The sequence below is a fragment of the Rhizobacter sp. P5_A1 genome, from assembly GCF_056400745.1.
Genome location: NZ_JBFUKR010000007.1, coordinates 223,335 through 280,449 on the forward strand (window position 1 = coordinate 223,335; position 57,115 = coordinate 280,449).

Genomic DNA, 57,115 nt, shown 5'->3' on the forward strand with positions numbered 1-57,115 from the left:
TGGACGCAGGTGCGCGAGGCGGGCGCTTGATCACGCCGCGCGAGGCGGTCGCAGGTGGCGCGTACTCGCTGCTGCTGCGGCTGCTGATGCCGGTGTATGCGCTGCGGCTCTGGTGGCGCGGCCGGGCCGAGCCGCTGTACCGCGAGCGCATCGCCGAGCGCTTCGGCTTCTATCGTACGACGGCCGGCGCCGGCTGGATCTGGCTGCACGCGGTCTCGCTCGGCGAAACGCGCGCCGCCGAGGCGCTGATCGACGCGCTGCGCATCGAGCGGCCCGGCATGCGCCTGCTGCTGACGCACGGCACGGCGACCGGCCGTGAAGCCGGCCAGGCGCTGTTGCGCGAGGGCGACCGGCAGACCTGGCTGCCGTACGACACGCCCGGCGCGACACGGCGCTTCTTCGCACAGTTCGGCCCCGCGGTCGGCGTGCTGATGGAGACCGAGGTCTGGCCGAACCTGCTGCTCGCCGCACAGGCCGCCGGCGTGCCGATGGTGCTCGCGAACGCGCGGCTCAGCGAGAAGAGCCTGCGGCGCGGGCAGCGCATCGCCGCGGTGCTGCGCCCGGCGATCGACAGCGTCGCGCTGGTGCTCGCGCAGACCGATGACGACGCGCGCCGCATTCGTGACGCTGGCGCCGTCGCGGTCGAGGTCAGCGGCAACCTGAAGTACGACCTGACGCCGGATGCCGATCAGCTCGCGCAGGGCGCCGCGTGGCAGGCGGCGCTGGCGCCGCGCGCTGTCGTGCTCGCCGCGATCACGCGCGAAGGCGAAGAAGCGCTGCTGCTCGATGCGTGGCGCCGCGCGCCGCCCACCGACGCGCTGCTGCTGATCGTGCCGCGTCACCCGCAGCGCTTCGACGAGGTCGCGAGCCTGGTGCGCGCCGCCGGCCTCTCGCTCGCGCGGCGCAGCCGCTGGCACGAGACGCCGCCGGCCGACGCGCTGCAGGCGCAGGTCTGGCTCGGCGACTCGATGCGCGAGATGGCGCTGTACTACGCGAGCGCGAAGGTGGCGCTGCTCGGCGGCAGCTTCGCGCCGCTCGGCGGCCACAACCTGATCGAGGCCGCGGCCTGCGGCTGCCCGCTGGTGATGGGGCCGAGCACGTTCAATTTCAGCGAGGCCGCCGAACTCTCGCTCGCGGCCGGTGCCTCGCTGCGCGTGCCCGACATGGCCGCCGGGGTCGCATCGGCGATCGCGTTGCTCGGCCAGTCGGACCGGCTCGCGCAGCTGTCGAGCCGCGCGCGGCACTTCGCGTCGCAGCATCGCGGCGCGGCGCAGCGCATGGCGCAGCGCATCGCGCCGCTGAGTCGCGGCTGATCCGGGTCAGGCCTTCAGCAGCGCGATCGACTTCAGCGCGCCGCTGCCGGGAAACACCTCGGTGTTCAGCGTGCGCGACGCGACCTGCAGATGCTCGGCGAGCACGCTCTTCAGCAACGCGCGCAGATCGGTCGTGATCTTCAGGTCGCGACCCTCGAAGCGATCGCGCTTCGCCAGCCCCGGCCAGTCGGCGATCACGCGCCCGCCATCGACGGCACCACCGAGCACGAAGGCCGCGGCGCCGGTGCCGTGGTCGGTGCCGAGCGTGCCGTTGATCGCGACCTCGCGGCCGAACTCGGTCGCGACGACCACGACGGTGCGCGCCCAGGTGCCGCTCGGCACCAGCCCCTCGCGCAGCGTCGCGAGGCCGCCGTCGAGCTGGCGCAGGTAGTTGGAGAGCGGGCCGTTCGGATTCGCCTGGTTCGCGTGCGTGTCCCAGCCGCTCATCTCGAGCACCGCGGCCTGCGGGCCGTTCGGTGCGGCGAGGAACTCGGCCGCGCGGCTCGCGATCACGCTGAAGTTGGCGCCGCCGCGCGCACCCGCGATGCCGGCGCCGGCGGCCATCTCGGCCGGCATCGCGCCGTTGTCGAAGTGCAGCGCCTTCGCGCGTTCGAGCGCGGTTCCCAATGCCGGGTCGTTCGCGTACATCCGGCCGAGCCGCGCCACGAGATCGGGGCCGGGGTCAGGCAGCGTCGAAGGCGCCCAGGTGTCGACGATGCCCGGCCCGCGCAGCACCAGCGGCACGGCGGTGTTCAGCGCCAGGCTCTTGCCGCTCGACCGCGCCAGTGCACGACCGAGCCAGCCGGTCGAGAGCTCGTAAGGGCGCACGCCGCCGCTCTCGAGCACCTGCTGCGCATCGAAGTGCGAGCGGTCGCGGTACGGCAGCCCGACCGCGTGCACGACGGCCAGTTCGCCGCGGCCGTACATCGCGTGCATCGCGGCCAGGTTCGGGTGCAGCGCGAACGTGGCGTCGAGCGCGAGCGGCGCCGTGAACTGCCCCAGCGCGCCGCGGGCGGCGCCGAACTCGGGGTCGCCGATCGCCGGTACGGCGGACAGGCCGTCGAGCCCGCCGCGCAGGATCACGAAGACGAAGCGGCGGTCACTGGCCTGGCCGCCGCTGCCTGCGAAGCTCAGCGTCGACAACGGGCTGAGTGCGCCGGCGCCGAGCGTGGCGGCCAGCATGCGCCGGCGGGTCGAGTTGAACAAAGATTTCATCGGTTGGCTCCGGGGCTCAGCGGCGTTGGAACTCGGGCGCCATCAGCAGCAGGGCCAGGGCCTGCGAAGCGTCGGCGGCGCGGTCGATCTGGGTCTTCGTCTCGGGGCTCAGCAGCGGCCCGAGGCTTTGCGCCGCGAGCACGCGCGCGTCGACGCTGCTGCCGAGCCGGTTGGCGGCACGCGTCGACCACTCGACGCGCTTCCAGACCGCGTCGGGTCCGAGCCAGTCTTCGGCGCGGTCGCTCCAGCCGGCGGGCGAGGGCGCGGCCTGCACGCGCTGGCCGAGTGCGGCGATGCCGCCGACCGCCTGCGCCGCGTTCTTCGCGTCGCCGCGATCGAACAGGCGCGGGTTCAGGTCCAGCATGCGCACGGCCGAGACCACGAACTCTTCCGGTGTCTTCAGCTTCGCCGGCCGCGGGCTCCAGGCCTCGGGGCTCGCGATCAGCTCGCGATACACCGGCGCGAGCTGCGCGCCGCTGTGCAGGTAGCGCGCCGCGAGCCGGTCGACCAGGGCAGGCGGCGGATCGTCGGCGACGAAGTGGCGCGCGAGTTTGGTCGCGATGAAACGCGCGGTGGCCGGGTGCAGCGCGAGGTCGTGCAGCACCCTGCGCAGCGCGTCGGGGCCTTCGGGGTAGGTCTGGCCGAGCAGCGTCTTCGGGCCGGGCTCGTGCCAGGCGGGGTCGAAGTTGAGCGACGGGTCGGTGTCTTGATAGCCGACGCGCCAGCCGGTCAGCACGCGCGCGAACGCGGTCACGTCGGCTTGCGCGTAGACCGGCTCGGCGCCGCGTGCGCTGTCGGCGCCGAGCGTGTGCAGCTCCAGCACCTCGCGCGCGAGGTTCTCGTTCAGGCCGGTGACGCGCGGGCTTTCGTCGAGGCGCGCGGCACGTCGTGCGGCGCGCCCGACGATGCTCGAGCCCGGCCCGGCGGACTGCACGTTGTCCAGGTAGCGCAGCATCGCCGGGTGCGTGGTCGCCGCGAGCAGCAGCTGCTCGAACGAGCCGGCGATGCGCGGCCGGATCGCATCGCGCTCGAACGCGCCGACCAGGCCGCGTGTGCTGCCCTTTGCGAGCGACACGGTGAAGTGGTTCGCCCAGAACCACTGCAGCCGCTCGGCGAAGGGCCGGGTCGTGGCCGCCGCGGTCAGCAGCCGCGAGCGCGCGTCGGCGGCGATGACCTCGCGGTAGTGACCGGCAACGCCCTGCGCCGCGGCCTGCTCGGCGTTCATCGGCACCGGCGGCGGGTTCTTGCGCTCGCGGCGCAGCTCGCGTTCCGCGGCGACGTGGGCGAGCGCCTGCGCGGTGCTCAGCAGCCCGTCGCCGCGCGGTGCATCGGCCGGGCCGATCTGCGCCGCGAGCCACTGCGCCGGGTCGCTGCCGACCGCATCGAGCGTGGCCTCGCCCAGGCCGAAACGGTGTGCGGCGATCGCCGCCTGTAGCGAGCCTGGACTGGACATGCGCATCTCCCGGGATGCGCGCAGCATGCCGGGTTTCGGTAAAGCCCGCGTGTGCGCACCGTCAAGAAACGTGGCGCCGCGCGATGCGGCGCACAGGGAATTTCCCTAGCGGATCAGGAGCCCGTTGATCGACGCGACATCGTCCGGCGTCAGCCGCCCCGAGGCCTGGCGCAGCCGCATCCCCGCCATGATCAGGTCATAGCGTGCCTTCGCGAGCTGCGCCTGCGTCGTGTAGAGCTGCGCCTGCGCGTTCAGCACGTCGATGTTGACGCGCACGCCGACCTTGAAGCCGAGCTGCGTGGCCTCGAGCGCGAGCTTGCTCGACGACTCGGCGGCTTCGAGCGCACCGACCTGCGCGCCGGCCGATCCGACCTGGTAGTAGAGCTGGCGAGTCAGCTGCGCGACCCCGCGGCGCGCGGTCTCGAGGTCGTCGAGCGACTTGTCTTCGAGCACCAGCGTTTCCTTCACGCGGTTCTGGATCTGGAAGCCGGCGAACAGCGGCAGGTTCAGGTTGATGGACACCGAGCTGATCGTGCTCGGCGTCTTGTACGAGAACGAGGAGCCGGGCACCACCAGCGCGTTCTCGGAGTGGCCGCGCGCGTAGCTGCCGTTCAGGGTCACGGTCGGCAGGTGGCCGGCCTTCGCCTTGGTGGTGTCGAGCCGGGCGATCTCGAGCGCGATGCGCGCCTTGCGCACCAGCGGGTGCTCGGCGTCGGCACGCGTGACCCAGTCGTCGACGTTCGCGGGCGCCAGCGCCGGCAGCGCGATCGGCAACGCGAGCTGCTTCGGCGCGATGTTCGTGCGGCCGACGGTCTGGTCGAGCAGGATGCGCTTGGTCTGCAGGTCGTTCTCGGCCTGGATCTGCGTTGCGCGTGCCAGGTCATGGCGCGCCTGGGCCTCGCGGGTGTCGGTGATGGTCGCGGTGCCGACCTCGAAATTGCGCTTCGCCGACGCGACCTGCTCGGAGATCGCGGCCAGGCTGGCGCGTGCGGTTTCGAGGTTGTCCTGCGCCGCGAGCACGTCGAAGTAGGCTTGCGAGACGCGCAGGATCAGGTCCTGCTCGGCGGCTTCGAGGTCGGCGCGGAACGCGTCGACCGCCTTCTCGGCCTGTGAGATCGTCACGTCGTTGCTGCGGTTGAAGAGCGTCTGCGAGCCGCTCAGCGTCGCGCTCACCGAGCTCGAGTTCGCGACCTGGGTCGACGGCGAATCGGGCGTGCTGCTGAGCTGGCGCGCGCCGGCGACCCCCAGGCCGACCTGCGGCAGCCGCAGCCCGCGCGCCTGGTCGTAGCGATACTGGGCCGCGTCGAGGTTCGCACGCGCGGCGAGGTAGCTGGAGTCGTAGCCATGCGCGGTCTGGTAGAGCTCCTGCAGGCTCTGCGCCTGCGCGCCCGGCGCGGTGCCCAGGAGCGGCAGCGCGACGGCGAGGGCCGCCGCGAGCGCACGCGGGCGCAGAGTGTGAAGGCGGTGGCTCAGCGACATGGGGATGACCTCTCCAAGGGATTGTTGTGTTCTGTCCGGTGGTTCGGGATTCAATACCGGGCCACGGCCGCGTCGACCTGCTGCGACCACGCGTCGACGCCGCCGGCGAGGTTATAGACCGCGTCGAAGCCCTGGCGCTCCAGGAATGCGACGACCTGCGCGCTTCGGGCCCCGTGATGGCAGATACAGACGACAGGCTGCGCCGGGTCGAGCTCGGCGAGGCGCCCGGGCACCGTGTTCATCGGCATCGGCAGCGTCTGCAGGCCCTCGATGCGGATCGCCGCGAGCGCGAACTCCCAGGGCTCGCGCACATCGAGCAGCAGCGGCCGCGGCGCATTGGCCGCGCCGCTCATGGCGATCAGCTCGCGACCGCTCAGGCTCTTCATCAGAACTGGAACCGCGTCGGCTCGGTGAAGCCGCGCAGGCGCGGCGCGACGGTGTCGAACAGCACGCGGCGCTCCAGGCCCTGCTCGCCGGTGCGCGTGATCAGCACCGCGCGCATCACCGGCGCGGCGCCGACGATCGCCGCGAGGCGCCCGCCGGTCTTCAGCTGCGAGAGCAGCACCTGCGGCACCTCGGCGACCGAGCCCGACAGCACGATGACGTCGAACGGACCGTCGCCGGCGAGGCCGATGGAGCCGTCGGCATTCACGACGTTGGCGTTCATCACGCCGGCACGCTGCAGGTTCGCGGCCGCGAAGCGCGCCAGATCGGGTTCGATCTCGAGCGTCGTGACCTGCTGCGCCTTGTGCGCGAGCAGCGCCGCCATGTGGCCGGAACCGGCGCCGACCTCGAGCACGCGCTCGTGCTTGTGCACCGCGAGCTCCTGCAGCAGCCGCGCCTCGACTTTCGGCGCGAGCATGCACTGGCCGTGCGGCAGCGGCACCTCGGTGTCGACGAAGGCCAGCGCACGGTGCTCGGCCGGCACGAAGTCCTCGCGCTTCACGACCGCGAGCAGCTCCAGCACGCTCGTGTTCAACACATCCCACGGCCGGATCTGCTGCTCGATCATGTTGAAGCGGGCTTGTTCGATGTTCATGGTGGTCACGGATGGGGAGTGGCGCGCGATTCTATTTCGTGGCCGGCGGCGGCCGCCCGGCCAGCACGCCGTTTCACGAGGCCTTTCGGTTCCGGGGGCGGGCAGCGGTCGCGGGCGCAGATCGGCGCGCGCCGTTGACGACGATGTCGACGTGCGTGTCAATGAAGCGGTGCGGATCCAGCTCGCGGATCGGCACATGGCAGGGCCCGAGCGAGTGGCGGTGCAGGCACATCATCAGCATCGGGAAGATCAGCAGGTGCACGGTTTCGAACAGGTTGATCGGGCGCAGTTCGCCGGCGTCGATGCCGCGCTGCAGTGCGCGGGTGAACAGCGCGCGCCCCGGCGAGATCACCTCGTCGACATAGAAGCTCGCGAAGTCGGGGAAGTTGCCCATCTCGGTCAGGATGACCTTGAAGATGCCGGACGCCGGCGTGTCGCCGATGCGCTCCCACCAGGTGTGCAGCAGCGTGCCGAGCAGCTGCTGTGTGTCGCCCTCGAAGCTGCCGACGATGTCGGCGGCCTCGGTGATCAGGTTGCCGAGGTTCTCGCGCACGACCGCCTTCAGCAGCTCTTCCTTGCTCGGGTAGTACAGGTACAGCGTCCCCTTCGAGACGCCGGCGCGCGCGGCCACGTCTTCGGAGCGGGTCGCGGCGAAACCGCGTTCGACGAACAGGTCGAGCGCGGCGGCGAGCAACTCCTGGGGTCGGGCCTGCTTGCGGCGCTGCCGCATCGAGGCGGGGCCGGTCGCAACGACGGGGGTGGCGGCGGATTTTTTCATACTGACCGGTCAGTCAGTAATATAGCCGGTAGCGGCGCGGCGGGTCAAGGCAAGAAGCTGCTTCACACGGCGTCGTTAACATCGCCGGCTCGCAACTGCCACGGAGTCACGCGTTGGATTTCATTCTTCTGCTCAAGGCCGCGATCATGGGCATCGTCGAGGGGCTCACCGAGTTCCTGCCGGTGTCGAGCACCGGCCACCTGATTCTCGCGGGTGCGCTGCTGCACTTCAACGACGCGCGCGGCAAGCTGTTCGAGATCGTGATCCAGTCGGCCGCGATCCTCGCGGTGGTCTGGGAGTTTCGCGGCCGCATCGCGGCCACATTGAGCGGCGCCGGCCGCGACCCGAAGGCCACGCGGCTGCTGCGCAACGTCGCGATCGCGTTCATGCCGCTGGCGCTGCTCGGGCTGGCATTCGGCAAGATGCTGAAGGCGAACCTGTTCAACGCGCCCACGGTCGCGACGACCTTCATCCTCGGCGGTCTCGTGATCCTCTGGGCCGAGCGCAGAACGCATGCGATCCGCGTGCACAGCGTCGACGAGATGAGCGCGCTGGACGCGTTGAAGGTCGGCATCGCGCAGGCCTTCGCGCTGATCCCGGGCACGAGCCGCAGCGGGGCGACGATCATCGGCGGCATGCTGTTCGGGCTGTCGCGCCAAGTGGCGACCGAGTTCACCTTCTATCTCGCGATCCCGACGCTGGCGATCGCGTCGGTCTACTCGCTGTACAAGGAGCGCGCGCTGCTGTCGATGGACGACCTCGGCATGTGGGCGGTCGGCATGATCGCCGCGTTCGTCTCGGCCTTCCTGTGCGTGCGCTGGTTGCTGCGCTACATCTCGACCCACACGTTCGTGCCGTTCGCCTGGTATCGCATCGCGTTCGGGATCGTGGTGCTCGCGACCTGGTGGAGCGGGACGGTGGTCTGGGCCGATTGAGTCGCGCTCACGAGCGCACGAACACCAGATCCCAGACGCCGTGGCCGAGCTTCAGGCCGCGGTTCTCGAACTTGGTCAGCGGCCGGTAGTCCGGCTTCGGCGCATAGCCGTCGGCCGTGTTGCGCAGCACCGGCTCGGCCGACAGCACCTCCAGCATCTGCTGCGCGTAGGGCTGCCAGTCGGTCGCGCAATGCAGGTAGCCGCCGGGTGCGAGGCGGGTCGCGAGGAGCTGCACGAACTCGGACTGGATCAGCCGGCGCTTGTTGTGCTTCTTCTTGTGCCACGGGTCCGGGAAGAACACATGCGCGCCGGCGAGCGACGCCGGGACGATCATCTGCTGCAGCACGTCGACCGCGTCGTGCTGGATCAGGCGCAGGTTGGTCAGGCCGCGCTCGCCGACCTGCTTCAGCAGCGCGCCGACCCCGGGCGTGTGCACCTCGACGCCGATGAAGTCGATGCCGGGCAGGGCCTGCGCGATCGCCGCGGTCGCGTCGCCCATCCCGAAGCCGATCTCCAGCACCTGCGGCGCGACGCGGCCGAAGCTCGCCGCGAAGTCGAACGGCGCCGCGGTGTAGGGGAGCACGAAGCGCGGCCCGAGTTCGGCGAGCGCACGCGTCTGCCCCGGGCCCATGCGGCCGGCGCGCACGACGAAGCTGCGGATGCTGCGGCGCGGCGTTGTCTCGGGGGTCTCGATCGGATCGGTCATCGGTGACGGCAGAAGAGGGCAGGGTGCATATTCGGCAGGCCGCATTGTGACGGCGGCCACGCAAAGGCCCCGCGCGCGCGTCGGTCACGGCGAGCCGGGCTGCCGGCGAGGCGGGCCGGCTGCTAGCCTCGCGCCCATGCGCAGGCCCTCCGCCCCATCCGCCTCCAGCGCCCGCTGCGTGCCGGCCGCCCTGATGCTGTTCGCCGCGCTCGCGCTGAATGCTTCGGCGCTCGCGGCGGCGAAGCGCCCGGCGCCGCGCGTGCCCGTCGCCGGCGCGCTRCCGGCCCCGGTCGCGCGTGCGATCGCGGCCTCGGGTTTGGCCCCGCGCAGCTTCGGGCTGTACGCGCAGGAGGTCGTCGGCGAGCGCACCGTGTTCGCGCTGAACGAGGAGTCGCCCTTCACGATGGCGTCGACGACGAAGATCGTCACCGCGCTCGCCGCGCTCGACCTGCTCGGCCCGTACTACCGCTGGCGCACCTCGGCCTTCGCGCTCGGCACGCTGGCCGACGGCAAGCTGGTCGGCGACCTGCTGATCGTCGGCGGCGGCAACGCGCAGCTCACATCGACGGCGCTGGCCGCGTGGTTCCGCCGCATGCACGACCAGGGGCTGCACGAGATCGACGGCGACATCGTGCTCGACCGCTACGCCTTCCAGCTCACCCCGGCCGATCACGCCGGCACCCCGCTGCAGTCCGCCGGCGAGCCGCGCCATGTGTGGCCCGATGCGATGACGCTCGACGAGGGCCTGCTCGACATCGCCGTGCGGCCATCGCGCGGGACGCGCGCGGCCGTCTCGCTGAACCCGGTGCTCAGCGAAGTGCGGCTCGAGAACCGCATCACGATGGGCGGCGGCTGCAACGCTGCGCCGGCCTGGCAGAACGGCCGCGACGGCCGCGCGACACTGGTCGTGCAGGGCAGCTGGGGGCCGGCCTGCGGCACGCGCAACGTCAGCTTCGTGCCGCCCCCTGACAGCGGCATCGCGGCCCGCGCATTGCCGGCGATGTGGGCCGCGGCGGGCGGGGTGCTGCGCGGCCGCGTCGTGTCGGCGCCGGTCGTGCCGGGGATCAGCCCGATCCCGCTCGGCACCGACGGCGAGCCGGTGCAGCCGCTGTCGTTCGACCGCTCGAAGCCGCTGACCGAACTGGTGCGCGACATCAACAAGGCGAGCGACAACGTCGGCGCCCGCAACCTGATGCTGTCGCTGTCGCCGGGCTTCCCGGCACGGCCGGCGACGCTCGCCGCCGCGCGCAGGGTCGTCGGGCTGTGGTTGCGCGATCAGGGGCTGGCCGATGGGGATGTCGAGGTCGAGAACGGCTCGGGCCTGTCGCACAGCGAACGCGCGAAGCCGCGCGCGATGGTGCAGTTGCTGCGCAAGGCGTGGCGTGCCGAGCAGGCGCAGGCCTTCTTCGATTCGCTGCCGATCGCCGGCGTCGACGGCACGCTGAAGACCCGCCTGACCAACGGCCGCGCGGCCGGGCAGGCCTACCTGAAGACCGGCACCTTGAACGACACGCGCGCGCTCGCCGGCTACGTGCACGCGGCCAGCGGCAAGATGTACGCGGTCGCGCTGATGGTCAACGGCGCCGATCCGGCCGCCGGCCGCCCGGCGCTCGACGCGATGGTCGAGTGGCTCGCGCGAAACGGCTGAGCCCGGGCCGGGATCGCCGCACGGCGCGCTAGAATCGCGGCCGAACTGCGGGTGTAGTTCAATGGCAGAACGGCAGCTTCCCAAGCTTCATACAGGGGTTCGATTCCCCTCACCCGCTCCACAGAAGGCTTCGCATCGGAGCGCCGCGGCGCTCCGCGCCTTCTCCTACAGGCACGGTGCGCAATTCGCCACCGGACAGCCAGCGTTTGACCCACATCAGATGGCACGCCAGCGGTGCAGTGTGGAGATCTGCCGCGACAAGGAGAATGCGATGACCATGGTCACCGGCTTGTTCAAGGACAAGGACAGCGCCGAACTCGCTTTCCAGTCGGTCGTCGACCTGGGCTACGACAAGAGCGATGTCAATGTGGTCATGCCCGAAGAAGTTCGCCGACGCTACTTTCTCGCCGGCAGCCCGACCACAGATCATCCCGGGACGACAGTTCTGGAAGAGAAGGCCGCTGCGGCCGACATCAACAAGTCCTCGGACAACCTGTGGGGCGGTCCGGTCGGCGGCACGGTCGGCACGCTCGCGCCGGTCGTCGCGGCGGTGGGTGTGATGCTGATTCCCGGCTTCGGGATCGTGGCCGGGCCGGTGGCGATCGCGTTGGCAGCTTCTGCGGCGACCGGTGTGGCCATCAGCCTGATGGGAATCCTCGTGAACTGGGGCATTCCGGAATCGCGCGTCGAGCAATACGAAGTCGGACTCCGTGCCGGCGGCATTCTGCTGGGGGTGAAAGCGCACTCCGATGCAGAGGCATCGGAAATCCGGCAACGCTGGCAAGAACGCGGTGGAGAACACGTTCTCTCGTAGCCCGGCGCCGGCGCCGGGGTATTCTGCGGGCATGCCTTCTTCCGACATCGACGACCCACCTGCGTTGCAGATCGCGACGCAGCCGGCGCTGCCGGTCGAGTCGCTGGCAGCCTCGGGTTTCGGCCCGTTCGAGGTGCACATCTGCGCGGACCGCGAGACGCTGCTGGCGCGCCTGGCCGACGGCGGCTGCGATGCACTGATCCTGAACGATGCCGCCGACGCGCCCGACCTTGCGGCCGAGGCCGGCCCCGATGTCGCCGTCCTCGTCGTCGTTGCCGGGCCCGATGCGGCCGGCGTGATCGGCTGGCTCCGACGCGGCGCGCAGGACGTGCTGCTCGGCCACGAGCTCGAATCGGCGGCGCTGCCGCAACGCCTGCGCGCCGCGATCGAGCGCAAGCGCCTCGAGCGCGACGCCCGCACCGCGTACGCGACCGATCTCGAGACCGGGCTGCCGCACCAGCAGCAGCTGATCGAACACATGAGCCAGCTGCTCGCGCTGCGCGAGCGCGAGCCGGCGCCGATGGCGGTGCTCGCGCTGCGCATCGAAGGTTTCGCGACGACCGAGGCGCGGCTCGGCCGCGAGGCCGCGAACGTGCTGCGCCGCAAGGTCGGTGTGCGCCTGCGCGCCGGCGTGCGCGCCAGCGATGTCGTCGCCTCGCTCGGCGACGACGGCTTCGCGGTGCTGCTCGGCTCGATCCTGACGCCGGCCGACGCGGCGCGCGTCGGTGCGAAGCTGCTGAAGTCGCTGATGCAGCCGCTGCACGTCGGCGGCCAGGATGTCTCGGTCGCCACCGCGCTCGGCATCGGCCAGTATCCCCAGGATGGTTCGCAAGCCGATGCGCTGCTGCGCCGCGCGGTCGGTCTCGCCGCGGCCGCGCCGGCGCAGGGGCGTGCAGGCTTTGCGGGCTTCGGCGAAACCGGCGCCACACCGGTCGGCGCCGCGAACGACGAGTGACGCGGGACGCCGCGCCGCGCACCGCTTCGAGTCGCGCCCGCGGCCGAGCCTCGCGGGGCGCCACCTATAATCAAAAGCTCTTGAAAATCAAGCATTTATGCGGTCTGCCGCGCGTTCGTGACGCGGCCCGCAGCCAGAAGGCCCCGGCATGAAAGCAGCAGAAATCCGTTCCACGTTCCTGAAGTTCTTCGAGGCGAAGGGGCACGCGATCGTCGCGTCGAGCCCGGTCGTGCCGGGCGACGACCCGACGCTGCTGTTCACGAACGCCGGGATGAACCAGTTCAAGGACGTGTTCCTCGGCTTCGACAAGCGCCCGTACGCGCGCGCGACGACGGCGCAGAAGTGCATCCGTGCCGGCGGCAAGCACAACGATCTCGAGAACGTCGGCTACACCGCGCGGCACCACACCTTCTTCGAGATGCTGGGCAACTTCAGCTTCGGCGACTACTTCAAGAAGGACGCGATTGCCTACGCGTGGGAGCTGCTGACCGAGGTCTACCAGCTCCCGAAAGAGAAGCTCTGGGTCACCGTCTACGCCGAGGACGACGAGGCCTACGAGATCTGGCACAAGAACATCGGCGTGCCGGCCGAGCGCATCGTGCGCATCGGCGACAACAAGGGCGCCGCGTTCGCCTCCGACAACTTCTGGATGATGGGCGACACCGGCCCGTGCGGCCCGTGCACCGAGATCTTCTACGACCACGGGCCCGAGATCGCCGGCGGTCCGCCGGGCTCGCCCGATGAAGACGGCGACCGCTACATCGAGATCTGGAACAACGTGTTCATGCAGTTCAATCGTCAGATCGACGAGAAGAGCGGCGCGTACGTGATGCACAAGCTGCCCAAGCCCAGCGTCGACACCGGCATGGGCCTGGAGCGGCTGACCGCGGTGCTGCAGCATGTGCACAGCAACTACGAGATCGACACCTTCGTGAACCTGCTCGGCGCGGCGAAGGCCGCGGTCGATGCGGCCGGCGCCGGTGACTGCGATCAGCAGGCGCCTTCGCTGAAGGTCATCGCCGACCACATCCGCGCCTGCACCTTCACGGTCGTCGACGGCGTGATCCCGAGCAATGCCGGTCGCGGCTACGTGCTGCGCCGGATCGCGCGCCGCGCGATCCGGCACGGCTACAAGCTCGGCGCGCGCAAGCCGTTCTTCCACACGCTGGTGCCGGCGCTCGCCGCCGAGATGGGCGACGCCTACGCCGAGCTGCGCCGCGACGAGAAGCGCGCGTTCGAGGTGCTGAAGCAGGAAGAGGAAGGCTTCTTCCGCACGATTGCGAACGGCATGGAGATCCTCGAACGTGCCTTGGCCACCGGCACCCGGCAGATCGACGGCGACACCGCGTTCAAGCTGCACGACACCTTCGGCTTCCCGGTCGACCTGACCGCCGATGTCTGCCGCGAGCGCGGCGTCACGGTCGACGAGGCGCGCTTCGAGGTGCTGCTCGACGAGCAGAAGAAGCGCGCCCGCGAAGCCGGCAAGTTCAAGATGGCGCAAGGGCTCGAGTACAGCGGCGCCGCGACCCAGTTCCACGGCTACGACGCGCTGGTGCGCGAAGGCGCCCAGGTCACCGCGGTGTATGTCGACGGCAGCGCGGTCGCTGCCGCCGCGGCCGGCGACGACGCGGTCATCGTGCTCGACCACACGCCGTTCTATGCCGAGTCCGGCGGCCAGATCGGCGACGCCGGCGAGCTGCGCAACGCGACATCGCGCGTGATCGTCGACGACACCGTGAAGATCCAGGCGGCGGTGTTCGGTCACCACGGCCGCGTCGTCGAGGGCGAGATCAGGGTCGGCGACGTGCTCGATGCGCGTGTCGACGCCGAGAAGCGCGCGAAGACCGTGCGCAATCACTCGGCCACGCACCTGATGCACAAGGCGCTGCGCGAGGTGCTCGGCGACCACGTGCAGCAGAAGGGCTCGCTGGTGACGCCCGAGCGCACGCGCTTCGACTTCGCGCACAACAGCCCGATGACCGAAGCGCAGATCCGCAAGGTCGAGGCGCTCGTCAACGCCGAGGTCCTCGCGAACGTCGCGACGCAGGCGCGCGTGATGCCGATCGACGAGGCGCAGAAGTCGGGTGCCGTGATGCTGTTCGGCGAGAAATACGGCGACGAGGTGCGCGTGCTCGAGATCGGATCGAGCCGCGAGTTCTGCGGTGGCACGCACGTTTCGCGCACCGGCGACATCGGCCTGTTCAAGATCGTCGCCGAGAGCGGCGTCGCCGCCGGCGTGCGCCGCGTCGAGGCGATCACCGGCGACAACGCGCTCGCGTATCTGCAAACGCTCGAGGCGACGCTGCAACAGCTCGCCGGCGCGCTGAAGGCGGCGCCGAGCGAGGTGCCGGCGCGCCTGCATCAGGTGCTCGACCAGCAGCGTGCGACCGAGAAGGAACTCGGCGTGCTGAAGGGCCGGCTCGCGTCATCGCAGGGCGACGAGCTGGTGGCCAGCGCGGTCGACGTGAACGGCATCAAGGTGCTCGCGGCGATGCTGGCCGGCGCCGACGCGAAGGCGCTGCGCGACACGATGGACAAGCTGAAGGACAAGCTGAAGACCGCGGCGATCGTGCTCGCGACCGTCGACGGCGGCAAGGTGCAGATCGCGGCCGGGGTCACGAACGACAGCCTCGCGAAGCTGAAGGCCGGCGAGCTCGTCAACTTCGTCGCGCAGCAGGTCGGCGGCAAGGGCGGTGGCAAGCCCGACATCGCGATGGCCGGCGGCACCGATCCGAGCCGGCTCGACGCGGCGCTGGCATCGGTCAGAGGCTGGGTCGCCGAGCGGGTGTGACGTGACGCTGCTGATCCGCCGCGCCAAGGTTTCCGACGCGGCCGCGATCGCGCGGCACATGAGCGACCCGGCGGTGTTCGGCGGGCTGTTGCAGATGCCGTACCCTAGCGAGGAGGCGTGGGGCAAGCGCCTCGCCGATGCCGCGACCGCGACGGGTGCCGACGTGCTGTTGGTCGCCGAGCGCGATGCCGAGCTGATCGGCGCCGCCGGGCTGAACGCGGTCAGCGGCCATGTACGCCGTCGGCATGCGATGGGGCTGGGCATCCACGTGCATCCTCTGGCCCAGCGGCAGGGGGTCGGCAGCGCACTCATGACGGCGCTGTGCGATTACGCCGATCGCTGGGCTGGCGTGCTGCGGCTCGAACTGCTGGTCTATGCCGACAACGCGACCGCGATCCGGCTGTATCGCAAGTTCGGCTTCGAGGTCGAAGGCACGCTACGGGCCCACGCGTTGCGCGACGGCGCGTATGTGGATTCGTTGGCGATGGCCCGGCTGCACCCGAACCCGCCGGCGCTGCCGGCGCGGCCCGCGGTCAGAGTCGAGTGAAGTACGGCGCCTCGTTTTGGCGGGAGAAGCGGGTTTGGATCGGGTCGTTCCTGGTGGTCGTGCTGGTTGCAGCCGGCAGCGCGTTCACGGCGCACGAGGACATGGTGGACCGCAGCTTGGGAGGGACCATGTGGCGGGTGCCGATCAGGTGGACGCGCGTGCTCCTGGACGTGTCGGGCAAGCCGGCGTCGGACACGGTGGTGCTCGAGATTCCTTGGTCAGAGCTGCATCCACGGGTTCGGGCGCTTCTGATTGGTGGTGCGCCAGTGCCGAGCGGGTTGCAGATTCAGCTTTGGAACCATGACCATGCCTTGGCGCGCTTGGCCGCATCACGCGCGTCTGGCAGTTACACGAAGGTCGACAATCTGGCGACCCGCGTCGACGTGTGGTTCGATGCCACGCAGCGTCGTGTGATGGGCAGTCTGGGGCATGCGGTTGGCCGCCTCAGGAATCGCCCCGAGATCGAGTTTGAATGCGATGTCCCAATGCCGAATTCGTCAACGCCGACTTGCGCCTTGCTGTTCCAATATCGCTCTTCGAGTGGTGAAGCGATTACGGCGCACCTTGATGCGCCTTATGCATGGCTGACCACCACCGACGAGGTCGTTGACCGACTCCTGCTGGTGTTGCGCGCCATGGAGCGCCGGTAGTCTCGGCACGAACGCGCGCGTTCGCGCACGCAAGACTCAGCGCGCCGGCGCCCAGAACACGCCGAACCAGCCGCGCTCGTCGGCCCAGTGCTGCGGCGCCGCGAAACCCGCGGCCTCGAGCAGCGCCGTGAAGCCGTCGACCGTGTACTTGCAGGAGTTCTCGGTGTGGATGCGCTCGCCGGCGTGGAACGCGCGCTGCGCGCCGGGCCAGCGCACCACGAGATCGAGACGCGCCTCCAGGTGCATCTCGATGCGCGACTCGGCCTCGTTGTACAGCCCGACGTGGCGCCAGTCGCGCGGCGTGAAGTCGCTGCCGATCAGCCGGTTCAATTGACGCAGCAGGTTCAGATTGAAGGCCGCGGTGACACCGAGCGCGTCGTCGTAGGCCGCCTCCAGGATCGGCGTCGGCTTGACCAGGTCGACGCCGATCAGCAAGCCGCCGCCGTGGGCCTGCGCGCGCACGCGCTGCAGGAACGCGAGTGCCTCGTCCGGCGTGAAGTTGCCGATGCTCGAGCCGGGGTAGAAGAACACCGCACGGCCGGCGATCAGTTCGGCGTCGATCTCGAGCCGGCTCGAGAAGTCCTGGCCGAGGCCGACGACATCGAGCTGCGGGTTCTCGCGCTGCACCCGCTTGAGCGCGTCGTGCAGGAAGTCGACCGAGATGTCGACCGCGACATAGCGGCCGGGCTCGAGCAGCGGGAACAGGTTCGAAGCCTTCACACAGTTGCCGGCGCCGAGGTCGATCAGCGTCGCGCCGGTACCGATGCGCTCGGCGATCGCGGCGCCGTGGGCCTGCAGGATCGCGGCCTCGGTGCGCGTCGGGTAGTACTCCGGCAGCGCGGTGATCGCCTCGAACAGGTGCGAGCCGAGCTTGTCGTAGAAGTACTTCGGCGCAGCCCGGGCCGGTTGCTGCAGCAACCCGGCCTCGATCGCCGCGCGATCGGCAGAGGTGTCGGCCACGTGACGCTGGATGAATCGGGGCGTGCGCAATGGGGTCATGGCGGGTTGTGGTGCAATCGTGGCCGACAAGGCCCGAGGGTGTCGATGAACGCTGCCCGACCTTACACCGGCTGGACTCAGGATGCAGAGCATGGATCGGCCCGGCTCGGGTAGGACGACGCGCCGTCGGGCGCTGGCCGGGGCATTGGCCGCTGCGACGGTTCTGATGCTGCCCGAGGCCGCCCGCGCTGCGCACGTCGTGCGGCCCTGGCCTGCCGCGAAGCCGACGCCGGACCTGAGCCTGACCGACCTCGACGGCAAGCCCTGGACGCTCGCCGGGCTGAAGGGCCGCCCGGTGCTGCTGAACTTCTGGGCCAGCTGGTGCGAACCGTGCCGGGCCGAGATGCCGTCGCTCGAGTTGCTCGCGACGCGCCACGAGAAGGCCGGCCTGGTGGTCCTGTCGATCAACTACCAGGAGCCGCTGCCGACGATCAGGCGCTTTCTGGAGACGCTGCCTTTCTCGTTGCCGATCCTGCTCGACCGCGACGGCGACGCGGCCGGCGCGTGGACGCCCCGCGTGTTCCCGACGACCGTGCTGATCGACCGCAGCGGCGCCGCGCGCAGCTCGGTGATCGGCGAGCTCGACTGGATGGGCGACACCGCCCGCGCGCTGGTCGAGCCGCTGTTGGCGCGGCCGCGATAATCCGCCATCCGTTTCAATGGAGTCTACGAACATGGGCAAGCAGGAGCGGCGAGCATGATTTCCGGAGTGCAGCTGGGCTTTTCGATCAACGAGATCCTCGCGCTGGCAACGCTCGCGACCGGCGCCTGCTGGGTCGCCTGGAAGCTGCGCAAGCGCCGCCTCGGGGCCGAGCCCACGAGCAAGCCGCTGTGGGTCAGCTTCGGCGCCGAGCTGTTCGTCGTCGTCGCGCTGATGTTCACCTGCCGCATCGCGGTCGCCGATTGGCCGAAGGTGCCTTCGGGTTCGATGGAGCCGACCCTGCGCGTCGGCGACTACCTGCTCGTGAACCACCTCGCCTATGGGCCGCGGCTGCCATTCACGAACACGGCGATCGAGTTCGGCCGCCCGAAGCGCGGCGACGTGGTCGTGTTCCGCTTTCCCGAAGACGTGTCGGAGTTCTACGTCAAGCGCCTGATCGGCCTGCCCGGCGACGTGGTGCGCTTCGACCGCGGCGTCGTCAGCGTCAACGGCGCGCCGTTCGAGGTGCAGGTGCTCAGCGAGGGCACCGGCGCGAACGTCGCGCCCGAAGACCGCGGCCAGTGGCTGCTCGACGAGACCAGCGCCGGCAGCAGCCGCACGATCAAGGTCAACCCGTTCGTGATGGGGCGGCTGGCGCCGAGCGGCATGGGCGTGAATTGCCGGGTCGAAGGGGCGACCGCCTGGGAGTGCACGGTGCCGGCGGGCCAGTACCTGATGATGGGGGACAACCGCGACAACTCGTCCGACTCGCGCGTCTGGGGCTTCCTGCCGCACGAGCAGGTCTACGGCAAGGCGGTGCGCGTGCTGTTCAACCTGCACGACATGAAGCGCGCATGGACGGCGCTTTGACCGGCCAGCCGATCGGCCCGGCCCTGCAACTGGCGGGGCGGCACATCGTGCTCGGGCTGTCGGGCGGCATCGCCTGCTACAAGGCGGCCGATTTCACGCGCGAGCTGATCAAGGCCGGCGCGACCGTGCAGGTCGTGATGACCGAAGCGGCGCAGCAGTTCATCACGCCGGTCACCCTGCAGGCGCTGTCGAACCGGCCGGTCTTCACGAGTCAATGGGATGCGCGCGAGCCGAACAACATGGCGCACATCGACATGACGCGCGGCGCCGATGCGATCGTCATCGCGCCGGCGAGTGCCGACCTGATGGCCAAGCTGGCCCAGGGCCGTGCCGACGATCTGCTGAGCCTGATGTGCCTGGCGCGGCCGATCGGGCGCTGCCCGCTGCTGCTCGCGCCGGCGATGAACCGCGAGATGTGGGCGCACCCGGCGACGCAGCGCAACCTCGCGCAGCTGCGCGCCGACGGCACCGAGATCCTCGGCCCCGGCAGCGGCGACCAGGCCTGCGGCGAGATCGGCGACGGCCGCATGCTCGAGCCGGTCGAATTGCTCGCCGAGCTGGTCGCGTTCTTCCAGCCCAAGCTGCTGCGCGGCAAGCGCGTGCTGATCACTGCCGGGCCGACCTTCGAGCCGATCGACCCGGTGCGCGGCATCACGAACCACTCCAGCGGCAAGATGGGCTTCGCGATCGCGCGCGCTGCCGCCGAGGCCGGCGCAAGCGTGACGCTGGTCGCCGGCCCGGTGCATCTGGCGACGCCGCGCAACGTGCGCCGCATCGATGTGCGCACCGCGCAGCAGATGTTCGATGCGACCACCGACGCGGCGACCGCGAGCGACGTGTTCATCGCGACCGCGGCCGTCGCCGACTGGCGGCCGGCGCTCGTCAACGACCAGAAGATCAAGAAGCAGGCCGGCGCGAAGGCGCCGCCGGGTTTCGATCTGGTCGAGAACCCCGACATCCTCGCTGCAGTCGCGCGGCTCCCGCAGCCGCCGTACTGCGTCGGCTTCGCGGCCGAGAGCCACGAACTGCTCAAGCATGCGCGCGAGAAGCGCGTGCGCAAGGGCGTGCCGCTGATCGTCGGCAACCTCGGGCCCGCGACCTTCGGGCAGGACGACAACGCGCTGACGCTGGTCGACGCGAATGGCGAACGCGAACTGCCGCGCGCCGACAAGCTGACGCTGGCGCGCCAGCTCATCGCCGAGATCGCGGCGCGCCTGGGAGCCAAGCCATGAGCGTCGTCGATGTCAAGGTCCTCGACGCACGCATCGCCGACCAGCTGCCGGCGTATGCGACGCCCGGCAGCGCCGGCCTCGACCTGCGCGCCTGTGTCGACGCGGCGATCGTGATCGAGCCCGGCCAGACCGTGCTGATCCCGACCGGCATGGCGATCCACATCGCCGACCCCGGGCTCGCCGCGATGATCCTGCCGCGCTCGGGCCTCGGTCACAAACACGGCATCGTGCTGGGGAACCTGGTCGGGCTGATCGATTCCGACTACCAGGGTCCGTTGATGGTGAGTTGCTGGAACCGGGGCAGTGCCGCCTTCACGGTGCTGCCGCTCGATCGCGTTGCGCAGCTGGTGATCGTGCCGGTGGTCCAGGCGAGTTTTCGGGTCGTCGAGGAATTCGACGCGTCCGATCGGGGTACAGGCGGGTTCGGATCGACCGGGCGCGGCTGAGCCGCTGGCGCTCAGCGGCTGTGTTTCTGCGCGGTAAATGACCGCTGGTCGATGCGTCGCGCGTTGAACCGCGCGCGCCGATTGGCGAGAATCACAATCTGTAACGATCGGGTGCCGTTCCGGCCCCCATGGAATCTGCATGAAGAAGAAGTTGATGGGCTGGGCAGGCGCGCTGGTCGTCGCGATCGGCGTGTCGGGCTGCGGCAAGGAACCTGCGCCGACGGGCGCGGCAGCACCGGGCGCGGCCGCGGCATCGGGCGCTGCATCGGGTGCGGGCGGGCCGGTCAGCGTCACCAGCGTGCGCGCCATGGCCAAGGACGTCGATGTGATGCTCGAGGCCACCGGCACGATCAGCGCGCTGAACAGCGTCGACATCCGGCCGCAGATCAGCAGCGTGATCACGAAGGTCAACATCCGCGAAGGCCAGTACGTGAAGGCCGGCCAGTTGCTGTTCACGCTCGATGCGCGCAACGACGAGGTCAACCTCGCGAAGGCGAAGGCGCAGCTCGCGCGCGACCAGGCGTCGCTGGCCGACGCGCAGCGCCAGCTCGCCCGCAGCCGCGAGCTGCTGGCGCAGAACTTCATCTCGCAGGGCGCGGTCGACACGAACCAGACGCTGGTCGATACGCAGCAGGCCGTCGTCACCGCCGATCGCGCGGCGATCGAGGCGGCGCAGGTCGGTCTTTCGTACAACCGGATCGTCGCGCCCGCGGCAGGCCGCGCCGGCGCGATCAACGTGTTCGCCGGCAGCACCGTGCAGCCCGGCGGCAGCGCGCTCGTGACGATCACCCAGCTCGATCCGATCGCGGTCAGCTTCAGCCTGCCGCAGCGCAACCTGAACGACGCACTGGAGACCTTGCGCGGCGGCGGCGGCAAGGTCGTCGCGGTGCTGCCCGACGCGCGCGGCGAGATCGTCGGCAAGCTGCACTTCGTCGACAACCTGGTCGACCCGAACTCCGGCGGCGTGAAGGTCAAGGCCGTGTTCGACAACCCGAACGAGGCGCTGTGGCCCGGCGCCTTCGTCAACGTGCGCTTCGCAGCGCGCACGCTGAAGGCTGCGCTGGTCGTGCCGCAGGCCTCGGTCATCCGCGGGCCGCGCGGCACGCTGGTCTACACGATCGACGCGGCCAACAAGGCGGTCGCGCGGCCCGTCGAGCTGCTTTATGCGGCCGGGCTCGACGCGGTCGTCAAGGGGCTGGAGCCGGGCGAGCGCGTCGTCGTCGACGGGCGCCAGAACCTGCGCGCCGGTGCGCCGGTGATGGAGCGCGCGGCCAGCGGCGCCGGGCGCGCGAAGGGCGAAGGCACGGCGCCGGGCGCATCGGCGGCGTCGGGCGCCGGAGCGATCACGCCATGAACCTGTCCGAGCTGTTCATTCGCCGGCCCGTGCTGACGGTGCTGCTGAATGCGGCGATCGTCGTCGCCGGCGTGATCGCCTACGGCAAGATCCCGGTCGCGGCGCTGCCGAGCTACAACACGCCGGTCATCAATGTCTTCGCGAGCTTGCCTGGCGCGAGCCCCGAGACGATGGCGACGTCGGTCGCGCTGCAGCTCGAGAAGCAGTTCCAGACCATCCCCGGCATCAACGTCATCAGCTCGACCAACACGCTGGGCACGACCTCGGTGACGCTGGAGTTCGACCAGAACCGCGACATCGACGCGGCCTCGGTCGACGTGCAGGCCGCACTGCTGCGCGCGCAGCGCCAGCTGCCGATCGACATGACGACGCCGCCGTCGTACCGCAAGGTCAACCCGGCCGACGCGCCGGTGCTGCTGATCGCGCTGACCTCGCCGTCGCTCAACCTGGCCGACCTGAACGACTACGCCGAGCACCTGATCTCGCCGAGCCTGTCGACGCTCGACGGCGTCGCGCAGGTCAACATCTTCGGCCAGAAGCGCTTCGCGGTGCGCGTGCGCGTGCAGCCCGAGGCGCTGACCGCACGCAACATCAGCCTGGACGAGCTGAACGCGGCGCTGCGCGCGGCGAACGTCAACACGCCGGTCGGCACGCTCGACGGTCCCAAGCAGACGCTGACCCTGCAGGCCAACAAGCAGCTGAAGAACGCCGCCGAGTTCGCCGAGCTGATCGTCAGCTACCGCGGCGGCAACCCGGTGCGCCTGCGCGACGTGGCGCAGGTCGAAGACAGCTACGAGACCGTGAAGACCGCCGCGAGCCTGAACGGCGAGACCTCGATCACGCTGGCGATCCTGCGCCAGCCGGACGCGAACACCGTCAAGGTCGTCGACGCGGTGCGCGCGGCGCTGCCGGGGTTCCAGTCGCAGCTGCCGCAGTCGGTGCAGATGCGCACCGTCAACGACCGCTCGGTGTCGATCCGCGACGCGCTGCACGACGTGACACTGACGATGCTCGGCACGATCGTGCTCGTCGTGCTGGTGATCTTCCTGTTCCTGCGCCGCTTCGTCGCGACGGTGATCCCGACGCTGTCGTTGCCGGTCTCGCTGATCGGCGCGATCTCGCTGCTCTGGGGCTTCGGCTACACGCTCGACAACATCTCGCTGCTCGGGCTGACGCTGGCGGTCGGGCTGGTCGTCGACGATGCGATCGTGATGCTCGAGAACATCATGCGCCACGTCGAGGAAGGCGTGCCGCCGTTCCAGGCGGCGCTGCGCGGCTCGCGTGAAGTCGGCTTCACGATCCTGTCGATCTCGAGCTCGCTGATCGCGGTGTTCATCCCGATCTTCTTCATGCCGGGCGTGATCGGCCTGCTGTTCCACGAGTTCGCGGTGATCGTCACGCTGGCGATCATCGCGTCCGCGTTCGTCTCGCTGACGCTGGTGCCGATGCTGGCGAGCCGCTTCCTGACCGACGACGCGCACAAGAAGCCGCCCGGCATGATCGTGCGCTCGTTCGAGCGCGGCTTCAACGCGGTGCTTGGCGCCTACACGCGTTCGCTCGATGTCGCACTGGCGCATCGCTGGATCGTGCTCGGGGTGGCGCTGCTGACCTTCGCCGCGACCGCGTGGCTCTTCATGACGATCCCGAAGGGCTTCTTCCCGGAAGAAGACATCGGCCAGATCACGGTCTCGACCGAAGCCGCCGAAGACACCTCGTTTCCCGAAATGGTGCAGCTGCAGGCGCGCGCGGCGCAGATCATCCGCGACGATCCGAACGTGCTCGCGGTCAGCTCGTTCAACGGCGGCAGCGGCGCGCAGAACACCGGCCGCATGTTCGTGACGCTGAAGCCGCGCGCGCAGCGCCAGCAGATGAAGCCGGTCATCGAGGGGCTGCGCCGCAAGCTGCGCGAGGTCGCGGGCATCGCGATCTTCATGCGGCCGATCCAGAACCTCCAGCTCGGCGGCCGGCCGAGCAAGGCGCAGTACCAGTACATCCTGCAGAGCGTGCGGGCCGACGAGATCAACGACTGGGCGGTCAAGCTGCAGGAGAAGATGCGCCCCGATGCGCTGTTCCGCGATGTCACCAGCGACTCGCAGCTGCGCGGGCTGCAGGCCTCGCTGAAGATCGACCGTGACCGCGCGAACACGCTCGGCGTCTCGATCGACACGGTGCGCTCGGCGCTGTACAGCGCGTTCGGCGAGCGCCAGGTCTCGACGATCTACACCAACACCGACAGCTACCAGGTGATCCTCGAGGTGCTGCCGGGCGCCAAGCAGGACGAAGGCGCGCTCAACAACATCTACGTGCGCTCGTCCGGCGGTGCGCTGGTGCCGATGTCGAGCTTCACGACGATCGAGCGCACGATCGGGCCGACCGCGATCAACCACGTCGGGCAGCTGCAGGCGGTGACGGTGTCATTCAACCTCGCGCCGGGCGCGGCGCTGGGCGATGCGACCGCGCGGATCGAGCACTACCGCGACGAGATTCAGCTGCCGCCGTCGATCATCACGACCTACGGCGGCGACGCCGCGGTGTTCAAGAGCTCGCAGGGGAGCCAGGCGGTGCTGATCGTCGGTGCGCTGCTCGTGATCTACGTGCTGCTCGGCGTGCTGTACGAGAGCTATGTGCATCCGATCACGATCCTCGCCGGCCTGCCGTCCGCGGCGGTCGGCGCGCTGCTGATGCTGAAGCTGTTCGACATGGACCTGACCCTGATCGCGACGATCGGGATCCTGCTGCTCATCGGCATCGTCAAGAAGAACGCGATCATGATGATCGACTTCGCGCTCGACGCGCAGCGCGAGCGTGGCATGCCTGCGACCGCGGCGATCCGCGAGGCCTGCGTGCTGCGCTTCCGGCCGATCATGATGACGACGCTGGCGGCGCTGATGGGCGCCGCGCCGATCGCGCTCGGCCTCGGCGCCGGCGCCGAGCTGCGCCAGCCGCTGGGCCTCGCGGTCGTCGGCGGGCTCGTGTTCTCGCAGGCGATCACGCTGTACATCACGCCGGTGATCTACCTCGTGCTCGACCGCTTCAGCGGCAAGGGGCCGGTGACGACGCCGGAGCGCCAGGCGACGATCGAGAAGACGAGCTGACCGCGCGCGCCGCCAGGGCGTCGTCAGTGAAGTTGCGAGCCGCTCGGCGCGGTGTTCATCAGGGTGAACACCGGCTGCCCGACGCTGCCGGCTTCGATCTCGGCCTCGGTCGCGGGCCGCACGTCGCGCACGGTCAGGTCCAGGCGCAGCGCGATGCCGGCCAGCGGATGATTGCCGTCGAGCACGACGTGGCCGGCGTAGACCTCGGTCACGGTGTAGACCGCGTCTGCCGGCATGTCCTGCGTGGTGGCGCCGGGCGGCAGGCCGTCGAACTGCATGCCGACCTCGATCGCCTCCGGGAAGATCGAGCGTTCCTCGAAGCAGACGAGCGCCGGGTCGTAGTCGCCGAACGCGTGTTCGGGCTCGAGGTGCAGCGTCGTCGCGTAGCCGGTTTCCTTGTCAGCGAGCGCTTCTTCGACCTTCGCGAGCAGGTCGTCGCCGCCGTAGAAGAACTCGACCGGCGCCTGCAGTTCGTCGATCAGATGGCCTGAGGTGTCTTGCAGCTTCCAGGTCAGGCTGACGACACACGGGGTGGTGATGAGCATCGTTCAATGATCGCACAATCGACCATGGACACATCTCTCGCGAGCCCGTTGCTGGGCGGGCTTTCGGCGCAGGCTTTCATGCGCCGCCACTGGCAGAAAAAGCCGCTGCTGGTGCGCCAGGCGGTGCCCGGCGGCATCGAGCTGATCGGTCGTGCCCGGCTGTTCGAGCTGGCCGCGTTCGACGAGGTCGAGTCGCGTCTCGTCGTCCATGACGGTGCCCGCTGGTCGCTGCGCCCCGGGCCGCTGAAGCGGACCGCGCTGCCGCCGCTGAAGCAGCGCGAATGGACGCTGCTGGTGCAAGGCCTGGACCTTCACGTGCCGGCCGCGCGCGCGCTGCTCGACCGCTTCCGCTTCGTGCCCGACGCGCGACTCGACGACCTGATGCTGTCGTATGCGACCGATGGCGGCGGTGTGGGCCCGCATGTCGATTCGTACGACGTGTTCCTGTTGCAGGCCCACGGCCGGCGGCGCTGGCGCATCGGCCGCGTCGGCTCGACCGAGCTCGTGCCCGACGTTCCGCTGAAGATCCTCGCGAACTTCGAGCCCGAACATTCGTTCCTGCTCGAGCCCGGCGACATGCTCTACCTGCCGCCCGGCTGGGCCCACGACGGTGTCGCCGAAGGCGAGTGCATGACCTGCTCGATCGGCTTTCGCGCCGCGGGCCGCGACGAACTCGCCCGCGAGGCGCTGCAGCGCATGCTCGACGGCGCCGATGCCGATCGGATCGGGCCGCTGTACCGGGATCCGAAGCAGCCGGCGACCGACACGCCCGGGCAGATCCCCGCCGCGCTGCAGGCCTTCGCCGGCGATGCCGTCCAGCGCCTGCTGCGTGACCCGGTGGCACTCGCCTGCGCGCTCGGCGAAGTGCTCAGCGAACCCAAGCGCGGCGTGTGGTTCGACGCCACGGTGTCTGACGACACGGCAGAATCCGCGGGTGTCGCGCTCGATCAGCGCAGCCGCATGATGTATGACGAAAGGCATGTGTTCATCAACGGCGAATCGTTCCGGGCGGCGGGCCGCGATGCGCGGTTGATGCGGCGCCTCGCCGATCGTCGCCTGCTCGACACGGCAGAGCTCGACGCGCTGAGCGCGCAGGCACGCGCGCTGGTCGCCGACTGGTTGGCGGCCGGCTGGTTGCGACCCGCGGTGCGATGACGACAAGGCAACAAGGAGACACGCGATGACGACCGAACCCGGCTCCCTGATCACGACGCATGCCGAGTTCCAGGCTGCGTTGCACAGCGCGTTCGCCGATGTCGCGCGGCTCGGCACGCGCGAGCTCTATCTGTGCGACGAGAACTTCGCCGACTGGCCGCTCGGCGAGCGCGCGGTCGTCGAGCAGCTGACGCAGTGGGCGGCGTCGAACCGCAGGCTGACCTTGCTCGCGCGCAGTTTCGACGAGGTCGCGCGGCGCCATGCGCGCTGGGTCGAGTGGCGCCGCACCTGGTCGCACATCGTCAGCTGCCGCAACAACACGGAGCTGGCGAGCGGCGAGTTCCCGACGATCCTGCTGGCGGTCGGCACGGTCAGCGTGCGCTTGATCGACAACGTGCACCAGCGCGGGCGGCTGTCGCACGAGAAGGCCGACGAGATTCGCTGCCGCGAACAAATTGACGCGGTTTTGCAACGTTCCGACGAGGCCTTTCCGGCGACCACCACCGGGCTCTAGGGAATCTCCCTAGAGCTGCCTATAATGATGGGCTAGGCACTGGAGGGCTCGAGCCGTCCAGTGCCTTTCAACGTTGGGACTCTGCACATGTATGGGTTCCCACAATTGCCGGTAATTGTTCGACCCTAATGATTCAGAGGACACCTATGACAAAGTCGCTTTTGCTCGCTTCCATCGTTGCTGCCGTTGCCCTGACCGCCTGCGGCAAGAAGGAAGAAATGCCTGCTGCTGCTGCTTCGGCTGCTGCTGCTCCGGCTGTCGCTGAAGCCGCTTCGGCTGCTGCCAGCGCCGTCGGCACCGCCGCTTCGGCTGCCGCTACCGAAGCGATGGCTGGTGCCAGCTCGGCGATGGGCGCTGCCTCGGCTGGCGCGACCGTCGCCGCCGATGCGATGAAGGACGCTGCCGGCAAGGCTGCCGACGCCGCCAAGGACGCCGCTGGCAAGGCTGCCGACGCTGCCAAGGACGCCGCTGGCAAGGCGGCCGACGCTGTCAAGAAGTAAATCGGTCCCCACCGGTTTTGAGAGAGCCGCCTTCGGGCGGCTTTTTTGTGCGCGTGCGCGGCGTGTTCCGCTGCTCGCGAGTCAGTCGAGATCGCGCCAGCTGAAACCCAGGAGCGGGTCGGCCACCGCGATGTCGTCACGCGCCGCGCCGCAGGCCGCCGCCAGTGCGGCGGTGGCCAGCGCCGGCGTGTTGTTGCGCTCGCTCAGGTGCGCCGCGACGAGGTGCTTGAGCCCGCCGTGCATGCATGCCGCGAGGATCTGCGCGGCGCTGTCATTCGACAGGTGCCCGAGCCGCCCGCCGACGCGCAGCTTCAGCGATGCCGGATAGCTCGATCGCGCGAGCAACTCGCGATCATGGTTGCATTCGAGCAGCAGCGCGTCGCAGCGCTGCAGACTCGCAAGCAGGTGCGGCGTGATCGAGCCGGTGTCGGTCAGCACGCCGAGGTGCCGCGCGCCGTCCGACAGGCGCAGCTGCAGCGGCTCGAGCGCGTCGTGGGTCACGGTGTAGGGCATCAGCAGCAGGTCGCCGACCGCGATCGACTGGCCGTCACGCGCGAACTGCAGCAAGGTCGGCGGCAAGTCGGGCTGGCCGATCGCACGCCAGGTGCCGCGGCTCATCCACAGGGGCAGCGCATGGCGCCGCGCCAGCGTCAGCGCGCAGCCGACGTGGTCGCCATGTTCGTGGGTCACGAAGACCGCGTCGAGATCGTCGCAGTCCAGATCGATGCGCGCGAGCCGCGCCCGCAGCTCGCGCAGCGAGAAACCGCAGTCGATCAGCACACGGCTCGTCGTCGTGCCGCTGCTGCCCTCGACCAGCGTGGCGTTGCCGGTGCTGCCGCTGCCGAGGCTGCAAAAACGCATCGCGCCTCGCGCCGCGCGACTACTTCAGGTCGTCGAGCAGCAGGGTCGTGATGCGCTTGCCGGCGTCGCCGTTCTCGGGCGCGCCCTGGCCGTTCAGCACCGTCACGGTGCTGCGCTCGCCGTCGCCCTTGACCACCACGCGGTAGCGCGCGGGACCGCCGTCATCGTTCTTCTTGCCGAAGCTGAACAGCTTCGAGAACAGGCCGGGTTCGTCCTTGCCGGCGAACTTCGGATCGATGTAGCGCACGAAGTAGATGCCCTGCGTGCGGTCGCGGTCTTCGACCGTGAAGCCGCTGCGGTCGAGCGCGACACCGACGCGGCGCCAGGCGCGGTCGAACCCGTCGTCGACCTGCAGCGTGGCGCTCGGCTGGCCGGTGACGATGCGCGCGCGTGCCGGTGCGCCGGGCACGCCGGGTGCGACGACGGCCGTCTTCGCGAGCTCTTCGGTCGCGCCGAGCTTCAGCATCAGCCGCGACAGCAGCTCGCCCTCGAGCTGCGGATCGGGCTGGCGCGGTTGCCAGACGGTGTTTTCCTTGCGCTCGCCGTTGTAGACCTCGATCATCCCGCGATGCGTGATGTAGACCTCGGTGCCGTTCGGGGTGCGTTCGACACGTGTGCGGAACTTGTCCAGCTCGCCGGTCGAGTAGGCGCCATCGAAGACCTTGCCGATCGATGCGCGCACGAAGTCCAGCGGCAGCTTGCCGCGGTTCTCGGCCCAATCGGTTTCCATCACGCCGGCGGTCGGCGTGTCTTGCGTGATCACGAAGCCGCGCTCCTTCCAGAAGGCCTGCAACTGGGGCCACAGCTGTTCGGGCGTCATGCTGGTGCGCAGCCAGCGCTCGTTGCCGAGACGCTCGATGCGCATGTCGGCGACCGACTGCGCGGCGATCGGCGTCGTTGCGGCGGCGCTGGCTGCGGCGGCCGGGGTGCCCGACTGGAACGCGGCGGCGCTGACCGAGCTGCCTTGCGTCTGCTGATAGCGCGAGTCGCGAGTGAGCTGGGTCAGGTCGGGCGGCACTTCCAGGCCGGCCGTCCTGCCACCGGTGTTCGCGGTGCGGTAGTCGATCTTGTCGCCCGACATCAAGCTGTCGAGCGACGAGCAGCCCGCCAGGGCCAGCGCGCTCGTCACGGCGAGCGCGGGGAGATAGAGGGAACGGGTCACGGAATGCATCTCCAAGGGGGCGGGGCGCGCAGCACGATGCCGCGCAGGGCCAGGGTGAGAGTGAGAGACAGAAGGACCGGCCGGGTACTGCGGCAGGTTCAAAGCAGGCCCGACTCGCGCATCGCCTGCTCGACCGACTTCTGGCCCGCTTCGGTCAACGGCGTGATCGGCAGGCGCAGCGCGGCGCCGCACAGGCCGAGTCTGGCCATTGCCCATTTCGTCGGCGCCGGGCTCGACTCGACGAACAAGGTCTTGTGCAACGGCAGCAGCTTCAGGTGGATCGCCGCGGCCTCGCGCGCATTGCCGGCGAGCGCCGCAGTGCACAGCGCGTGCATCGCGCGCGGCGCGACGTTCGCGGTCACGCTGACGTTGCCGTGGCCGCCGAGCAGCATCAGCGCCACCGCGGTGCTGTCGTCGCCGGAGTAGATCGAGAAGCCGGGCGGCGCGAGCTTGACGAGCCACGCGGCGCGGTCGATCGCGCCGCTGGCTTCCTTGATGCCGACGATGCCGGGGACCTGCGCGAGGCGCAGCGCGGTCTCGACCTGCATGTCCGCAACGGTGCGGCCGGGCACGTTGTACAGGACCATCGGCACGTCGACGGCTTCGGCGATGGCCTTGAAGTGGCGGTAGATGCCTTCCTGCGAAGGCTTGTTGTAGTAGGGCACGACCGACAGCGTGCAGTCGGCGCCGACCTGCTGCGCGAAGCGCGAAAGCTCGATCGCCTCGGCGGTGGAGTTGCCGCCGGTGCCCGCCATGATCGGCACGCGACCCTTCGCGTGCTCGACTGCGACGCGGATGATTTCGCAGTGCTCTTCGACCGTCACGGTCGGCGATTCACCGGTCGTGCCGACCACGCCGATGCAGTCGGTGCCTTCGGCGATGTGCCAGTCGATCAGGCGGCGCAGCGCGGGGTAGTCGACGCTGCCGTCCTCGTGCATCGGCGTGACCAGCGCGACGATGCTGCCAACAATGGGTTTCATGCGGAATCCTCTGAATCGCGAGATTTTACCCGCCCGGGCGAGGGCTCCGGCACGAGCCGGAAGCGCCGCGGCGCTGGGGTTTGCGAGGGGTCGTCGCGCACCGCAACGATTCTTTGCACGAAGCGCGCCGGCGCAGGCTCGAAGCCGTCTTCGAACGCGACGACACGCAGACCCGCCGCGAGCTGCAGAAGCTCGCCCGGGTGCAGCAGGAACGCGGGATTCGACGGCTTGCCGACGGTCTCGTTGCCGGCCGCGAAGGTCTCGTAGACCAGCACGCCGCCCGGCGCGACGCTGGCGAGGATGTCAGGCAGGCGCGCACGCCACAGGTAGTTCGTGACGACGACCGCATCGAAGGTGCGACCCGGGAGAGGCCATGGGCCGACCTCGATGTCGGCGACGACGATCTCGGCGATCTCGGCCAGCGACGCGACCGCCGCCGCGTCGCGATCGACACCGGTGACGCGCGCACCGCGCTGCGCGAACCAGCGCAGGTGCCGCCCGCTGCCGCAGGCGACGTCGAGCACGCTGGCCCCGGCCGGAACGAGGTGCGACCAGCGTCGCACCCAGGCCGATGCGACCAGCGTCGGATGGGCGGTGGTCACCGTTCAGGCACTCGCGGCATCGATCGCGCGAATCGCGTCGGCATCGAGCCGCAGCCGCGCCGCGGCGACGAGGCCGCTCAGCTGCGGCAATGAGGTGGCGCTCGCGATCGGCGCGGTGATGCTGGGCCGCGCGATCTGCCACGCCAGCGCGACCTGTGCCGGCGTCGCGTTCAGCCGCTGCGCCACCGCGTCGAGCGCGGCGAGCACGCGCAGCCCGCGCTCGCTCAGGTACTTCTTGACGCCCTGGCCGCGCGCGCTCTTGCCGAGGTCGGTCTCGCCGCGGTACTTGCCGGTCAGGAAGCCGCTGGCCAGCGCGTAGAAGTTGATCACGCCCAGGCCGTTCTCCACGCAGGCCGCCTCGAGCTCGGCCTCGAACGCCGCGCGCTCGACGAGGTTGTAGAGCGGCTGCAGGCTTTCGTAGCGCGGCAGTCCGAGCTTCGCGCTGACCGCGAGCGCCTCCGACAGCCGCGCCGCGCTGTGGTTCGACGCGCCGATCGCACGCACCTTGCCGGCGCGGATCAGGTCGGCATAGGCGCCCAGCGTTTCCGCCAGCGGCGTGTTCGGGTCGTCGTCGTGCGACTGGTACAGATCGATCACGTCGGTCTGCAGGCGCTGCAGCGAGGCCTCGACCGCGCGCCGGATGTAGTCGCCGCCGAGCCCGACCCGGCCATCGCCCATGTCCTTGCCGACCTTGGTCGCGATCACGACCCGGTCGCGCTTGCCGCTGCGCTTGAGCCACCTGCCGATCACGGTCTCCGACTCCCCGCCGTGGTGACCCGGCGCCCAGCGCGAGTACACATCGGCGGTGTCGACGAAGTTCATGCCGGCGTCGACCCAGGCGTCGAGCAGGCTGAACGAGATCGCCTCGTCGGCAGTCCAGCCGAACACGTTGCCGCCGAGGCACAGCCTCGACACCTGCAGGCCCGAGCGGCCGAGTTCACGGTATTCCATGCACGTCCCCTGTGAGTCCATACAGCTCGATTCTTGCAGGCTTAGGAGCCTGTCGGGCATTGGATTGGGCCCCCTTGCAGACCCAACCCTCCGGGCCGAGGCGATTCGCGGCACCATCCGTCGTTGCCGCCTCGTTGTGTGGCCAAGCCACGCGGCCTCGCCGGCGCCTAGTCTGGCACCGCGACTCGCCTCGGCGCGGGCCCAATCCAATGCCCGACAGGCTCCTAGAATCCGCGCCCATGGCAACCAAGCAACCCAGCGCTTCCAGCGGCAGTTATGGCGAGGCATCGATCCGCGTGCTGAAGGGCCTCGAGCCCGTCAAGCAGCGGCCCGGCATGTACACCCGCACCGACAACCCGCTGCACATCATTCAGGAAGTGATCGACAACGCGGCCGACGAGGCGCTCGCCGGTCACGGCAAGCGCATCGACGTGGTCGTGCACAGCGACGGCTCGGTGAGCGTCGAGGACGATGGGCGCGGCATTCCGTTCGGGCTGCACCCGGAAGAGCAAGCGCCCGTCGTCGAGATCGTCTACACGCGGCTGCATGCCGGCGGCAAGTTCGATAAGGGCGCGGGCGGCGCGTACAGCTTCTCGGGCGGGTTGCATGGTGTCGGCGTCAGCGTGACGAACGCCTTGTCTCGAAGGCTCGAGGTCGGCGTCTGGCGCGATGGACAGGTCGCGAAGCTGGCGTTCTCGGGCGGGGACGTGATCGAGCCGCTGGTGCTGCGCAAGACCGCGGCGGGCGACCGGCGCGCGGGCACGACCGTGCGCGCCTGGCCCGATCCGAAGTACTTCGAAAGCGCCGAGCTGCCGAAGCCCGACCTGACGCACCTGCTGCGCAGCAAGGCGGTGTTGATGCCGGGCGTGACGGTCACGCTGACGATCGAGAAGTCGGGCGAGACGACCACCTGGCTGTACAAGGGCGGCCTGCGCGACTACCTGATGCAGTCGCTCAACGCGGACCCGGTGATCCCGCTGTTCGAGGGCGAGCACTACGCCGACGGCGGCGAAGATTCGGCGATCCGCGAGAACTTCGCCGAAGGCGAGGGCGCCGCCTGGTGCGTCGCGTTCACCGAGGACGGCGCGCCGATGCGCGAGAGCTACGTGAACCTGATCCCGACGGTCGCCGGCGGCACCCACGAGTCGGGCCTGAAGGACGGCCTGTTCGGCGCGGTCAAGGGTTTCATCGATGTGCACGGCCTGCTGCCCAAGGGCGTCAAGCTGATGCCGGAGGACGTGTTCTCGCGCGCCAGCTTCGTGCTCAGTGCGAAGGTGCTCGACCCGCAGTTCCAGGGCCAGATCAAGGAGCGTCTGAATTCGCGCGATGCGCTGCGGCTGGTGTCGATCTACGTGAAGCCGTCGCTCGAACTCTGGCTGAACCAGCACGTCGATTTCGGCAAGCGCCTCGCCGACCTCGTGATCCGCCAGGCGCAGACGCGCCAGCGCGCGAGCCAGAAGGTCGAGAAGCGCAAGGGCTCGGGCGTCGCCGTGCTGCCGGGCAAGCTGACCGATTGCGAGAGCCGCGACCTGACGCTGAACGAGATCTTTCTCGTCGAGGGCGATTCGGCCGGCGGCAGCGCGAAGATGGGCCGCAACAAGGAAACGCAGGCGATCCTGCCGCTGCGCGGCAAGGTGCTCAACGCGTGGGAGGTCGAGCGCGACCGGCTGTTCGCGAACAACGAGATCCACGACATCGCGGTCGCGATCGGTGTCGATCCGCACGGGCCGGGTCCGTATCCCGACGGGCATGCCCCCGATCTGTCGGGCCTGCGCTACGGCAAGATCTGCATCCTCAGCGACGCCGATGTCGACGGCTCGCACATCCAGGTGCTGTTGCTGACGCTGTTCCTGCGCCACTTTCCGCGGCTGGTCGAGACCGGCCGCATCTTCATCGCGAAGCCGCCGCTGTTCCGCGTCGACGCGCCGGCACGCGGCAAGCGCCCGGCGGCGAAGATCTACGCGCTCGACGAGGGCGAGCTGAACGCGACGCTCGACAAGCTGCGCAAAGAGGGGGCGCGCGAGAACTCGTGGAGCATCGGCCGCTTCAAGGGCCTGGGCGAGATGAACGCCGAGCAGCTCTGGGACACGACGCTGAACCCGGACACCCGCCGCCTGCTGCAGACCGACTTCACGGCGTTCGGCTTCGACGCGACCGTCGCGTCGCTGACCAAGCTGATGGGCAAGGGCGAGGCACAGGCGCGGCGCGATTTGATGGAGCTGCACGGCGACGAGGTCGAGGTCGACGTGTGAGTGGGCCGACACGGCCCCGGCGCCCAGATACGCAATCCGCTTGACTGAAATGACCGCATGACTTCCGAACCCGATCTGTTCTCGACCGTGCCCGACGACGGCAGCAACAACGCCGTCGGACTCGCGCAGTACGCCGAGCGCGCCTACCTCGAATACGCGCTGAGCGTCGTGAAGGGCCGTGCGCTGCCCGACGTCTGCGATGGCCAGAAGCCGGTGCAGCGGCGCATCCTGTTCTCGATGCAGCGCATGGGGCTGGCGTTCTCGGGCGCGTCCGGGCCGAAGGCGGTGAAGAGCGCGCGTGTGGTCGGCGACGTGCTCGGCAAGTACCACCCGCACGGCGACACCGCCGCGTACGACGCGATGGTGCGCATGGCGCAGGACTTCTCGCAGCGCTACCCACTCGTCGACGGCCAGGGCAACTTCGGTTCGCGCGACGGCGATGGCGCCGCGGCGATGCGCTACACCGAGGCGCGCCTCGCGCCGATCACGCGGCTGCTGCTCGACGAGATCGACGAGGGAACGGTCGACTTCATCCCGAACTACGACGGCTCCGAACAGGAGCCGCGCCAGCTGCCGGCGCGCCTGCCGTTCGTGCTGCTGAACGGCGCGAGCGGCATCGCGGTCGGCCTCGCGACCGAGGTGCCGAGCCACAACCTGCGCGAGATCGCGGCGGCGGCGATTGCGCTGATCCGCAACGAGCGCCTGGCCGACGACGAACTCGCCGCGCTGATCCCGGGCCCCGACTACCCCGGCGGCGGCCAGATCATCAGCAGCACCGAAGAGATCCGCGCTGCGTACGTTTCGGGCCGGGGCAGCCTGAAGGTGCGCGCGCGCTGGAAGATCGAAGACCTCGCGCGCGGCCAGTGGCAGCTCGTCGTCACCGAACTGCCGCCGGGCGCGAGCACGCAGAAGGTGCTCGAAGAGATCGAGGAGCTGACGAACCCGAAGGTCAAGGCCGGCAAGAAGACGCTGTCGACCGAGCAGGCGCAGCTGAAGACCGGCGTGCTCGCGGTGCTCGACGCCGTGCGCGACGAATCGAGCAAGGACGCCCCGGTGCGCATCGTGTTCGAGCCGAAGACGCGCGCCACCCTGCAGCAGGAGTTGATCACGACCTTGCTCGCGCACACCTCGCTCGAAAGCTCGGCGCCGATCAACCTGACGATGATCGGCGCCGACGGCCGGCCGACGCAGAAGAGCCTGCGCCAGATCCTGGCCGAATGGATCGCGTTCCGCGCCGTCACGGTGCAGCGGCGCACGCGCCACCGGCTCGACCGCGTGCTCGCGCGCATCCACGTGCTCGAGGGCCGGCAGCTGGTGCTGCTGAACATCGACGAGGTGATCCGCATCATCCGCGCGGCCGACGAACCGAAGGCTGCGCTGATCGATCGCTTTCGCCTGAGCCCGACACAGGCCGACGACATCCTCGAAATCCGCCTGCGCCAGCTCGCGCGCCTCGAGGCGATCAAGATCGAGCAGGAGCTCAAGGAACTGCGCGTCGAGCAGGGCAAGCTCGAAGAGATCCTGAACAGCCCGGCTTCGTTGAAGCGCACGCTGATCAAGGAGATCGAGGCCGACGCGAAAGTGCACGGCGACGAGCGCCGCACGCTGATCCAGGCCGAGAAGAAGGCGATCGCGGAAGTGAAGGTCATCGACGAGCCGATCACCGTCGTCGTCAGCCTGAAGGGTTGGGTGCGCGGGCTGAAGGGTCACGAGGTCGATGCGGCCACGCTCGCGTTCAAGGCCGGCGACGCGCTCTACGGCACCTTCGCGTGTCGCAGCGTCGACGCGCTGATCGTGTTCGGCGGCAACGGGCGTGTCTACTCGACGCCGGTCGCGCAATTGCCGGGCGGCCGCGGCGACGGCCAGCCGATCACCTCGCTGATCGACCTCGAATCGGGCACGCAGCCGGCGCACTACTTCGCCGGCCCGGCGCAGCAGACCTTGCTGCTCGCCGGCACCGGCGGCTTCGGCTTGCTCGCGCGGGCGGGCGACCTGCTCGCGCGGCAGCGCGGCGGCAAGAGCTTCCTGAGCCTCGAGGCCGACGAGAAACCGCTGCCGCCGAGCCTGATCGATGCGCGCACGACCCAGGCCGCGTGCCTGACGCTGGCCGGGCGCCTGCTCGTGTTCCCGCTCGACGAGCTCAAGCTGCAGTCGAACGGCGGCCGCGGCCTGACGCTGATCGATCTGGACGCGAAGGACGCGCTGGTCAGCGTCGCGGCCTTCGGCGCGAACCTGCAAGTGCTCGGCACCGGCCGCGGCGGCAAGGCGAAGGACGAGCTGCTGCGCCCGCCCGCGCTCGCCGCCTACGCCGGCAAGCGCGCGCGCAAGGGCAGGCTGCAGGATGTGATGCAGAAGGCAATGCGCGTGCTGCGCGCCGACTGACGACGCGACGGTCCCGCACGAGCCGGACACCTCCTACACGCTGCAGGCCTCGCGCCTGATCGTGATCCGGCGCATCGCTTGTTGCAATGTCGAGTGGGCGCGGCCGATGGGCCGCGCGCCGTCCACCCGACGAAGGATCGATCCCGCGATGAGCCGAACAGCACGGCCGACCGCCGACCCCATCCATGCTCGCAGCACGCTGTGGAGCCTGATCAAGGACATCCACTTCGCGATGTTCACGACGCGCCAGCACGGCGGCCAACTTCAATCGCGGCCGATGACGACGCAGAACTCGCGGCTCGACGAAGACGCGAACCTCTGGTTCTTCATGTCGCGTGGCGGTGAACCGGTCGCCGACATCCTGGCCGATCCGGCCGTCAACGTGGCCTATGCCGACCCCGGCGAAGACCGCTATGTTTCGGTATCGGGCAACGCGGCGATCGTCGAAGACATCGCGAAGAAGCGGCAGCTGTGGTCGCGCCAGGCGGATGCCTGGTTTCCGGGCGGCGCGGACGATCCCGACCTGGCGCTGGTGCGTGTGCGGATCGCGCAGGCGCACTACTGGGATGTCGGCGAGAGCCGGCTGATCCAGCTCTATCACCGCGCGAAGGCTGCGATCACCGGCCGGCGATTGATCGAGCCCGGCGAGCATGCCGAGATCCGGATGAACTGATCAACGCAGGCGCAGGGGGCGCAACAAGGTCAGGCCGATGCCCGCGAACAGCGCGAGGCTCCAGAAGTCATACGGAATGCCGAGCAGCGAGACCGCCGCGTCGGCGCAGCTCGCGCGGGCCGAGAACACGTCGGGCCACAAACTGTCCAGGCCGAGCCAGGCGCTGACGATCTTGTCGGCCAGCGTCAGGTTGCACGAGGCCGACGCTGCCGCCTGGAAGTGTTGCCACAGCGCGGCCGCGACACCGGCCAGCGCCAGCAACAGGCCGAGGCCGGCCGCGAGCCTGCGGCCGGTGCCGCTGCGCCAGAGCAGTCCGAGACCGCACGCGATCGCGATCGCGAGAAAGATCACCCGCTGCAGCACGCACCACGGACAGGGCTGCATGCCGAACACATGCTGCGAGACCAGCGCGGCGCCGACCGCGAGCAGGCACGCGAGCCCGACCGCGCCGAACAGCGAAGTCGCCCGCATCACGCGGCGACTTGCGCGATCAGCTCGATCTCGACGCAGGCCCCCATCGGGATCTGCGCGACGCCGAACGCGCTGCGCGCATGCGCGCCCTTCGCGCCGAAGACCTCGGCGAGCAGCTCGGAGCAGCCGTTCGTCACGAGGTGCTGCTCGGTGAACTCGGGCGTGCTGTTGACCAGGCTCATGACCTTGACGATGCGCTCGACGCGGTTCAGGTCGCCGACCGCGGCATGCAGCGTGCCGAGCAGGTCGATCGCGATCGCGCGCGCCGCGTGCTTCGCGGTCGCGGTGACCATGTCGCGCCCGAGCTGACCGACCCAGGCCTTGCCCTCGCGCTTGGCAATGTGGCCCGAGAGGAAGACCAGGTTGCCGGTCTGCACAAATGGCAGATACGCGGCGGCGGGCGTGGCCACCGCCGGCAACGTGATGCCGAGCTCCTTGAGACGGTCGTAGATGGAGGTGCTGGCAGTCGACATGGGCGTCAGGGCGGGCGGCCCGGTAGCTGCGAAGAGCGCCGATGCTACACCGCGGGTTCGGCCTGCCGAGCCGGACAGGGCCCGCATTGCCGCACCTACACTGGGTCATGACCGGGAGGATGGACACCGGCTGGCGCCTCGCCGCGCTGGCGCTGGCGTGGCTCGGCGGCGTCGCGTTGCATCTGCAGCAGCGCAGCCTGCCGGCTGGGCCGCTGAGCGCTGCGCTGCTCGTTTGCGGGCTCGTCGCGCTGGTCGTCGCGGCGCGCTGGCCGCGCGCCTTCGGGGCTGGCGTGATCGGCGCCGCGTTGCTGGCGTTCGGCGCAGCGAATGTGCGCGCCTCGCTGCGACTCGCCGAGGGGCTGCCGGCCGCGCTCGAGGATCGTGAGCTGAGCGTCACCGGCGTCGTCGCGACCCTGCCGCAGCGCAGCGCGGCCGGCCTGCGCTTTCGATTCGAGGTCGATGCGGCCCTGCTGAGCGGGCGACCGGTGCGCGTGCCGCCGGTGCTCGCGGTCGGCTGGTACAAGGGCCAGCACGAGGACGCGGTGCTGAGCCAGCCGCAGAGCGAACTGCGCGCCGGCCAACGGTGGCGTTTCACGCTGCGCCTGCGCCAGCCGCACGGCAACATGAACCCGCACGGCTTCGACTACGAGATGCAGCTGTTCGAGCAGGGCGTGCGCGCGACCGCCTATGTGCGCGACGCGCCGGCACCTGAACTGCTGCAGCGCGCGGCGGGCTTCCCGGTCGAGCGTTTGCGCCAGCGCGTGCGCGACGCGATCGAAGCGAGCGTGCCGGACCCGCGCGCGGCCGGCGTGCTCGCGGCCTTGTCGATCGGCGACCAGGGCGCGATCGAACGCGAGGACTGGGACCTGTACCGCAACACCGGGGTGGCCCATCTCGTCAGCATCAGCGGCCTGCACATCACGATGTTCGCCTGGCTCGCCGGCGCGCTGATCGCGCGCCTGTGGCGGCGCAGCGCGCGCGCTGCGTTGCGGCTGCCGGCGCCGCTGGCGGCACGCTGGGGCGGTCTCGTCTGTGCGACGGCATACGCGGTGTTCTCGGGCTGGGGCGTGCCGTCGCAGCGCACGATCTGGATGCTCGCCGTCGTCACGCTGGCGCAGACGCTCGGCGTGCGCTGGCCGTGGCCGCTGGTGCTGCTGCTGGCCGCCGTCGTGGTCACCGCGCTCGACCCGTGGGCCTTGCTGCAAGCGGGCTTCTGGCTGTCGTTCGTCGCGGTCGGGTTGCTGATGGCGTCGTCGCCGAAGCCCTCGACAGCGGGCATCGCGGCGTCGGCCGCGCCCGGCTGGCGCGGCTGGCCGCGGCGCGCGTGGGCCGCGCTGCGCGGCGACCTGCGCGCGCAGGCGGTCGCGACGATCGGCCTGGCGCCGCTGTCGCTGGTGTTCTTCCAGCAGGTCTCGGTGGTCGGGTTCGCGGCGAACCTGATCGCGATCCCGCTGGTCACGCTGGTGATCACGCCGCTGGCGCTGTTCGGCGTCGTGCTGGTGCCGCTGTGGACGCTCGGCGCCGCCGTCGTGCAGCAGCTCAACGCGGCGCTGGGCTGGCTCGCCGCCACGCCCGGTGCGGTCTGGCTCGTGCCGGTCGCGCCGCGCTGGTCGCAGTTCGCCGCGCTGGTCGGCGCGGTGCTGCTGGTGCTGCCGCTGCCGCGCCGCGCGCGGCTGCTGGCCGTGCCGCTGCTGCTGCCCCTGCTGGTGCCGCCGCGCGAGCTGCCGCCGGTGGGCGCGTTCGATCTGCTCGCGCTCGATGTCGGGCAGGGCACATCGGTGTTGATCCGCACGCGCTCGCACCTGCTGGTGTTCGATGCCGGGCCGCAATACTCGCGTGAGAGCGACGCCGGCCAGCGTGTGCTGCTGCCGCTGCTGCGCGCCCGCGGTGAGCTGCGCATCGACCGGCTCGTGCTGAGCCACCGCGACCTCGATCACGTCGGCGGCGCCGGCGCGCTGTTGAAGGCGCTGCCGGTCGACGATGTGCTGAGCTCGCTCGAGACGGAGCACCCGCTGCTCGCGCTCGCGCGCCACGCGACGCGCTGCCACGCGGGCCAGGCCTGGGCGTGGGACGGCGTGCGCTTCGAGATCCTGCGGCCGCTCGCCGACGACTACCGACAGGGACTGAAATCGAACGCGATGTCATGCGTGCTGCGCGTGGCAGGCGCCGGGCGCAGCGTGCTGCTGACCGGTGACATCGAGCGCGGGCAGGAGTTGGCGCTGCTCGCCTCCCGGGAACCGGCGCTGCTCGCCGGCGCCCCGGACGCGCTGCGCAGCGACGTGCTGGTCGTCCCGCACCACGGCAGCAAGACATCGTCGACGCCGGCCTTCGTCGATGCGGTGGCGCCGCGGGTCGCGGTATTCCAGGCCGGGTACCGCAACCGCTTCGGTCACCCGGCGCCCGAGGTGCTGCAGCGCTACCGCGAGCGCGGCATCGCCATCGAGAGCACGCCGACCTGCGGTGCCTTCATCGGCAACGCGGACGGCCCGGCCGCAGGCCTGTGTCACCGTGACAACGCGCGCCGCTACTGGCATCACGCGGCCGCTTACGATCCCTAGTCGAGGCTGCCATTGGCCTGATATTTGCTACCCTGTGCTCGAGGAGACGTGCCCATGAGACCCAGCTTCGACGAAATGCGCGCCGATGCCAACACTGTGCGTGAGCACTACCGCGGCTACGACCGTTGGCTATCGCAGCAACCCAATGACGTGATGCTGTCGCGCCGCGACGAGGCCGAGGTGATCTTCCGGCGTGTCGGCATCACCTTCGCGGTCTATGGCGAGAAGGACGAGGACGGTCACGGCAACGAACGCCTGATCCCGTTCGACCTGATTCCGCGCGTGATCCCGTCGCACGAATGGCTGGAGATGGAGAGGGGCCTGGCGCAGCGCGTCGCGGCGCTGAACCGCTTCATCCACGACGTCTACCACGACCAGGAGATCATCAAGGCCGGCCACGTGCCGGCCGAGCAGATCCTGAACAACGCGCAGTTCCGCCCCGAGATGATGGGCGTCGACGTGCCCGGTGGCATCTACTCGCACATTTCGGGCATCGACATCATCCGCGCCGCGAACACCGATGGCAGCGGCAGCTACTACGTCCTCGAAGACAACCTGCGCGTGCCCAGCGGCGTGAGCTACATGCTCGAAGACCGCAAGATGATGATGCGGCTGTTCCCCGAGCTGTTCAGCCAGCACCGTGTCGCACCGGTCGCGCACTATCCCGACCTGCTGCTCGAGACGCTGCGCTCGGTCGCGCCGCCGTCGGTCAACGAGCCGACCGTCGTCGTGCTGACGCCGGGCATGCACAACAGCGCGTACTTCGAGCATGCGTTCCTGGCGCAGCAGATGGGCATCGAGCTGGTCGAGGGGCAAGACCTGTTCGTCAAGGACAACTTCGTCTACATGCGCACGACCCAGGGGCCGAAACGGGTCGACGTGATCTACCGCCGCGTCGACGACGACTTCCTCGACCCGCAGGTTTTCCGCAAGGATTCGACGCTCGGTTGTGCCGGGCTGCTCGGCGCCTACCGTGCGGGCAACGTGACCTTGTCGAACGCGATCGGCACCGGCGTCGCCGACGACAAGTCGATCTACCCGTACGTGCCGAAGATGATCGAGTTCTACCTCGGCGAGAAGCCGATCCTGCACAACGTGCCGACCTACATGTGCCGCAAGGAAGAAGACCTGAAGTACGTGCTGGCGAACCTCGATGAACTCGTCGTCAAGGAGGTGCACGGCGCCGGCGGCTACGGCATGCTGATCGGGCCGGCCGCGAGCAAGGCCGAGATCGCCGAATTCCGCGGCGCGCTGCTCGCGAACCCGAGCGGCTACATCGCCCAGCCGACGCTGAGCCTGTCGACCTGCCCGACCTATGTCGACAGCGGCATCGCGCCGCGCCACATCGACCTGCGGCCGTTCGTGCTCTCCGGCAAGGAGGTGCAGATGGTGCCGGGCGGCCTGACGCGCGTCGCGCTGAAAGAGGGCTCGCTGGTCGTCAACTCGTCACAGGGCGGCGGGACCAAGGACACCTGGGTGCTGGAAGCCTGATCAGGGAGACAACGAGATGCTTTCACGAACTGCCGATCACTTGTTCTGGATGGCGCGCTACATGGAGCGGGCTGAGAATACCGCTCGCATGCTCGACGTGAACTACCAGGCCTCGCTGATGCCGCAGTCGGCGGCCGAGGCCGAGACCGGCTGGAAAGGCCTGCTCGGCATCAGCGAGCTGAGCGGCGATTTTGCCAAGCACTATGGCGCCGTCACGCCCGACAGCGTGCTGCGCTACATGGTCAGCGACGAGGCCAACGGCTCGAGCATCCGCAACTGCCTGCAGGCGGCGCGCGAGAACGCGCGCGCGGTGCGCGGCACGCTGACGACCGAGGTCTGGGAGACGCAGAACCAGACCTGGCTCGAGTTCCAGCGCATGGTCGCGAACGAATCGTTCCTGCGCGACCCGAGCACCTTGTTCGAGTGGGTCAAGTTCCGCTCGCACCTCTCGCGCGGCGTGACCGTCGGCACGATGCTGCAGGACGAGGCCTTCCATTTCCTGCGCATCGGCAGCTTCCTCGAGCGCGCCGACAACACCGCGCGGCTGCTCGACGTGAAGTTCCACGCGGTCGAGAGCGAGTACCACGGCGCGAGCGGCGGCGTCGCCGGGCGCGACATCGAGGTCGACTTCTATCACTGGTCGGGCATCCTGCGCTCGGTGTCCGGCTTCGAGGTCTACCGCAAGGCCTATCGCAACGTGATCCGGCCCGAGAAGGTCGCCGAGCTGCTGATCCTGCGTGCCGACATGCCGCGCTCGCTCGCGGCCTGCATGCAGGAGGTCGTGACGAACCTGAAGATGGTCGCGAACGAGCAGTCGACCGAGACGCTGCGCAAGGCCGGCCGGCTGCAGTCCGACCTGCGCTACGGCCGCATCGACGAGATCCTCGCGACCGGGTTGCACGCGTACCTGACGCAGTTCCTCGAACGCGTCGGCACGCTCGGGGTCGGCATCAGCCGCGACTTCCTCGTACCGGTCGCAGCGTGAGCTTCCCAAACAATTCCGTGACGCGTTCGAATCAAACTCTGGAAACTCAATGTCCATCCACGTCGCGCTGAATCACGTCACGCACTACCGCTACGACCGGCCGATCCACGTCGGCCCGCAGATCGTGCGGCTGCGTCCGGCGCCGCATTCGCGCACGCGCATCCTGAGCTACTCGATGCGCGTCGAGCCCGCCACGCATTTCATCAACTGGCAGCAGGACCCGCAATCGAACTACCTCGCGCGGCTGGTGTTTCCCGACAAGACCACGTCGTTCCGCATCGAGATCGACCTGGTCGCCGAGATGGCGGTGCTGAACCCGTTCGACTTCTTCCTCGAGCCGTCGGCCGAGCACTATCCGTTCGCGTACGAGCCCGAGGTCGCGACCGAGCTCGCGCCGTATCTGATCAAGGCAGCGGCCACGCCCGCGTTTGCCGCCTACCTCGCGACGATCCCGCGCGAGAAGACGCCGACCAACGACTGGCTGGTCTCGCTGAACCAGAAACTGCAGCGCGACATCGGCTACCTCGTGCGCATGGAACCCGGCGTGCAGACGCCCGAAGAAACGCTGGTCAACGCGAGCGGCTCGTGCCGCGACACCGGCTGGCTGCTGGTGCAGCTGCTGCGCCACCTGGGTCTCGCGGCGCGCTTCGTCTCCGGCTACCTGATCCAGCTGAAGAGCGACGTCAAGTCGCTCGACGGCCCGAGCGGCACCGAGGTCGACTTCACCGACCTGCACGCCTGGTGCGAGGTCTTCCTGCCCGGCGCCGGCTGGATCGGCCTGGACCCGACCTCCGGCCTGCTCGCCGGCGAAGGCCACATCCCGCTGGCGTGCTCGCCCGAGCCCGGCTCGGCCGCGCCGGTCAGCGGCGCGATCGACGAGTGCGAGACGACGTTCGAGCATTCGATGTCGGTCACGCGCGTCTGGGAGGCGCCGCGCGTCACCTTGCCGTACACCGAAGAGCAGTGGCGCGCGATCGACGCGCTCGGCCACCAGGTCGACCACGACCTGCGCAAGAACGACGTGCGCCTGACGCAAGGCGGCGAGCCGACCTTCGTCTCTGTGGACGACCGCGAAGGCGCCGAGTGGAACACCGAGGCGATGGGCCCGACCAAGCGGCTGCTCAGTGCCGACCTGATGGACAAGCTGCGCAAGAAGTACGGCGACGGCGGCCTGCTGCACTACGGTCAGGGCAAGTGGTACCCCGGCGAGCAACTGCCCCGCTGGTCGCTGAACCTGTTCTGGCGCAAGGACAAGGAGCCGGTCTGGACGCATCCGGAGCTCTTCGCCAGCGAGCACGAGGACTACGGGGTCACCGAGGCGCATGCGCATCGCTTCCTGGCCGGCGTCGCCAAAAGGCTCGGGCTCGATCCGAAGTACGTGTTCCCGGCCTATGAAGACACCTGGTACTACCTGTGGCGCGAGCGCAAGCTGCCGACCAACGTGGACCCGTTCGACGCGCGCCTGGCCGACCCGCTCGAGCGCGACCGCATCCGCAAGATCTTCACGCAGGGGCTGGACAAGGTCGTCGGCCACGTGTTCCCGGTCGCGCGCAACCCCCTCGGCGCGCCTCGCTGGCAGAGCGGCCCGTGGTTCCTGCGAGCCGAGCGCTGCTACCTGATCCCCGGCGATTCGGCGATGGGCTACCGCCTGCCGCTCGACTCGCAGCCGTGGGCGAAGGACAGCGACCTGCCGTGGGTCTACCCGCCCGACCAGACCCAGCCGTTCGCACCGCTGCCGCCGTATCGCCGGCTGCGCTACGCGAACGGCGCCAGCGAAGCGGGGCCGGCTGCGGGCGCTGCATCGTCATCGGCGGCCGGCGCGCCTGCGTCGAGCAGCTTCGCCGATCGCTCGCGCGCCGCGCTGAGCGGCGATCGCTCGCCGACCAGCAGCGTGGCCGCCGCAGCGCCGCGCGCGCCGCAACGCTTCGAATCGGCCGCGCATGTCACGCGCACCGCGATGAGTGCCGAGCCGCGCAACGGCCGCCTCTACATCTTCATGCCCCCGGCGACCGCGCTGGAGGATTACCTCGAACTCGTCTGCGCGATCGAAGACACCGCGCTCGAGATGAAGCTGCCGGTCATCCTCGAGGGCTACGAGCCGCCGAAGGACCCGCGCCTCGCGCTGCTGCGCGTGACGCCCGACCCGGGCGTGATCGAGGTCAACGTGCACCCGGCGCACAGCTGGGGCGAGCTCGTCGACCAGGCGACGCACCTGTACCAGGCGGCCCACGAGACGCGGCTGTCGACCGAGAAGTTCATGCTCGACGGCCGCCACACCGGCACCGGTGGCGGCAACCACTTCGTGCTCGGCGGCGCCACCGTCGCCGACTCGCCGTTCCTGCGCCGCCCCGATCTGCTCGCGAGCATGGTTGGCTACTGGCACAACCACCCGGCGCTGAGCTACCTGTTCTCCGGCCTGTTCGTCGGGCCGACGAGCCAGGCGCCGCGCGTCGACGAGGCGCGCAACGATTCGGTCTACGAGATCGAGATTGCGTTCGCCGAGCTGAAGCGCATCACCGCGCAGAACGGCCACGTGCCGCCGTGGCTGGTCGATCGGCTGATGCGCAACCTGCTGATCGACGTGTCGGGCAACACGCACCGCGCCGAGTTCTGCATCGACAAGATGTACTCGCCGGACGGCCCGACCGGGCGCCTCGGCCTGCTCGAGATGCGCGCGTTCGAGATGCCGCCGCACGCCCGCATGAGCCTGACGCAGCAGCTGCTGATGCGCGCGCTCGTCTCGCGCTTCTGGCAAGACCCGTATCGGCCCGAGCGCCTGAAGCGCTGGGGCACCGAGCTGCACGACCGCTTCATGCTGCCGCACTTCATCTGGCAGGACCTGGGCGATGTCGTCACCGAGCTGAACGCGGCCGGCTATCCCGTCAAGCTCGACTGGTTCGCGCCGCACCTCGAGTTCCGCTTTCCGCGCCTCGGCGACTTCGCCGCGATGGGCGTCAACGTCGAGCTGCGGCTCGCGCTCGAGCCCTGGCATGTGATGGGCGAGGAGGGCGCCGTCGGCGGCACCGCGCGCTTTGTCGATTCGTCGGTCGAGCGCCTGCAGCTGCATGTCACCGGCCTCGTCGGCGACCGCCACGTGCTGACCTGCAACGGCCGCGCGATCCCGCTGCAGCCGACCGGCAAGGTCGGCGAGTTCGTCGGCGCGGTGCGCTACCGGGCCTGGAACCCGCCGTCGGCGCTGCACCCGAGCATCGACGTGCATGCGCCGCTGGTCTTCGACCTGGTCGACGGCTGGATGAACCGCTCGATGGGCGGCTGCCAGTACCACGTCGCGCACCCGGGTGGGCGCAGCTACGACACCTTCCCGGTCAACGCCTACGAGGCCGAGGCGCGGCGCCTGGCGCGCTTCTTCCGCACCGGGCACACGCCGGGCCATCTGAGCGTGCCGAAGGAAGAGCGCAACCCGAACTTCCCGTTCACGCTCGACCTGCGGCGGGCCTGAACGCCGATGGGTGCCGGTCCGGAGCCGGCCGTGCTGGCTGCATTGCAGGGCACCGACGCCGCCGGGCCCGCGATGCAGCCCGCGTCGCCGATCCAGCGCTACCTCGAAGGCCTGCACGCACGCTATGCGGGCCTGCGCGACGGCGCGGTCGCGAGCTACATCCCGCAGCTCGCGACCGTCGACCCCGATCAGTTCGCGATCTGCATCGCGACGACCGACGGCCGCGTCTACGAGGTCGGCGATGCGCGCCAGCGCTTCACGATCCAGTCGATCTCGAAGGCGCTGACCTACGGCCTCGCGCTCGCCGATCGCGGGCTCGACGAGGTGCTGCGCCACATCGGCGTCGAACCCACCGGCGACCTCTTCAACTCGATCAGCCTCGAGCCCGGCACCGGCCGCCCGCTGAACCCGATGATCAACGCCGGCGCGATCGCCGCGGCGTCACTGGTGCGCGGCCACTCGCCGCAGGACAAGGCGGCACGCCTGCTGGCCGTCTACTCGATGTACGCCGGCCGACCGCTCGACATCGACAACGAGGTCTTCGAATCGGAGCGCAGCACCGGTCATCGCAACCGCGCGATCGGCCACATGCTGCGCAATTTCGAGATCGTCGACGACCCCGACGCGGCGCTCGACCTCTACTTCCGCCAGTGCTCGGTCGCGGTCGACTGCCGCGACCTCGGCCTGATCGCGGCGACGCTGGCGAACGGCGGCGTGCACCCGGTCACCGGCGAATGCGCGCTCGACACCGTGCACGTCGAACGGGTGCTGAGCGTGATGACGACCTGCGGCCTCTACGACGCCGCCGGCGAGTGGGTGTTTCGCGTCGGCATGCCGGCCAAGAGCGGGGTCGGCGGCGGCATCATGGTCGTGCTGCCGGGGCAGCTCGGCATCGGCGTGTTCTCGCCGCGGCTCGATGCGCACGGCAACAGCGTGCGCGGGCTCGAGGTCTGCAAGGATCTTTCGCGCGACCTCGACCTGCACTTCCTGCGCAGCGCACGCCCGTCGCGTTCGGTGTTTCGCGCGCAGTACAGCCTCGCCGAGGTGAACTCGAAGCGGCGCCGGCCCGAGTCCGAGCGCGGCCTGATCCGACAGGCGGGCCGCACGGTGCGGGTCTACGAGCTGCAGGGCGACCTGCTGTTCCCGGCGATCGAAGCGCTGGTCAGCGCCGTCATCGAGCGCGGCGCCGGCCTGACGACCGCGGTGCTCGATTTCAAGCGCGTGACCGCGGTCGGCGGCCCCGCGGCGCGCATCCTGTTCGACCTGATCGAGACGCTGCACGCGCGCGGCCAGCAGGTCGTGCTGGCGTCCTGCGAGCGCCAGGGGCGCCTGCTGCGCACGCTCGACGAGCAGCGCCTGGCGGCCGGTGCCGCGTGGCGCCTCGTGTGCCTGCCCGACCTCGACGGCGCGCTCGAGTGGTGCGAGAACGGCCTGCTCGCCGCGACCGGCAGCGCGGGCCAGGCGCCGGTCGTGCCGCTTGCCGGCAACGACCTGTGCCGGCACCTCGAACCGGCCGCGATCGCGGTCCTCGAACCGCTGCTCGAACTGCGCCGCTACAAGCCGGGGCAGTACATCGTCAGCCACGGCGATTCGGCGCAGGTGCTGTACCTGATCACGAGCGGACAGGTGAAGGTGGCATTGCCGTCGGCCGTCGGCGCGCCGAAGCGGCTCTCGACGCTGTCGGCCGGCCTGAGCTTCGGTGAACTCGCGATGGTCAACGGCGGCACGCGCTCGGCCGACGTGATCGCCGTCACCGCCGTCGAATGCCGCGTGCTCGACGCGCAGGCGTTCGAGCGCCTCGGCGCGAGCCACCCGGAGATCGAGATCGCACTGCTGAAGAACATGCTGCGCAGCGCACACGAGATCGTGAACCGCCTGAGCCAGGAAGTGACGGCGCTGGCAGGATGATGTGACAGCTGGATGTCAGCCCGTGGCGCGAGGCGACAATGCGAGTCCGTGAAGATCGAAACCCATCGATGCTGAGAGACCTGCTGGCCGCCTACGCCGTCCCCGACAGCCGCTTCGACGAGATGCTGGCGGCGCCGGGCGAGCCGCGCCCGCACTGGGACGCGTTCCTGCGTTCGCTCGCCGCGCGCGAGGGTCCGGAGATCGGCGACACGCTGTCGCTGATGGAGCGGGAGATCCGCGAGAACGGCATCACCTACAACGTCTACGCCGACCCGAAGGGCGCCGACCGGCCCTGGGAGGTCGATCCGCTGCCGCTGCTGCTGTCGGCCGACGAATGGGAAGGCATCGCCGCCGGCATCGCGCAGCGCGCCGACTTGCTGAACCGCGTGCTCGCCGACATCTATGGCCCGCAGACCCTGCTGCGCAGCGGCGCGATTCCCGCGCCGGTGGTGTTCGGCCACAGCGGTTTCCTGCACCCGGTGAAGGGCGTGCGCCCGGCCGGCGGCGTGCACCTGTTCCAGTACGCGGCCGATCTCGCGCGTGCACCCGACGGCAGCTGGTGGGTCGTCAGCGATCGCACGCAGGCGCCGTCCGGCGCCGGCTACGCGCTCGAGAACCGGCTCGTCGTCTCGCGCGTGTTCCCGCAGATGTTCTCGGACCTGAACGTGCAGCACCTCGCGTCGTTCTTCGCCGGCGTGCGCGATTCGCTGCTGCACTGGGCGCCCAAGCCGGCGGCCGGCGAAGGCCCGCCGCTGGCCGTGCTGCTGACGCCGGGGCCGTACAACGAAACCTACTTCGAGCATGCGCTGCTGGCGCGCTACCTCGGCTTTCCGCTCGTCGAAGGCAGTGACCTGACGGTGCGCAGCGGCTGCGTCTGGATGAAGACGGTCGAGGGCCTGAAGCGCGTCCACGCGATCCTGCGCCGTCAGGACGACGACTATTGCGACCCGCTCGAGCTGCGCTCCGATTCGGCGCTCGGCGTCGCCGGCCTGACCGACTGCGCGCGCCGCGGCACCGTGTTCCTCGGCAACGCGCTGGGCTCGGGCGTGATCGAGTCGGGTGCGCTGCTCGGTTATCTGCCGAAGCTCTCGGAGGAGTTGCTCGGCGAGGCCCTGAAGCTGCCCTCGGTCGCGACCTGGTGGCTCGGCGAACCGGCTGCGTTCGACGACGCCTGGAAGCGCCTCGACAAGCTGCTGATCAAGCCGCTCGAGCGCTCGGTGCGCGAGCCCGCGCTGTTCGGCGCCGACCTGACGCACGACGAGCGCACCCTGCTGCGCGCCAGGGTCGCGGCGCGGCCGCAGCGCTTCGTCGCGCAGGAGTGGGTGCACGTGTCGCAGGCGCCGGTGCTCGAGCAGTCGCGGGCCTCGCGCAGTCCGCAAGAGGCGCTCGCAGCGCGCGGACCCCAGGAGGCGCTCGCGCCGCGGGCGGTCGGCCTGCGCGTGTTCGCGGTCGCGACGCCGAACGGCTACCGCGTGATGCCGGGCGGGCTGACCCGCGTCGCGGTCGACGGCGAATCGCGCGTGATCGCGATGCAGCGCGGCGGCCGTTCGAAAGATACCTGGGTGCTGTCGGGCGCGCCGGTCAACGCGTCGTTCTCGCTGCTGTCGACGACCGTGAAGCCCGACGACCTGGTCGGCTCGCGCGTCAACCTGCCGTCGCGCGCCGCCGAGAACCTGTTCTGGTACGGCCGTTACGGCGAGCGCTGCGACAACGCGGTGCGCGTGCTGCGGGTCGCGATCGCCGGCGTGCTCGATCACGCGGCCGAGCCGTCGGACGGCATCGCACCGGCCATCGTGCTCGCGCACCGGCTCGGGCTGATCGACGACACCGCCGACGCGAGCGTCGCGCTGCTGCGCGCCGCGACGCATCCGGACGAGGCGCTCGCGAACCGGCTGCGCCAGCTGTCGCGCGCCGCGTTCAACCTGCGCGACCGGATGTCGGCCGACAACTGGCGCACCTTGAACCAGCTCGCCGCCGATCCGGTGTTCCAGCGCGGCGCCGCGCTGCCGCTGGCACTGAGCTGGCTCGACCGTGCGGTGACCTCGATGATGACCTTGTCGGGCTACGTGCTCGACGGCATGACGCGCAGCTCGGGCTGGCGCTTCCTGTCGATCGGGCGGCGCATCGAGCGCTTGTCGCACCTGTGCGCGACCTTGCAGGTCGCGACGAACGAGGGCGCGTCGCACGGCCTCGACTGGCTGCTCGACCTGACCGACTCGACCGGCACGTACCGCTCGCGCTACCTCGTCGCGCCCGAATGGCTGCCGGTGCTCGACATCCTGATGCGCGACGAGACCAATCCGCGTTCGATCGCGTTCCAGGTCAAGGGCCTGGTCGAATACGTCGCGAAGCTCGAGCTCAGCCACGGCCGCTTCGCGAGCGACGTGCTCGCGCCGGCGCAGGCCGCGCTGCGCGACCTGGCGCCGCAGGATCTGCAGCCCGAGAGCGAGGCGCTCGCCGAGGTGCTCGAGCAATTGCGCCGCTGTGCCGGCGCGGTGTCGGATGAACTGACGCTGAAGTTCTTCTCGCACGCGGCGTCGCGCAGCGTGCTGTCGCTGGTGGCGTGATGGCGACGGCGATGACCCCGCAGCGCTACACCGTCCAGCACGAGACGCGCTATGCGTACACCGCGCCGGTCTCGCAATCGTGGCAGCTCGCGCGCCTGACGCCGCGCATGCTCCCTTGGCAGACGCTGCTGTCGTACACGCTGACGATCGAGCCGAAGGCCGACGAGCGCCGCGACGAGCTCGACAGCTTCGGCAACCGCGTCACGCACTTCGGCATGCATGGCGCGCACCGCATGCTGCGCGTGCGCATGGAGTGCCTGGTCGAGGTGAACGAGCGCCCGGCCGCCGCGGCGCTGCCGGCGCAGACGCAGGTGCAGATGCAGATGCAAGTGCAGCTGCCAGGCGGCGCGCCGAGCCCGATGCAGGCGCAGAGCCAGGGCTCGGTGAGCGGCGCCGCTGCGCCGCTGACCTGGGAGGGCGTGCGCGATGCGATCCGCCGCGAGCCGCAGCAGGATGACCTGATCCCCGCGAGCATGAGCGAGCCGACGCCGCTGGTGCCGCTCTCCGAAGGTGCACGCCACTATGCGAGCAAGTCCTTCGGGCGCGGGCGTCCGTGGCTCGATGCGGTCACGGAGCTGATGCGCCGCATCCATGACGACTTCGAGTTCGAGCCCGGCGCCACGACCGTCAGCACCTCGGTCGACGAGGTGCTCTACCAGCGGCGCGGCGTCTGCCAGGACTTCGCGCACCTGATGCTCGCCTGCCTGCGCGGCCACGGTCTGCCGGCGCGCTACGTGTCGGGCTACCTGCTGACCGATCCGCCGCCCGGCATGGCGCGCCTGATGGGGGCCGACGCATCGCATGCGTGGGTTGCGGCCTACTCGCCGCAGCACGGCTGGGTCGAGTTCGATCCGACCAACGACCAGCTCGCCGACCAGCGCTACATCACGCTTGCCTGGGGCGCCGACTTCGCCGACGTGGTGCCGCTGCGCGGCGTGATCTTCGGCGGCGGCGACCAGCGCATGGAGGTCGAGGTCAGCGTGATGCCGGCCTGATCGCCGGTCCCTTCCCCCGATCGGGGGAGTGGGGCTGCGGCGCTGTCGCCACCCCCGAGTTCCGGCCCTCGTTCCGACCTTGCGGGGATGTTCGAGAACGCTGGCGCCGCCGAGACTCTCTCGCATCGAACGCATCGACCGGAGAGAGAAAATGGCCCGCTTCCAGTTCAACGTGCACGGTGTCGTCGTCAACCGCCGCGCCGCGCCCACGCTCGTTTCGCAGCGCACGCTGCATGCGCTGCAGCGCGACGACGTCCAGGAGGCGCCGCAAGGCCCGGGATGGTTCGATTCGAGCTGGGAGCTGACGCAGGGCCTCGACGTGCGCGAAGGCCTGCCCGGCGATGCACCGCTGCAGGAATGGCTCTCAGCCGTGGCCCAGCGCGACGAACAGCCAGGCGCGCGCCTTGTCCCAGCGGCGCCGCACGGTGCGTTCGGCCACGCCCTGGAGCTCGGCGATCTCGAGTTCGGTGTAGCCGCCGAAGTAGCGCATCTCGACGAGTTCAGCGAGTTCGGGATCGACGGCCTCGAGCTCATGTAAGGCCTCGTTGACGCGCACCAGCTCGTCGCTCGCGCCCGAACCGACGACCTGCAGCGCATCCGCGTCGCCGAGCGTCACGTGCTCGGCGCCGCCGCCGCGGCGCTCGGCCAGGTGCTCGCGCGCGCTGTCGATGATGATGTTGCGCATCGTCTTCGCGGCGTAGGCGAAGAAGTGGCGCCGGTCCTCGAGCCGCAGGTCACGGGCGCCGACGAGGCGCACGAAGCTCTCGTGCACCAGCATCGTCGTGCTGACGCTGTCGCCGCGGCCTTGCTGGCGCAGGCGCGAGCGCGCAATGCGTTTCAGGTCGGGGTAGAGAGACGCATAGACCGCGTCGAGCGCCGCACGATCCCCGCCGGCCGCGCGCTGCAGCAGCAGCGTGATGGGCGGGCTGGCCGCACCGGCGCCGAGGGCGTCGTGCGGCGGGAGTTCGGCTTCGTCGATCATCGCGCCGAGACTAGCGCGTGACGCCGTGCACGTCCACCCGGTGCGGGCGCGCTCCCACGATTGACGGATTGCCGGCCTCGGCGCGCACTCCTATGCTCGCTGCTCCCCGACCGCGAGCGACAACCCGAGCGACACGATGAACCGGACCCCGGTGGCCGACTGGCAACAACTGTCTGCGCTGTACGAGCTGGCCGATGCGCTCGACGCCGTCGCGTTGGCCGACTGGCTCGAGCAGCTGCGCCTGCAGGCGCACCCGCTGCTGCCGCAGCTGCAACAGATGCTCGATGCCCGTGAGCAGGTCCAGCACAACGGCTTTCTCGGCAACCTGCCGCGGCTCGCGACCAAGCCCGAGCCACGCGCGGCCGAATGGCAAGCGTGGCAGGCCGACACGCGCATCGGCCCGTACCGTCTGCTGAGCCGCCTCGGCAGCGGCGGCATGGCCGAGGTCTGGCTCGCGCAGCGCGACGACGGCGCATTCCAGCGCCAGGTCGCGATCAAGCTGCTGTTTCGCCATGCCGGCAGCACCGAGCGCGACAGCTTCGCGCAGCGCTTCGACCGCGAACGCGACATCCTCGCGTCGCTGAACCACCCGCACATCGCCGGCCTGCACGACGCCGGTGTCACGGCCGGCGGGCAACCCTGGCTCGCGCTCGAATACGTCGAAGGCCAGACGCTGACGACCTGGTGCGACACGCGCAGCCTCGGCATCGAGGCGCGCGTGCGGCTGTTCCGCCAGGTGCTGCTCGCGGTGCAGCACGCGCATGCGAACCTGGTGATCCACCGCGACCTGAAGCCCGGCAACATCCTCGTCACCGCGCAGGGCGAGGTGCGTCTGCTCGACTTCGGCATCGCGAAGCTGATGGAGCCCGAAGGCGCCGCCTCGGTCGAGACCGAGCTGACCCGCATGGCCGGCCGGCCGATGACGCCGCAGTACGCCAGCCCCGAGCAGCTGCTCGGCCAGCCGCTGACGACCGCGTGCGACGTCTACTCGCTCGGTGTCGTGCTCTACGAGCTGCTGTGCGGCGAGCGGCCGTACGAGCTGAAGGTCGAGTCGGCCGCGCAGCTCGAGCAGGCGATCCTCGACATGGAGCCGCGCGCGCCGAGCCGGCGGCTGCTGCCGGTGCCGATCGCGACGGCACGCGGCACGACGAGCGCGGCGTTGCGCAAGCAGCTCGGCAACGATCTCGACGCGATCGCGCTGCGCGCGCTCGCGAAGCAGCCGGCGCAGCGCTACGGCTCGGTCGAAGCGCTGGGCGCCGATCTGGATCGCTGGCTCGGCGGCCAGCCGGTCGAGGCAAGGGCGCCGAGCACGGTGTATCGCGTTGGCAAGTTCGTGCGGCGGCATACGTTGAGCGTGTCGCTCGGCGCGGGCGCGCTGGTCGCGCTCGTCGGCATCACCGCGGTCGCGGTCGTGATGGGCTTGCAGGCACGCGAAGACTCTGCCCGCGCAGTCGCTGCGCGCGACTTCATGCTGGGCATCTTCCAGCGTGCCGATCAGGAGAAGTCGCGCGGCGCCGACATCACCGCGCGTGATTTGCTCGAGGCCGGCAGGAGGGACGTGTTGACGCGGCTGGTCGGCCAACCGAGGCTGCAGGCGGAGTCGCTGAAGGGCATCGCGAAGATCCAGAGCGACATGGGCGAGTACGCAAGGGCCGAGAGCACCTACGCGGAGCTGGTGAAGATCTACCTTGCGCTGCACCAGTCGCGCGAAGCTGCGTTCGCATTGGCGGACCACGCGGAAAATGCGATTCAGATGAGCAATGCTTCGCTGGCCGCAAGTCGCCTGGATCAGGCAGAGTCGATTCAGGGACGGCCGCGCGACGATCCAGAGTTGAACGCTCGCCTTGACGGCGTGCGCGGATGGATTGCGTTGAGTCGAGGCGATGCCGCCGGGGTTCGTGCCATGTTGCGCGTGAGTCGCCAGCACGCGATCGCCACCTTGGGCGAAACGAACTTGCAAACGTTCCGATTGGGCATGACCTTGTTCGGGGTCGAGAGCGATCTCTTCGATGTCGAGCAAGCGCTCGCACTGCACAAGGCACTTCGAAGGGTGGCAGATCAGGTTGTCGGTTTGAGCCCGACAGAGCCGGCAGGTCTCGACACGAGCCTCGTGGAGTTGCTCTACAGGGCAGGGAGGTTTGCCGAGGCCGCCAAGACCGCCGACGCAGCGACCCTTGATTGCGACTCCCGATACGGCGTCGAGAATCAGTACTGCCGCCTGCTCTCGATCAAGAAATGGCAAACGCTGCAACGTCTCGGATTTGTGGAGCGCGCGCTGGCCGATGAGTCTCGCATGGCCGCATTGGCCAATGACTCAACCGCTCCCGTGATGCAGATGAATGCATTGCTGGTGCGGTTTCGCCTGCGGTCGGCGAGCCCCGGCACCGTCGGATTGAGCGAATTGCGAGAGCGCGTCCGGATGTTGGGAGAGTCCGGCCCCGAGGTGGCCGTTCGACCCACGTTCAAGATTGCCGCGCTGCTGACTCTGGCGGAGACCTCCCTGCGCGATGCGCGGCCCCAAGAAGCACAACATTGGATCGACGCGGCAACCTTGCGACTGAACAAGAGACCGCAGCCCCACAGAACCGATCTCTTCGATGCGGTGCGGCAAGCATTGCAGGGCGTTGTTCGTGCGCAGACGGCGCAGCCAGGGATCGGATTGGACGAGTTGGAGAAGGCGCGGGCCATGTTCGCGGCGACGTTGGGGCCGGAACATCCGTTGACGCGCCTGAGTGCGCTGAACGTCGCCGTGGCGATGGCAGCGCTTGGACGCATAGGCGAAGCCCGAACACTTGTCGACGCCCATGAGAGCGCGCTGCGCGAGGCTTTCGGTCTGGACGCTCCCGCATATGCGAAGGTGCTCCGACTCAAGGAACGATTGGCGACGTGGCCCCAACCGCCGGACGTGACCTACTCCGGCGACCGCGCAAGACGGAACGCGCCGCCACCACCCCTCGAATTTTTCAGCTGACAGAAGGAAGCAAGCTCATGAAACTCAAGTCGCGTGCCTTCAGTTCGGGGCTCATGCTGTTGACAAGCATCGAGGCCTCCGCAGCGGAGTGCCCATCGGGCTCGTCACTTCACGTCGTCGACGGCGTCAAGAAGTGTGTTCTCGATGCGAACATCGTCGTGGTCGTCGGCCCCGATTGGCTTGTCGCCAGCGTTGTCGTGCTCGCGCTGCTTGTCGTCGCGACGGCCTACCTTGCGGTCAAGGTCGACCGACTGGCCAACGGGCTGAAGGCCGCAGGCCGCATCGGATAGTGCAGGCAGACGCCGGGCTCGCGTGTCCGGTTTGCCCGCCGCTTCTCGTACTGATGGATGAGGCCCGCCATGGCGGTTGTCTCGATCAGCAACCATCAGAACGGAGGCCATCCATGAGTCACGCGACGCATCGGCTGCCGCCGAGCGCAAGCCGCTCGGCCTATCGTCGATCTTCTCTGCAGGCGCCGGCGCTGTGCTCGACCAGCCCCGTCGCCGCCCTGGTGCTCTGCACCGCGCGCGCCATTGGCGATGCAAACGAGCGTGCCGATGCCGATTTCTCCGCCGCCGTCCGCCTCTACGAAGACGGCCACTGGCCATTCGCGTTCGAGCGCCTGGCCGCGCTGGCGGACCGGGGCCACGCGCCGGCCGCCAAGCTCGCGCTGCTGATGCTGCGCTACGGCGGCGCGCTCTACGGCTCGGGCTTCAGC

48 protein-coding genes and 1 tRNA gene (2 of these 49 only partly in view) are annotated in these 57,115 nt (G+C 69.8%); 32 read left to right on the forward strand and 17 right to left on the reverse strand.

Annotation, left to right across the window (positions count from 1 at the left end; genetic code table 11):
• Positions 1-30 carry the 3' portion of a lipopolysaccharide heptosyltransferase I gene (gene waaC / locus AC1DTW_RS10440; protein ID WP_477981000.1) on the forward strand. 954 nt of this gene lie to the left of the window's left edge, so 30 of the gene's 984 nt are visible here — the last part of the coding sequence; its start codon lies off the left edge, out of view; it ends in the stop codon at positions 28-30.
• Positions 30-1,313, forward strand: a complete 1,284-nt coding sequence (locus AC1DTW_RS10445; protein WP_477981067.1) for a 3-deoxy-D-manno-octulosonic acid transferase — start codon at positions 30-32, stop codon at positions 1,311-1,313. The genes waaC and AC1DTW_RS10445 overlap by 1 nt, the downstream gene beginning before the upstream one ends.
• Before the next feature lie 6 nt (positions 1,314-1,319).
• Here the strand turns inward: AC1DTW_RS10445 and AC1DTW_RS10450 are convergent, their stop codons facing one another.
• From AC1DTW_RS10450 to AC1DTW_RS10475, 6 genes are all read right to left on the reverse strand, one after another.
• On the reverse strand, positions 1,320-2,528 hold the full coding sequence (locus AC1DTW_RS10450; RefSeq protein ID WP_477981001.1) for a DUF1501 domain-containing protein: 1,209 nt from the start codon (positions 2,526-2,528) through the stop codon (positions 1,320-1,322).
• 16 nt (positions 2,529-2,544) lie between these two features.
• Positions 2,545-3,981: a DUF1800 domain-containing protein gene (locus AC1DTW_RS10455; protein ID WP_477981002.1), complete on the reverse strand. Its 1,437-nt coding sequence runs from the start codon at positions 3,979-3,981 to the stop codon at positions 2,545-2,547.
• Between the two features lie 105 nt (positions 3,982-4,086).
• Positions 4,087-5,460: a TolC family outer membrane protein gene (locus tag AC1DTW_RS10460; protein WP_477981003.1), complete on the reverse strand. Its 1,374-nt coding sequence runs from the start codon at positions 5,458-5,460 to the stop codon at positions 4,087-4,089.
• A 50-nt stretch (positions 5,461-5,510) separates the two neighbouring features.
• Positions 5,511-5,846: a rhodanese-like domain-containing protein gene (locus AC1DTW_RS10465; RefSeq protein ID WP_477981005.1), complete on the reverse strand. Its 336-nt coding sequence runs from the start codon at positions 5,844-5,846 to the stop codon at positions 5,511-5,513.
• Positions 5,846-6,499 carry a protein-L-isoaspartate O-methyltransferase family protein gene (locus AC1DTW_RS10470; RefSeq protein WP_477981006.1) on the reverse strand — a complete coding sequence of 218 codons (654 nt, stop codon included), beginning with the start codon at positions 6,497-6,499 and terminating at the stop codon, positions 5,846-5,848. Before AC1DTW_RS10470 ends, AC1DTW_RS10465 begins: the two co-directional genes overlap by 1 nt.
• A gap of 73 nt (positions 6,500-6,572) precedes the next feature.
• Entirely contained in the window at positions 6,573-7,277 is a 705-nt protein-coding gene (locus AC1DTW_RS10475) for a TetR/AcrR family transcriptional regulator (protein WP_477981008.1), read from the reverse strand.
• Between the two features lie 113 nt (positions 7,278-7,390).
• Between AC1DTW_RS10475 and AC1DTW_RS10480 the strand changes: the two genes are divergently transcribed.
• Positions 7,391-8,212: an undecaprenyl-diphosphate phosphatase gene (locus tag AC1DTW_RS10480; protein ID WP_477981010.1), complete on the forward strand. Its 822-nt coding sequence runs from the start codon at positions 7,391-7,393 to the stop codon at positions 8,210-8,212.
• Positions 8,213-8,219: 7 nt separating this feature from the next.
• Here the strand turns inward: AC1DTW_RS10480 and trmB are convergent, their stop codons facing one another.
• On the reverse strand, positions 8,220-8,918 hold the full coding sequence (trmB, locus tag AC1DTW_RS10485; RefSeq protein ID WP_477981011.1) for a tRNA (guanosine(46)-N7)-methyltransferase TrmB: 699 nt from the start codon (positions 8,916-8,918) through the stop codon (positions 8,220-8,222).
• Between the two features lie 136 nt (positions 8,919-9,054).
• Here trmB and dacB point away from each other — a divergent pair, with 136 nt between their 5' ends.
• The 7 genes from dacB (at position 9,055) to AC1DTW_RS10520 (ending at position 16,323) form a co-directional block, all read left to right on the forward strand.
• Positions 9,055-10,566, forward strand: coding sequence for a D-alanyl-D-alanine carboxypeptidase/D-alanyl-D-alanine endopeptidase (gene dacB / locus AC1DTW_RS10490; protein ID WP_477981012.1), 1,512 nt, complete (start codon positions 9,055-9,057; stop codon positions 10,564-10,566).
• 47 nt (positions 10,567-10,613) lie between these two features.
• Positions 10,614-10,687, forward strand: a tRNA-Gly gene (locus AC1DTW_RS10495).
• A gap of 150 nt (positions 10,688-10,837) precedes the next feature.
• Positions 10,838-11,380 carry a hypothetical protein gene (locus AC1DTW_RS10500; protein WP_477981013.1) on the forward strand — a complete coding sequence of 181 codons (543 nt, stop codon included), beginning with the start codon at positions 10,838-10,840 and terminating at the stop codon, positions 11,378-11,380.
• Between the two features lie 31 nt (positions 11,381-11,411).
• Complete coding sequence (locus tag AC1DTW_RS10505) at positions 11,412-12,335, forward strand: GGDEF domain-containing protein (RefSeq protein ID WP_477981014.1); 924 nt, start codon at positions 11,412-11,414, stop codon at positions 12,333-12,335.
• Positions 12,336-12,483: 148 nt separating this feature from the next.
• Positions 12,484-15,126, forward strand: coding sequence for an alanine--tRNA ligase (alaS, locus tag AC1DTW_RS10510; RefSeq protein ID WP_477981015.1), 2,643 nt, complete (start codon positions 12,484-12,486; stop codon positions 15,124-15,126).
• Position 15,127: 1 nt separating this feature from the next.
• Positions 15,128-15,673, forward strand: coding sequence for a GNAT family N-acetyltransferase (locus AC1DTW_RS10515; protein ID WP_477981016.1), 546 nt, complete (start codon positions 15,128-15,130; stop codon positions 15,671-15,673).
• Positions 15,670-16,323: a hypothetical protein gene (locus AC1DTW_RS10520; RefSeq protein WP_477981017.1), complete on the forward strand. Its 654-nt coding sequence runs from the start codon at positions 15,670-15,672 to the stop codon at positions 16,321-16,323. The genes AC1DTW_RS10515 and AC1DTW_RS10520 overlap by 4 nt, the downstream gene beginning before the upstream one ends.
• 36 nt (positions 16,324-16,359) lie before the next feature.
• On the opposite strand, the gene egtD is transcribed toward AC1DTW_RS10520, so the two are convergent.
• Positions 16,360-17,322 (reverse strand): L-histidine N(alpha)-methyltransferase, encoded by a 963-nt coding sequence (egtD, locus tag AC1DTW_RS10525; RefSeq protein ID WP_477981018.1) that lies wholly within the window; start codon positions 17,320-17,322, stop codon positions 16,360-16,362.
• 91 nt (positions 17,323-17,413) lie between these two features.
• On the opposite strand from egtD, the gene AC1DTW_RS10530 reads away from it, so the two are divergent.
• The 6 genes from AC1DTW_RS10530 (at position 17,414) to AC1DTW_RS10555 (ending at position 24,959) form a co-directional block, all read left to right on the forward strand.
• Positions 17,414-17,965 carry a TlpA family protein disulfide reductase gene (locus AC1DTW_RS10530; RefSeq protein WP_477981019.1) on the forward strand — a complete coding sequence of 184 codons (552 nt, stop codon included), beginning with the start codon at positions 17,414-17,416 and terminating at the stop codon, positions 17,963-17,965.
• 54 nt (positions 17,966-18,019) lie between these two features.
• Entirely contained in the window at positions 18,020-18,832 is an 813-nt protein-coding gene (lepB, locus tag AC1DTW_RS10535) for a signal peptidase I (RefSeq protein WP_477981020.1), read from the forward strand.
• Positions 18,817-20,064 carry a bifunctional phosphopantothenoylcysteine decarboxylase/phosphopantothenate--cysteine ligase CoaBC gene (gene coaBC / locus AC1DTW_RS10540; protein WP_477981021.1) on the forward strand — a complete coding sequence of 416 codons (1,248 nt, stop codon included), beginning with the start codon at positions 18,817-18,819 and terminating at the stop codon, positions 20,062-20,064. The genes lepB and coaBC overlap by 16 nt, the downstream gene beginning before the upstream one ends.
• The gene (gene dut / locus AC1DTW_RS10545; RefSeq protein WP_477981022.1) at positions 20,061-20,510 is read left to right on the forward strand and encodes a dUTP diphosphatase; all 450 of its coding nucleotides are present in this window, start codon (positions 20,061-20,063) and stop codon (positions 20,508-20,510) included. Before coaBC ends, dut begins: the two co-directional genes overlap by 4 nt.
• Before the next feature lie 139 nt (positions 20,511-20,649).
• Positions 20,650-21,864, forward strand: a complete 1,215-nt coding sequence (locus AC1DTW_RS10550; RefSeq protein WP_477981023.1) for an efflux RND transporter periplasmic adaptor subunit — start codon at positions 20,650-20,652, stop codon at positions 21,862-21,864.
• Positions 21,861-24,959, forward strand: a complete 3,099-nt coding sequence (locus tag AC1DTW_RS10555; protein ID WP_477981024.1) for an efflux RND transporter permease subunit — start codon at positions 21,861-21,863, stop codon at positions 24,957-24,959. The genes AC1DTW_RS10550 and AC1DTW_RS10555 overlap by 4 nt, the downstream gene beginning before the upstream one ends.
• Positions 24,960-24,982: 23 nt before the next feature.
• On the opposite strand, the gene AC1DTW_RS10560 is transcribed toward AC1DTW_RS10555, so the two are convergent.
• Positions 24,983-25,504, reverse strand: coding sequence for an FKBP-type peptidyl-prolyl cis-trans isomerase (locus AC1DTW_RS10560; RefSeq protein ID WP_477981025.1), 522 nt, complete (start codon positions 25,502-25,504; stop codon positions 24,983-24,985).
• A gap of 24 nt (positions 25,505-25,528) precedes the next feature.
• On the opposite strand from AC1DTW_RS10560, the gene AC1DTW_RS10565 reads away from it, so the two are divergent.
• The 3 genes from AC1DTW_RS10565 to AC1DTW_RS10575 all read left to right on the forward strand — a co-directional run bounded on the left by AC1DTW_RS10565 (position 25,529) and on the right by AC1DTW_RS10575 (position 27,673).
• Positions 25,529-26,659, forward strand: a complete 1,131-nt coding sequence (locus AC1DTW_RS10565; protein ID WP_477981026.1) for a JmjC domain-containing protein — start codon at positions 25,529-25,531, stop codon at positions 26,657-26,659.
• A 25-nt stretch (positions 26,660-26,684) separates the two neighbouring features.
• Positions 26,685-27,173 (forward strand): hypothetical protein, encoded by a 489-nt coding sequence (locus AC1DTW_RS10570; protein ID WP_477981027.1) that lies wholly within the window; start codon positions 26,685-26,687, stop codon positions 27,171-27,173.
• Between the two features lie 146 nt (positions 27,174-27,319).
• Positions 27,320-27,673 carry a hypothetical protein gene (locus AC1DTW_RS10575; protein WP_477981029.1) on the forward strand — a complete coding sequence of 118 codons (354 nt, stop codon included), beginning with the start codon at positions 27,320-27,322 and terminating at the stop codon, positions 27,671-27,673.
• A gap of 81 nt (positions 27,674-27,754) precedes the next feature.
• On the opposite strand, the gene AC1DTW_RS10580 is transcribed toward AC1DTW_RS10575, so the two are convergent.
• The 5 genes from AC1DTW_RS10580 to AC1DTW_RS10600 form a co-directional block, all read right to left on the reverse strand.
• Positions 27,755-28,534, reverse strand: a complete 780-nt coding sequence (locus AC1DTW_RS10580) for an MBL fold metallo-hydrolase (RefSeq protein WP_477981030.1) — start codon at positions 28,532-28,534, stop codon at positions 27,755-27,757.
• Positions 28,535-28,553: 19 nt separating this feature from the next.
• Entirely contained in the window at positions 28,554-29,705 is a 1,152-nt protein-coding gene (gene bamC, locus AC1DTW_RS10585) for an NlpB/DapX family lipoprotein (RefSeq protein ID WP_477981032.1), read from the reverse strand.
• 89 nt (positions 29,706-29,794) lie between these two features.
• A complete protein-coding gene (gene dapA, locus AC1DTW_RS10590; RefSeq protein ID WP_477981033.1) occupies positions 29,795-30,676 on the reverse strand; it encodes a 4-hydroxy-tetrahydrodipicolinate synthase in 882 nt (293 codons plus the stop codon).
• A complete protein-coding gene (locus AC1DTW_RS10595; protein WP_477981034.1) occupies positions 30,673-31,278 on the reverse strand; it encodes a class I SAM-dependent methyltransferase in 606 nt (201 codons plus the stop codon). The genes dapA and AC1DTW_RS10595 overlap by 4 nt, the downstream gene beginning before the upstream one ends.
• Positions 31,279-31,281: 3 nt before the next feature.
• On the reverse strand, positions 31,282-32,229 hold the full coding sequence (locus tag AC1DTW_RS10600; protein WP_477981036.1) for an aldo/keto reductase: 948 nt from the start codon (positions 32,227-32,229) through the stop codon (positions 31,282-31,284).
• 239 nt (positions 32,230-32,468) lie between these two features.
• Between AC1DTW_RS10600 and AC1DTW_RS10605 the strand changes: the two genes are divergently transcribed.
• The 3 genes from AC1DTW_RS10605 (at position 32,469) to AC1DTW_RS10615 (ending at position 37,536) form a co-directional block, all read left to right on the forward strand.
• Positions 32,469-34,481, forward strand: coding sequence for a DNA topoisomerase IV subunit B (locus AC1DTW_RS10605; RefSeq protein WP_477981037.1), 2,013 nt, complete (start codon positions 32,469-32,471; stop codon positions 34,479-34,481).
• A 57-nt stretch (positions 34,482-34,538) separates the two neighbouring features.
• Entirely contained in the window at positions 34,539-36,863 is a 2,325-nt protein-coding gene (parC, locus tag AC1DTW_RS10610; protein WP_477981039.1) for a DNA topoisomerase IV subunit A, read from the forward strand.
• 148 nt (positions 36,864-37,011) lie between these two features.
• Positions 37,012-37,536, forward strand: coding sequence for a pyridoxamine 5'-phosphate oxidase family protein (locus AC1DTW_RS10615; RefSeq protein WP_477981040.1), 525 nt, complete (start codon positions 37,012-37,014; stop codon positions 37,534-37,536).
• Here AC1DTW_RS10615 and AC1DTW_RS10620 read toward each other — a convergent pair whose 3' ends face one another.
• Positions 37,537-38,007, reverse strand: coding sequence for a disulfide bond formation protein B (locus tag AC1DTW_RS10620; protein ID WP_477981041.1), 471 nt, complete (start codon positions 38,005-38,007; stop codon positions 37,537-37,539).
• On the reverse strand, positions 38,007-38,480 hold the full coding sequence (locus AC1DTW_RS10625) for a RidA family protein (protein ID WP_477981042.1): 474 nt from the start codon (positions 38,478-38,480) through the stop codon (positions 38,007-38,009). Before AC1DTW_RS10625 ends, AC1DTW_RS10620 begins: the two co-directional genes overlap by 1 nt.
• A 119-nt stretch (positions 38,481-38,599) precedes the next feature.
• Here AC1DTW_RS10625 and AC1DTW_RS10630 point away from each other — a divergent pair, with 119 nt between their 5' ends.
• The 7 genes from AC1DTW_RS10630 (at position 38,600) to AC1DTW_RS10660 (ending at position 52,444) form a co-directional block, all read left to right on the forward strand.
• A complete protein-coding gene (locus AC1DTW_RS10630; RefSeq protein WP_477981043.1) occupies positions 38,600-41,038 on the forward strand; it encodes a DNA internalization-related competence protein ComEC/Rec2 in 2,439 nt (812 codons plus the stop codon).
• 54 nt (positions 41,039-41,092) lie between these two features.
• Positions 41,093-42,529 (forward strand): circularly permuted type 2 ATP-grasp protein, encoded by a 1,437-nt coding sequence (locus AC1DTW_RS10635; protein ID WP_477981044.1) that lies wholly within the window; start codon positions 41,093-41,095, stop codon positions 42,527-42,529.
• Between the two features lie 16 nt (positions 42,530-42,545).
• The gene (locus AC1DTW_RS10640) at positions 42,546-43,514 is read left to right on the forward strand and encodes an alpha-E domain-containing protein (protein ID WP_477981045.1); all 969 of its coding nucleotides are present in this window, start codon (positions 42,546-42,548) and stop codon (positions 43,512-43,514) included.
• 49 nt (positions 43,515-43,563) lie between these two features.
• The gene (locus tag AC1DTW_RS10645; protein WP_477981046.1) at positions 43,564-46,974 is read left to right on the forward strand and encodes a transglutaminase family protein; all 3,411 of its coding nucleotides are present in this window, start codon (positions 43,564-43,566) and stop codon (positions 46,972-46,974) included.
• 6 nt (positions 46,975-46,980) lie between these two features.
• A complete protein-coding gene (glsA, locus tag AC1DTW_RS10650; protein ID WP_477981047.1) occupies positions 46,981-48,882 on the forward strand; it encodes a glutaminase A in 1,902 nt (633 codons plus the stop codon).
• A gap of 68 nt (positions 48,883-48,950) precedes the next feature.
• Entirely contained in the window at positions 48,951-51,449 is a 2,499-nt protein-coding gene (locus tag AC1DTW_RS10655) for a circularly permuted type 2 ATP-grasp protein (RefSeq protein ID WP_477981048.1), read from the forward strand.
• An 11-nt stretch (positions 51,450-51,460) separates the two neighbouring features.
• Positions 51,461-52,444, forward strand: a complete 984-nt coding sequence (locus tag AC1DTW_RS10660; RefSeq protein WP_477981049.1) for a transglutaminase family protein — start codon at positions 51,461-51,463, stop codon at positions 52,442-52,444.
• A gap of 364 nt (positions 52,445-52,808) precedes the next feature.
• On the opposite strand, the gene AC1DTW_RS10665 is transcribed toward AC1DTW_RS10660, so the two are convergent.
• A complete protein-coding gene (locus AC1DTW_RS10665) occupies positions 52,809-53,426 on the reverse strand; it encodes an ECF-type sigma factor (protein WP_477981050.1) in 618 nt (205 codons plus the stop codon).
• A 436-nt stretch (positions 53,427-53,862) separates the two neighbouring features.
• Between AC1DTW_RS10665 and AC1DTW_RS10670 the strand changes: the two genes are divergently transcribed.
• From AC1DTW_RS10670 to AC1DTW_RS10680, 3 genes are all read left to right on the forward strand, one after another.
• Positions 53,863-56,397, forward strand: a complete 2,535-nt coding sequence (locus AC1DTW_RS10670) for a serine/threonine-protein kinase (protein WP_477981068.1) — start codon at positions 53,863-53,865, stop codon at positions 56,395-56,397.
• Positions 56,398-56,414: 17 nt separating this feature from the next.
• Positions 56,415-56,687 carry a hypothetical protein gene (locus AC1DTW_RS10675; RefSeq protein WP_477981051.1) on the forward strand — a complete coding sequence of 91 codons (273 nt, stop codon included), beginning with the start codon at positions 56,415-56,417 and terminating at the stop codon, positions 56,685-56,687.
• 113 nt (positions 56,688-56,800) lie between these two features.
• A protein-coding gene (locus AC1DTW_RS10680) for a hypothetical protein (RefSeq protein ID WP_477981052.1) crosses the window boundary here: on the forward strand, positions 56,801-57,115 show its 5' portion. 96 nt of this gene lie beyond the right edge of the window; 315 of the gene's 411 nt are visible here — the first part of the coding sequence; it begins with the start codon at positions 56,801-56,803; its stop codon lies off the right edge, out of view.

Coding starts and splice junctions, on each gene's coding strand:
- AC1DTW_RS10470 (WP_477981006.1), bottom strand. CDS start 6,499: ATGAACATCGAACAAGCCCGCTTCAACATGATCGAGCAGCAGATCCGG.
- AC1DTW_RS10505 (WP_477981014.1), top strand. CDS start 11,412: ATGCCTTCTTCCGACATCGACGACCCACCTGCGTTGCAGATCGCGACG.
- AC1DTW_RS10675 (WP_477981051.1), top strand. CDS start 56,415: ATGAAACTCAAGTCGCGTGCCTTCAGTTCGGGGCTCATGCTGTTGACA.
- AC1DTW_RS10500 (WP_477981013.1), top strand. CDS start 10,838: ATGACCATGGTCACCGGCTTGTTCAAGGACAAGGACAGCGCCGAACTC.
- AC1DTW_RS10465 (WP_477981005.1), bottom strand. CDS start 5,846: ATGAAGAGCCTGAGCGGTCGCGAGCTGATCGCCATGAGCGGCGCGGCC.
- AC1DTW_RS10455 (WP_477981002.1), bottom strand. CDS start 3,981: ATGTCCAGTCCAGGCTCGCTACAGGCGGCGATCGCCGCACACCGTTTC.
- AC1DTW_RS10620 (WP_477981041.1), bottom strand. CDS start 38,007: ATGCGGGCGACTTCGCTGTTCGGCGCGGTCGGGCTCGCGTGCCTGCTC.
- AC1DTW_RS10660 (WP_477981049.1), top strand. CDS start 51,461: ATGACCCCGCAGCGCTACACCGTCCAGCACGAGACGCGCTATGCGTAC.
- dapA (WP_477981033.1), bottom strand. CDS start 30,676: ATGAAACCCATTGTTGGCAGCATCGTCGCGCTGGTCACGCCGATGCAC.
- glsA (WP_477981047.1), top strand. CDS start 46,981: ATGGGTGCCGGTCCGGAGCCGGCCGTGCTGGCTGCATTGCAGGGCACC.
- AC1DTW_RS10550 (WP_477981023.1), top strand. CDS start 20,650: ATGAAGAAGAAGTTGATGGGCTGGGCAGGCGCGCTGGTCGTCGCGATC.
- AC1DTW_RS10575 (WP_477981029.1), top strand. CDS start 27,320: ATGACAAAGTCGCTTTTGCTCGCTTCCATCGTTGCTGCCGTTGCCCTG.
- AC1DTW_RS10570 (WP_477981027.1), top strand. CDS start 26,685: ATGACGACCGAACCCGGCTCCCTGATCACGACGCATGCCGAGTTCCAG.
- AC1DTW_RS10530 (WP_477981019.1), top strand. CDS start 17,414: ATGGATCGGCCCGGCTCGGGTAGGACGACGCGCCGTCGGGCGCTGGCC.
- trmB (WP_477981011.1), bottom strand. CDS start 8,918: ATGACCGATCCGATCGAGACCCCCGAGACAACGCCGCGCCGCAGCATC.
- AC1DTW_RS10560 (WP_477981025.1), bottom strand. CDS start 25,504: ATGCTCATCACCACCCCGTGTGTCGTCAGCCTGACCTGGAAGCTGCAA.
- AC1DTW_RS10645 (WP_477981046.1), top strand. CDS start 43,564: ATGTCCATCCACGTCGCGCTGAATCACGTCACGCACTACCGCTACGAC.
- AC1DTW_RS10450 (WP_477981001.1), bottom strand. CDS start 2,528: ATGAAATCTTTGTTCAACTCGACCCGCCGGCGCATGCTGGCCGCCACG.
- AC1DTW_RS10460 (WP_477981003.1), bottom strand. CDS start 5,460: ATGTCGCTGAGCCACCGCCTTCACACTCTGCGCCCGCGTGCGCTCGCG.
- AC1DTW_RS10640 (WP_477981045.1), top strand. CDS start 42,546: ATGCTTTCACGAACTGCCGATCACTTGTTCTGGATGGCGCGCTACATG.
- AC1DTW_RS10625 (WP_477981042.1), bottom strand. CDS start 38,480: ATGTCGACTGCCAGCACCTCCATCTACGACCGTCTCAAGGAGCTCGGC.
- AC1DTW_RS10635 (WP_477981044.1), top strand. CDS start 41,093: ATGAGACCCAGCTTCGACGAAATGCGCGCCGATGCCAACACTGTGCGT.
- AC1DTW_RS10615 (WP_477981040.1), top strand. CDS start 37,012: ATGAGCCGAACAGCACGGCCGACCGCCGACCCCATCCATGCTCGCAGC.
- AC1DTW_RS10555 (WP_477981024.1), top strand. CDS start 21,861: ATGAACCTGTCCGAGCTGTTCATTCGCCGGCCCGTGCTGACGGTGCTG.
- AC1DTW_RS10565 (WP_477981026.1), top strand. CDS start 25,529: ATGGACACATCTCTCGCGAGCCCGTTGCTGGGCGGGCTTTCGGCGCAG.
- parC (WP_477981039.1), top strand. CDS start 34,539: ATGACTTCCGAACCCGATCTGTTCTCGACCGTGCCCGACGACGGCAGC.
- AC1DTW_RS10630 (WP_477981043.1), top strand. CDS start 38,600: ATGGACACCGGCTGGCGCCTCGCCGCGCTGGCGCTGGCGTGGCTCGGC.
- AC1DTW_RS10655 (WP_477981048.1), top strand. CDS start 48,951: ATGCTGAGAGACCTGCTGGCCGCCTACGCCGTCCCCGACAGCCGCTTC.
- coaBC (WP_477981021.1), top strand. CDS start 18,817: ATGGACGGCGCTTTGACCGGCCAGCCGATCGGCCCGGCCCTGCAACTG.
- dut (WP_477981022.1), top strand. CDS start 20,061: ATGAGCGTCGTCGATGTCAAGGTCCTCGACGCACGCATCGCCGACCAG.
- alaS (WP_477981015.1), top strand. CDS start 12,484: ATGAAAGCAGCAGAAATCCGTTCCACGTTCCTGAAGTTCTTCGAGGCG.
- AC1DTW_RS10605 (WP_477981037.1), top strand. CDS start 32,469: ATGGCAACCAAGCAACCCAGCGCTTCCAGCGGCAGTTATGGCGAGGCA.
- egtD (WP_477981018.1), bottom strand. CDS start 17,322: ATGACCCCATTGCGCACGCCCCGATTCATCCAGCGTCACGTGGCCGAC.
- AC1DTW_RS10665 (WP_477981050.1), bottom strand. CDS start 53,426: ATGATCGACGAAGCCGAACTCCCGCCGCACGACGCCCTCGGCGCCGGT.
- lepB (WP_477981020.1), top strand. CDS start 18,020: ATGATTTCCGGAGTGCAGCTGGGCTTTTCGATCAACGAGATCCTCGCG.
- AC1DTW_RS10600 (WP_477981036.1), bottom strand. CDS start 32,229: ATGGAATACCGTGAACTCGGCCGCTCGGGCCTGCAGGTGTCGAGGCTG.
- bamC (WP_477981032.1), bottom strand. CDS start 29,705: ATGCATTCCGTGACCCGTTCCCTCTATCTCCCCGCGCTCGCCGTGACG.
- AC1DTW_RS10670 (WP_477981068.1), top strand. CDS start 53,863: ATGGCCGAGGTCTGGCTCGCGCAGCGCGACGACGGCGCATTCCAGCGC.
- AC1DTW_RS10580 (WP_477981030.1), bottom strand. CDS start 28,534: ATGCGTTTTTGCAGCCTCGGCAGCGGCAGCACCGGCAACGCCACGCTG.
- AC1DTW_RS10475 (WP_477981008.1), bottom strand. CDS start 7,277: ATGAAAAAATCCGCCGCCACCCCCGTCGTTGCGACCGGCCCCGCCTCG.